The following is a 57671-nucleotide window of genomic DNA, read 5'->3' as shown; positions in this document are numbered from 1 at the left end:
CAATCATGCCTTCATGCAAGGTCATGCCGCCGATCAACTGGACGTCGAAGTGGCGCATGCCCATGACGCGCTTACCGGCTTCACGGGCGACCGCGAAGGCTTCGGGCAGCAGCTTGTCGAGGGTTTCACCTTTGGCTATGCGGGCCTTGAACTCTTGGGTCTTGGCGCGCAATTGCTCGTCCGACAGAGCAACCATCTGCTCTTCGAAGGCATTGACCAGCTGCACCGTCTTGAGCATGCGTTTGACTTCGCGCTCATTCTTGCTTCCAAAAAGTTTCTTTAACAAAGGCGCAAACATATCGGCAGGTTCTTCCACACATAGGGATGGAGGGCGCACCGTGAGTGGCCCGAGCAGCCCTCACGGCCGCATTGCGAACGCGCATTCTACCCGGAATCGTGGGTGAGGAAAGTGGCGTTGTTCCCCGAGGCAGGCACGGCGCTGTGAGAGGGCTTGTTTAAAATAAGGGCTTTTGCTGGAACTTCAACCCATCAGGTGCAGAAGTTACTTATTGATTTGACGAACAAAGCCCTGGCGATGCAGAGCCTCAGGGCGTGCAGGCGCTTTCTGCTAAGATAGCCGCTCTGTTACCTAAGGTGTCTAAACATGGCATTTCGCCCTCTTACAGCCCGCGCGCCCGGCGTGTTGCTTCGCGAAGCCAAGCCGTTGAAAGCCATTTTTGGCCATGCCAAGCGCCTGGGCCATCTGCAACGCCTGCTTGAAAGCCAGCTGCAACCTGCCGCACGCGAGCACTGTCATGTGGCGTCCTGGCGCGAAGGCAATCTGCTATTAATTGTCACAGATGGCCATTGGGCGACCCGCTTGCGTTATCAGCAAAAACGCTTGCAGCGCCAGCTGATGGTGTTTGAAGAATTCGCCGGCTTGACGCGCATCCAGTTCAAGGTACAGCCGCCCACCGTGCCGCAAGGCGCAGTGGGGCATACCATGGACCTGTCGGAAACGGCCGCCGAAACCCTTCAGGCCACCGCCGAAGGGATCAACGACCCGGGCTTGCGCGCCGCCCTGGAACGGCTGGCCGCCCATGCCCGGCCCAAAGCCTGAAGCGCTATTTGCGTTTGCTGCCGCCCAATAACGAACCCAGCAGACCACGCACCAACTGTCGCCCCATCTGATTGGCGGCCTGCTGCATGGCTGACTTCAACGCCTTGCCCGCCGTGGTCCCCAGGAAGGCACCGGCCTTGTCGGTGAAGCTCGGCTCTTCGCTGGCCGGCGCGGCCTCCTCGGCAGGCCCAAGTTCCTTGCGAGCCATCAGCACTTCATAGGCAGACTCACGATCTACCGGCTTGTCGTAGCGCCCCAACAGTGGCGAACTGGCGACCAACGCTGCGCGTTCTGCTTCGCTGAGCGGCCCGATCCGCGATTGCGGGGGAGCAACCAGTACGCGCTGGACGACTTCCGGCGTGCCCTTTTCCTGCAAGGTTCCCACCAACGCCTCACCGGTGCCCAACTCTGTAAGCACTGACAAGGTATCGAACGTCGGGTTGGGCCGAAAACCGTCCGCCACCGCTCGCAGGGATTTCTGCTCTTTGGCGGTGAATGCGCGCAAACCGTGCTGGATGCGCAGGCCCAGTTGCGCCAGCACCGTATCCGGCAGGTCGCCCGGCGACTGGGTGACGAAATACACGCCAACGCCTTTGGAACGGATCAGGCGCACCACTTGCTCCAGGCGCTCCTGCAAGGCTTTTGGCGTATCGGCGAACAACAAGTGCGCCTCATCGAAAAACAACGCCAACAACGGTTTGTCGGCGTCGCCGCGTTCCGGCAATTGTTCGAACAACTCTGCCAGCAGCCACAAGAGGAAGGTCGCGTAGACCTTCGGCGCCTCATGCACCAAGCGGCTGGCGTCCAGCAGGTGAATGCGCCCACGCCCATCACTGGCAGGCTGCAGAATATCCTCAAGTTGCAGCGCCGGCTCGCCAAACAAGGCTTCGGCGCCCTGCTGTTCCAGCACCGCCAGGCGTCGTAACAAGGCCTGGCTGGAACCGGTGGTCATCAAGGCGGCGTCTTCGCCCAGCAGTTCCGGGTGATAGCGCAGGTGATTGAGCAGCGCCTTGAGGTCCTTGAGGTCCAGCAGCAACAGGCCTTCGCGGTCGGCCACTTTGAACGCCGCATAGAGCGCCGATTGCTGGCTGTCGGTGAGCTCCAACAGGCTGCCGAGCAAGAGCGGGCCCATTTCACTGATGGTGGTGCGCAACGGATGACCGGATTGGCCGTGGATATCCCACAGGGTGACCGGGTACGCCTGGGCAGTGTAATTAAGGAAGGGCATACCGGCGATACGCTCGGCCACTTTGCCCTGGGGGTTGGCGGCGGCGCCCAGGCCGCAGAGGTCGCCTTTGATGTCGGCAGCGAACACCGCCACGCCCGCATCACTGAAGGCTTCCGCCAGGCGCTGCAAGGTGACGGTCTTGCCGGTGCCCGTGGCGCCGGCGATCAACCCATGACGGTTGGCCAGGCGCATGGACTGGGCGATGGGCTGGCCGTCAAGGCCTGCACCGATAAGCAGTTGTGTGGAGTCAGGCATTTCGTCACCTATGGTTAATCTTTAGTGCCGCGAGGTCGATATAGACGGATGTAAGCCCGACAAAGACTAAAAAACGGTCAGATAATTCCGATACAGACCAACGGAGCTATCACCAGAAATACCACACCTTTTTTAACGCTGCCATTTCGCGCTTCCCGCATTGGATGCGCCTCGGATATTAAGACCTTAGCGGACCCTTCAAGCCATGAACAAAAATCTGCGCTTCAGCCACAAGATCCTGCTTGCAGCCTCCCTTATCGTCATCGCCGCCTTTGCGTTGTTTACCCTCTACAACGACTATCTGCAGCGCAACGCGATTCGCGACGACCTCAACAACTACCTGCACGAGATGGGCGACGTTACCGCCAGCAACATCCAGACCTGGCTCACCGGGCGTATCGCCCTGGTGGAAAACGCCGCACAAAACATCGCCATCAACCCTGAACAAAGCGTGGTCGCCAGCCTGCTGGAGCAGAAAGCGCTGACCTCGTCATTCATGGCCACCTACGTCGGTGACAGCCAGGGCGCGTTCACTATCCGCCCCGACACCAAGATGCCCGACGGCTTCGACCCGCGTGTTCGCCCTTGGTACAAAGGCGCCCAGGCCAGTAATGGCTCGACCCTGACCGAGCCCTATATCGACGCGGCGACCGGGCAACTGATCATTTCTGTCGCCACGCCCAGCGCCAAGGGTGGCCAGAGCATCGGCGTAGTCGGCGGCGACCTGAGCCTGCAGACCCTGGTGGATAACATCGGCGCGCTGGATTTTGGCGGCATGGGCTATGCGTTCCTGGTCAGCGCCGACGGCAAAGTGCTGGTGCACCCCGATAAAGCCCTGGTGATGAAGACCCTGGCTGACGTGTACCCGAACGACACCCCGAAGATCAGCGGCAACTTCAGCGAAGTGCAAGCCAATGGCAAGACCAATATCGTGACGTTCACACCGATCAAGGGCCTGCCATCGGTGAACTGGTACCTGGGCGTTTCGGTGGACAAGGACAAGTCTTTCGCCATGCTCAGTGAGTTCCGCACCTCGGCGGTGATCGCCACGATCATCGCGGTGGTGATCATCATTGCCCTGCTCGGCATGCTGATCCGCGTCTTGCTGCAACCTTTGCACCTGATGACCCGCGCCATGCAGGACATTGCTGACGGTGAAGGCGACCTGACCCGCCGCCTGACCATCCAGAACAATGATGAATTCGGCACCCTGGGCAACGCTTTCAACCGCTTCGTCGAGCGTATTCATACCTCGATTCGCGAAGTGTCTTCAGCTACCGAGCACGTCAATGAAGTGGCCCTGCGGGTGGTCAGCGCCTCCAACTCGTCGATGGTCAACTCGGACGAGCAGGCCAACCGCACCAACAGCGTCGCTGCGGCCATCAATCAACTGGGGGCCGCAGCCCAGGAGATCGCACGCAACGCCGCCCAAGCCTCCAGTCAGGCCAGCGATGCCAGGCACTTGGCCGAAGACGGCCAGCAGGTGGTTGAACGCAATATCAAGGCGATGACGCAGTTATCCAGCATGATCAGCACCTCAAGCACCAATATCGAAGCACTTAACAGCAAAACGGTGAATATCGGCCAGATTCTTGAGGTGATCACCAGCATTTCCCAACAAACCAACCTGCTGGCGCTCAATGCGGCGATCGAAGCGGCGCGCGCCGGGGAAGCCGGGCGTGGCTTTGCAGTGGTGGCCGATGAAGTGCGCAACCTGGCCCATCGCACGCAGGAGTCGGCGCAACAGGTGCAAACGATGATCGAGGAACTACAGGTGGGCGCACGGGATTCGGTGACGACCATGAGCGAAAGCCAACGCCACAGCCTGGACAGCGTGGAAATCGCCAACCTGGCCGGCGAGCGCCTGAACAGCGTGACCCAGCGCATTGGCGAGATCGACGGCATGAACCAGTCGGTCGCCACCGCCACTGAAGAACAGACCTCGGTGGTGGAGTCGATCAATATGGACATCACCGAGATCAACACCCTCAACCAGGAAGGGGTGGAAAACCTGCAATCGACCCTGCGCGCCTGCTCGGACCTGGAACAACAGGCCTCGCGCTTGAAGCAATTGGTGGGCAGCTTCCGGATCTGAGGTCCCCCACCTTAACCCACCTGTAGGAGCGAGCTTGCTCGCGAAAAACCCATCGACGACGCTGTGCTACCTGACAGCGCTGCATAATCGTTGACGTTCTTCGCGAGCAAGCTCGCTCCTACAGAGTGCGTTTGTCGGCTCCCGGCGCCTTCCTCCTGCGAATCTAAACCGAACATCTATCCTTACCTCAGGTCCATCTAGGGAGAGCAATGGATCGGAGGGATGTTCATCGTGCATATCGCTGACATAACCATGTTCTACGCCCCGGCCAGCGGTGGCGTACGCACTTACCTTGACGCCAAGCACCGGCGTCTGGCGCTCAAACCGGGCATTCGCCACAGCCTTTTGATTCCCGGCGCACATTTGAGCGAGCAGGACGGCATATTCAAAGTACCAGCGCCCGCCCTGCCCTTCGGCAAAGGCTATCGCTTCCCCCTTCGTTTGGCGCCCTGGCGAAATGTCCTGCACGATTTACAGCCCGATCTGATCGAAGTTGGCGACCCTTACCTGACCGCCTGGGCCGCGCTGGATGCCCGGCGTCAGTTGGATGTGCCGGTCATCGGCTTCTACCACTCCGACCTGCCACTGCTGGTGAGTAACCGCATGGGGCCTTGGTTTACACCCAATGTTGAAGCCTATGTGCGCAAACTCTATGGGAATTTTGACCGGGTGCTCGCCCCCAGCCAGGTAATGGCCGACAAGCTCACCGGGCTTGGCGTCAGAAATGTCTTCGTGCAACCCCTGGGCGTAGACCTGCAAACCTTCACCCCTGAGGTACGTGACCCCGGCCTGCGCGCCGAACTGGGGATCGGCGAAGACACTCGGCTACTGATCTTCGCCGGGCGCGGTTCCAAGGAAAAAAACCTGCCGGTGTTGCTTAATTGCATGAAGCGCCTAGGGGAAGGCTACCACTTGCTGCTGGTGGGCTCCGGCATGCCGGCCAACGTGCCAGACAATGTCTCTGTGATTGACGGATTCCGGCCCGCCCAACATGTCGCTCGGCTGATGGCCAGCGCCGACGCCTTACTGCATGGTGGCGACCAGGAGACCTTCGGCCTGGTGATCCTGGAAGCCATGGCCTGTGGTATTCCAGTGGTCGCCGTGGCGGCCGGGGCCTTTACCGAGATAGTCGACGAGCGTTGTGGCCTGCTGTGCGCGCCAAACAACCCCAAGGCCATGGCCGATGCGGTGCGCGAGCTGTTCAGTACCGACAGCCGACGCCTGGGTGCTCAGGCTCGGCGCCATGTCGAGCTGCATTATGCGTGGGATACGGTGGTCGATAGCTTGCTGGGGCATTACTGCGCCGTGCTGGGCAGCCATGAACCGATGCTCGCCCATGGCTGAGCGCGCGCTGATGCTGGTCCTGCACGACGTGGCACCGCACACCTGGGCCGACTACCGGCCCTTCGTCGAGGCTGTCGATGCGCTGGGCAACGTGCCCATCACTTGGCTGGTGGTGCCGGACTTCCATCACCATGACAACCTGGCCGCCCACCGCGATTTTCGGCGCCTGCTCGATAGCCGTGTCGCCAAGGGCGATGAACTCACCTTGCACGGTTACTACCATTGCGACGACCAACCTCGGCCGCGTACGCCAAAAGAGTGGTTTATGCGACGCATCTATACCCACGAAGGCGAGTTTTACCAGTTGTCCGAAGCCGAGGCGTTGCGGCGGCTGACCGCCGGCATTGAGGTATTTGAGCGCAATGGCTGGCCGCTGCATGGCTTTGTTGCGCCCGCCTGGTTGATGAGCGACGGTACCCGACAAGCATTGCGCCAGTTGCCGCTGAGCTACACCAGCGACCCGCAACATCTTTATCGCCTGCCGGATTTCACGCCTATCAACGCCCCCGGCCTGGTGTGGAGTGCCCGCAGTGCCTGGCGCCGGGGATTATCCAAAATCCTCAGTGACCGCCGTGAACAGCGGTGGCAGGCAGCCCCGCTGATCCGACTGGGATTGCACCCAGTGGACATGCGCCACAGGTTTTCCCGGGATTATTGGCTACACACCCTGCAACGCCTGCTCAATGCGGGGCGCGTCCCCCAAACCAAGGCCGCCTGGCTGGCGACGCAGCCATGGGCCGACTGATCTGGTTAGTGTTGGCGCTCTTGGTGGCGCTGGTGGTCCCATTGTGGCTAGGCGGCGGCGAAAGCATTGCGCGCCTGCGCCAGTTTCCGTTGCCCCAGTTACTGGGGATGTTCGCCATGATCATTGGCTGCTGGCTGATCAACAGTCTGCGTATCCGCCTGCTGCTTGGCGAGCATCGCGGCGAGTTAGGCCCGCTTAAAAGCCTTGGCGTGGTGATATCCACCGAGTTCGCCATGTGTGCAACACCCGGCGGCAGCGGCGGGCCGTTGACCCTGATGGCCCTGCTGGCACGCAATGGCATCCGCCCCGCCCAAGGCAGCGCGGTGTTTGCCATGGACCAGTTGAGCGACCTGATGTTTTTTCTCTGCGCACTGGTGGGGATCTTGCTGTATGCGCTGTTCCATAGCCTCAGCCCGCGCCTGGAGTGGTTGCTGGGGCTCAGCGCCGTGTCGATGGTGGGTGGGGTAATCAGTGGCTGGGCCGTGGTGCATTTTCACCGACGGCTGATTCGCCTGGCGGGTTTGGCACTCAAGGCCATGAAGGTCAGCGCTGCCACCCGCCGACGCTGGGCACGCCGGTTGCTGCGTTTTCTTGCGGCGTTCAGCGCAACCTTGAAGCTACCCTGGCACACCTTGCTTGGGGTCTTTGCGCTGACCAGCCTGCATTGGCTGCTGCGTTACAGCGTGCTGTACCTGGCGCTGCGCGGGCTGGGGGGCGAGGTGCAGTGGGCCTGGAGCTTTCTGATCCAGATGTTATCCCTGACTGCCGGGCAGTTCAGCCTGGCGCCAGGCGGGGCCGGCGCTGCGGAGTTGACGTCAGCGGCACTGCTGGCGCCCATGGTGGGCACATCCACAGCGGCGGCGGCGATTCTGATCTGGCGCGCGGTGACCTACTACTTCTATTTGCTGGCCGGTGCGCCAGTGTTTCTATTGATGGTCGGCAAACCGCTGCTCAAGCGTCTTTTTCAGGGGCGGCAGGCGACTCATCCTGCGCCTGTGTCTGTTCCCATAAACGCGCCGCGCCTGGAAAATCAGTACCATCCTCGGCATCCAGCGCGTCCGGGTCGTAACGACTCAAACAGCCCTCGCCCAAGGTAGCAGGCGCCCGTGAGGTGGCTTTATCGAGCGGGTCGCTCATGGGAATCTCCTGAAACAAAAATAAAAAAGGGCCTGGAGAGTTTTACCTCCAGGCCCCGGTGTCTTTCAATCAGAACCGCTGGGTCAGAAGACCACGGTCTTGTTGCCGTGCACCAACACGCGATCTTCCAGGTGGTAGCGCAAGCCACGGGCCAACACCATCTTCTCGACGTCACGGCCGAACCGCACCATGTCTTCAATACTGTCGCTGTGGCTGACGCGCACCACGTCCTGCTCGATGATCGGGCCGGCGTCCAGCTCTTCGGTCACGTAGTGGCAGGTTGCACCAATCAGCTTCACGCCACGCAGGGAAGCCTGGTGATACGGCTTGGCACCGACAAAGGACGGCAAGAAGCTGTGGTGAATGTTGATCACCTTGCCAGCGTATTCGCGGCACAGCTCTGGTGGCAGGATCTGCATGTAACGCGCCAGCACCACTACATCCGCGTCATGCTGCTTGACCAGGCGCGACACTTCGGCGAATGCCGGCTCCTTGTCCTGTGGGTTGACCGGCACATGGTAATAAGGGATGCCATGCCATTCGACCATGCTGCGCAGGTCGTCATGGTTGGAGATCACGCAGGCAATCTCGCAATCGAGTTCGTCGCTGTGCCAGCGGTGCAGCAGGTCTGCCAGGCAGTGGGATTCGCGACTGGCCATCAGCACCACGCGTTTCTTCTGCTCTGTATCGGTGATGTGCCAGGTCATCGAAAACTCTTCGGCAATCGGCGCAAACGCCTCGCGGAAGGCTTCCAGGCCAAAGGGCAACGTATCGGCACGGATTTCGTGACGCATGAAAAACCAACCACTGAGATCGTCCGAGTGATGGCTCGCCTCGGTGATCCAGCCATTATGGGAAGCCAGAAAGTTACTGACCTTGGCAACGATGCCAACCCGGTCCGGGCAAGCAATCACCAGCCGAAAAGTGCGCATTAGGGGGAAACTCCAGAACTTCACAAAGGCCGCTATTCTAGCGATTACGCAGAAAAACTGCAGTATTCCCTTGCACCTTATCTTGAGGCATGGCCGTGGTAACACCCCTTAATCGTGTAAGGTTTTACCACCGCTATATGACGATACAACGGCATGCTCAGGCCGGTAGCAAAAAATTAAGGCGATTATCTTTTGCGCATAACGCTTACTAATTAACTCATCGGCCAGGTTTTCTCACACACATTCAACATCATTCACCTAAATACCGTCTTAAATGTTTACTTGATGAAATTGCCTGACTATTATTAGGCCACTCACCCTGTCAATCAGCGTTCTACATAAGGTAGTCCACATGTCACTGATCAACGAATACCGCGCCACCGAAGAAGCTATCAAAGAGCTGCAAGCCCGTTTGAAGAACCTGTCCGAAGACGACAAGCTGAAAACCGAGCTGGAATTCGAAGGCAAATTGCGCACCCTGATGGGTGAATACTCCAAATCCCTGCGTGACATCATCGCGCTGCTGGATCCAGAGTCGAAAGTTAAAGCACCTCGCGGCGCTGTGAAAACTACCGGCACCAAGCGTGCTCGCAAGGTCAAGCAATACAAAAACCCACACAACGGCGAAGTGATTGAAACCAAAGGTGGCAACCACAAAACTCTGAAAGAGTGGAAAGCCAAGTGGGGCGGTGACGTAGTTGAAGGTTGGGCAACCCTGCTGGGCTAAGCCCGGTCGGACGTTCACCCGATACGTCACACATGAAAAACGCCAGCTTGCTGGCGTTTTTTATTGTCTGAATATTCTGTAGTTATGCGCCTACAGATTCAGGCGCGCCGCTAAGGAATCCACATAGTCCTGCCATTGCGCCAGTACCTGGCACTGAAACGATGTAGCACTAACCGCCAACTCCTCACGTGCCTGCTTAAATGCCAACAGGGTATTCGGCGCCCCCCACTGTGCATCCGACAAACGTTGCTGACAGAAAAGTTTCCAGCGTTGTTGCTCCTCATTGTTCAAGGTTTCAGGAAAGTTACGCGCCCGGTAGCGAAATAATAATTCCGGCAAACGATGATCATCGAACGGCCACTGCTGACGGGCTAATTGCGCGGGCTCTGCCATGCGAACTTGCTCACATAAACGGCGGTCACGGTCACCCATAAAACCATCGTAGAGCTGCTGCTCCGGGTCCGAGTTCGACGCAAAGTCTTCCTCGGCATAAATGGCCGCTAACTTGTCCCGCCAAACTTCCTGTGCGTCAGTTAGCCGCAGCGCCCGCGCGAGGCAAGCTTCCTTATCCAATTGAAGGCGCTCAAGGTCTTGAGGGCGCAGCACCTTCAACGGCGCAACCACCGGGCAGCGGTTGATATGCAGCAACTTGAGCGGAACCGGCAGCTCACCTTCGGCCAGCTCATCGCGGCGCGTGTAGAGACGCTGGCGCAGGGTCGCCGCATCCAGGTCCAACAGCCCTTGTGGATCGAGCCCCAGGTCACAAACGATCAAGGCATTGCGATTGCGCGGGTGCCAGGCCAGGGGCAAGACCACGCCAAGGTAATGGCGCTCGGCAGAGAATCGCCCGGAGATATGCACCATCGGTTGCAACAACCGCACCTGATCCATGACCCGCTGTTTGCTGCGCAGTTGAAACAACCACTCATACAACTTCGGTTGTTTCTCCCGGACCAACCGCGCCAGGGCGATGGTTGCACGCACATCCGACAACGCGTCATGGGCCTGGCCATGGTCGATGCCGTTGGCCTCGGTCAAGCGTTCGAGCTTGAGGGTCACACGCCCATCCTGCTCGGGCCAGTTGATCCCCTCCGGCCGCAGGGCGTAGGCGGTGCGCATCACATCGATCAAGTCCCAGCGGCTGTTGCCGCCCTGCCACTCGCGCGCATACGGGTCGAAAAAATTGCGGTACAGACTGTAGCGCGTCATTTCATCGTCGAATCGCAGGGTGTTGTAGCCGGCGCCGCAGGTACCTGGCGCGGCCAGCTCGGCGTGCACCCGAGTCATGAAATCGGCTTCGGCAAGGCCCTTCTCGGCGAGGACACCCGGCGTGATGCCCGTGATCGCGCACGCTGCCGGGTGAGGCAGGATATCGTCGCTGGGCTGGCAATAAAGATTGATCGGCGCACCGACCTCATTGAGCTCAAGGTCGGTGCGGATACCGGCTACCTGGAGCGGACGATCGTTGCGCGGGTTGATGCCGGTGGTTTCATAGTCGTACCAGAAAATCGAGGTCACGGGCTATTCCTGTGCTGAAGACCGACAAAGTCTAGGCGCTGCAAGGCGTTCGGGGCCAGCGATACCTTACTGTATAAATACCCAGAAAAACCTCGGGTGGTTGCTTCCACCGTCGACACTGCTAGCATCCGTGTCTCTCAAGTCGCCTCGCACTGCCAAGGATCGCAATGCCATCTACGCCTTTGGATACCCACTATCAGATAGAAACACCAGAGGGCATCGACCTGCCCCTGCGCCCTGCTGGCCTGCCCTCTCGGGCATTGGCCTTCGCATTCGACCTGGGCGTGCGAGGGATCATCATGGGTATCCTGCTAGTGCCGCTGGCGCTGCTCGGCAATGTGGGGATCGGGCTGGGTTCGCTGCTGCTGTTCCTGGTGAGCTGGTGGTACATGGTGTTGTTCGAAGTGCTCAACCAGGGCTGCTCGCCGGGCAAGCAGGTCATGGGCCTGCGCGTGGTGCAGGATGACGGCACGCCCATTGGCTGGTCGGCATCATTGATCCGCAACCTGCTGCGCTTTGTCGACATGCTGCCCTTCGGTTATTTCCTCGGCGCGATCAGTTGCCTGCAGCATCCGCACTTCAAGCGGCTCGGCGACCTGGCGGCAGGTACGCTGGTGGTCTACCGCGAGCTGCCGCTGGTACGTCCAAGCATCCCTCAAGCATCCGCCCTGCGCCTGCCCTTCGCACTGGAGCTGAGCGAACAGCGGGCCATCCTCGGTTTCGCCGAACGCCAGGCCGAACTCTCGGCCGAACGGGTGCATGAACTGGCCGCCATTCTCGCAGGGCCCCTGCAGGTGTCTGCGCCGCGTGCCGTGGAGCAACTCAACGGTGTAGCCCGTGGTTTGTTGGGGCCGACATGAAGCAAAGCCTTTTTGAAAGCCGCCACCAGCATCAATGGCAAACCTTCGCCGAGCAGTTGAAGCAACTGGAGCAAGGTAAAGCCAAGGCCGCCGATGTTGCCGACTTCCCGCATCAATATCGACGCCTGTGTCAACACCTGGCCCTGGCTCAGCAACGCGGCTACAGCAGTTACCTGATCGATCCGTTGCAACAACTGGCACTGCGTGGCCATCAACAACTGTATCGTCATCGCAGCCATCTGACAGCAAACATACTGGCGTTTCTTCTCGCCGACTTCCCGCGCCTGGTACGCGAACAATGGCGCTTCGTGCTGATCGCCGGCCTGCTGTTCTTTGGCAGCCTGGTGGGGATAGCCCTGCTGGTGTACCTGTTCCCCGACCTGGTCTACAGCATCATCAGCCCCCAGCAGGTGGCCGAGATGCAGGGCATGTACAACCCCGACGCCAGCCGCCTGGGCCGCGCTGCCGAACGTGCCGCCAGCGAAGACTGGATGATGTTTGGCTATTACGTGATGCACAACATCGGCATCGCCTTCCAGACCTTTGCCGCCGGCCTGTTGTTTGGCCTGGGCAGTGCGTTCTTCCTTATTTTCAACGGTTTGGTCATAGGTGCGGTCTCCGGGCACCTTACCGACATTGGCTATGGCCAAACCTTCTGGTCGTTTGTCATTGGTCACGGCGCATTCGAGCTGAGCGCCATCACACTGGCCGGTGCCGCAGGATTGCAACTGGGCTGGTCACTGGTCGCCCCCGGGCGCTTGGCGCGCAGCGAAGCCCTGCGCCTGGCCGCACGCAAAAGCGTACGGATGCTTTGCGGTGTCATGGTGTTCCTGTTGATCGCCGCCTTTATCGAAGCCTACTGGTCCTCAACCACTCGCATTGAGCCCTGGATCAAATACGCAGTAGGCGTCGCGCTCTGGCTGCTGGTGGCCGCTTACCTGACCCTGGCCGGGCGGAGTCGCCATGCGCCTGACTGACGCCAGCGTAGTGATTCGCCCGCGCACTTCCTGGGAAGCCATGGACCTGGGTGTGCTGATGGCCAGGGAACACCGTGTCCTGCTGATGGGCAGTTGGGCGCTGGTAAGCCTGCCGGTATTCAGCCTGTTGACGGTACTGCTCTGGAATTACCCGTCTTTGGTCATGTTCCTGTTCTGGTGGCTCAAGCCGGCCTTCGACCGCTTGCCGCTGTACATTCTTTCCCAGGCTCTGTTTGGTGAGCGCCCCAGCCTCAAACAGGCCGTTCGCCATTGGCCGCAGTTGCTCAAGGGGCAACTGTTCGCCAGCCTGACCTGGAGGCGGCTGAGCATGAGCCGCAGCTTCACCCTGCCCGTCAGCCAACTGGAAGGCCTGGACGGTGACGCACGTCAACGGCGCCTTGGAGTGTTGCTGCAACATAACGCTGGCGCCGCACGCTGGCTGACGACGATCGGCGTGCACCTGGAAATCGGCCTGTGGTTTGGCGGCATGGCCCTGTTCTATCTCTTCATCCCGCAACAGGTTGAACTGGACTGGGACTGGCAACGGCTGGTACTGGCATCAGGCTCGGACGTGCTTTGGCTTGAGCACCTGAGCAATGCCTTCTATGCGCTGGTCCTGGTGTTCTGGGAACCCATCTACGTCGCCTGTGGCTTCAGCCTGTACCTCAACCGCCGCACGGTGCTGGAGGCCTGGGACCTGGAACTGGTATTCCGTCGCCTGCGCCAGCGCCTGAGCAACGTTGCACCGCTGTTGTTGCTGGTCGTTGGCCTGGCACTGCTACAAGTCAGCCCACCGACCATGGCAGATGAAACCACAGCCCATAAGCCACTTAGCACCCAGGCCGCCAGCCAATCCATCCAGGCATTGCTGGAAAAGCCACCTTTCAAGAACCCGGAAACCGTCACACGCTATCGGTTTGGCGAAGAAAAAGCGCCGGTTAAAAACAAGGCCAAGGGCGACGGCAAATTACCTGGCTGGCTCCAGGCACTGCTCGACAACCTTAACAGCGACACCTTCAAATACGTCGCCAAAACCTTGGAAATACTGCTCTGGAGCCTTGTGATTGGCGGCCTGGCCCTGGTGTTCTGGCGTTACCGTGAATGGTTGCGCACGTTCGTCAGCCGCCTTGGACCCACTCGCACTACCGCCCCCTCATCCGCTCCCGCTCAGCTGTTCGGGCTGGAGCTGGGCGCCGAGACATTGCCCGAAGACATCGCCAGCACCGCCGAACAGCTATGGCCCACCCAGCCACGGGAAGCCCTTGGCCTGCTGTATCGCGGGTTGCTCAGCCGGCTGTTGCATGAGTTCGACCTGCCACTGACAAGCGCCGATACCGAGGGGCAGGTGCTGGAGCGCGTTCATCGTTTGCAACAACCGCAATTACTGGCGTTCAGCGACGAACTGACACGCCACTGGCAAAACCTGGCCTATGGTCACCGTCTGCCGCCCTCTTCAGCCCAACAGAAACTGTGCAGCGACTGGCGTGCTCTTTTCAGTGACGGAGCGAGCCAATGAACCGGGCGTTATTGTGGACAGCGCTGTTGCTGGCGTGCCTGTTGGGTGCGGGCAGCCTATATGTCTGGCACAAGGCAACTCCCTACGACGAAGTGGTAGATCGCGGCCCTTCGCCAGAGGCACGCGCCAACCCTTACCTGGCCGCCGAGCACTTTCTGCGCCAGCAAGGCGTGGCGGTGGCGCACGCCAATGGCCTTGAACGACTCGCCGACCTGCCTGCCAAAGGCCATAGCCTGTTGCTGCTGGGGGAGCGCAGCAACATGACCCCGCGCCAGGTCGAACAACTGCTGGGCTGGGCAAAAGCCGGTGGCCACCTGCTATTAGTCGCCGAAGCATTATGGGATGAGGAAACCGGCACAAGCGGTGACCTGCTGCTTGATCGCCTCACAATCCGCCAAGCCCTGAGCGAAACCTTCGACGAACCCGCGCCACCGCGTAAAAAAACCAAGCCGGACCTGACCAAGCTCTATGTCGACAACGAAACCGCCCCGGCGTACTTCAGTTTTGACACCGACTTCAACCTCACCGACCCCAAGCACCTGGCGCAGTTTTCCGCCAACAGCGCCAAGTCCAGCCACCTGATGCAACTTGACCTCGGGCAAGGCCACGTAACGGTGATCACCGACAGCGACCTGTGGACAACCACCAATATCGGCAAACATGATAACGCCTGGTTGCTGTGGTATCTGAACCAGGGCACCGACGTCACCTTGCTGTTCAACAGCGACACGGACGATCTGTTTACCCTGTTGTTCCGTTATTTCCCCCAGGCCCTCGTCGCCCTGATTGCGCTGGTTGCCCTGGGGCTGTGGCAGGCAGGCATGCGCCACGGCCCGATCCAGGCACCGGCGCCCAAGGCACGTCGCCAACTGCAGGAACACTTGAAGGCCAGCGCGGACTTCCTGTTGCGCCGCAGCGGCCAGGGCACTTTGCTGCAAGCCTTGCAACACGACATTCTGCGCGCAGCCCGGCGACGTCATCCCGGGTTCGAACACCTCAATGCGGCAGGGCAACGGCAGGTGCTGGAACACCTTACGCGACAACCCCCTCACATCATCAGCCAGGCGCTTGAGCCCGTTGCGCTGAAGCGGCTCTCCAGTGCCGACTTCAGCCGTCAGGTGGCGCACCTGCAAACCCTCAGGAATGCCTTATGAGCGACTCTCCACTGGCCACCACCCTGACCGCCGAAAACCTTCAGCATGCCAGCCAGCAGGCCCAGGCGCTGCGCGTGGAATTGCGCAAGGCCGTGATTGGCCAGGACCTTGTGATTGACGACGTGCTCACCGCCTTGATCGCAGGCGGCCACGTACTGCTGGAAGGCGTGCCTGGCCTGGGCAAGACCTTGCTGGTACGAGCCCTGGCCCGCTGCTTTGGCGGTGATTTCGCGCGTATCCAGTTCACCCCGGACCTGATGCCCAGCGATGTCACCGGCCACGCCGTTTACGACCTGCAGACCGAACAGTTCAAACTGCGCAAGGGGCCGTTATTCACCCATCTGTTGCTGGCCGACGAGATCAACCGTGCGCCGGCCAAGACCCAGGCAGCGCTGCTGGAAGCCATGCAGGAACGTCAAGTGACCCTGGAGGGCGAGGCGTTGCCCATCGGCCAGCCCTTCATGGTGCTGGCGACCCAGAACCCTATCGAACAGGAAGGCACCTACCCACTGCCCGAGGCCGAACTGGACCGCTTCATGCTCAAGGTGCGAATGGACTACCCGGATGCTCTACAAGAGCTGGATATGGTCCGCGAAGTGACTCGCTCGTCCAAGGCAGACATGTTGGAGGTGCAGCCGTTGCGTACCGTGCTGCAAGCCGAGGACGTAGTACGGATACAGCAAATTGCCAGTGACTTGCCGTTGGATGAGCAGGTGCTCGACTACGCCGTGCGCTTGGCCCGTGCCACGCGCAGTTGGCCAGGGCTGGCCATCGGTGCCGGCCCCAGGGCCTCCATCGCCCTGGTACGCGGCGCCCGTGCCCGTGCGCTGTTGCGCGGTGGCGAATTCGTCACCCCCGATGACATCAAGGGCTGCGCCCTGGCGGTACTGCGTCACCGGGTACGCATCGCACCAGAACTGGACATCGACGGCTTGGAAGTCGACCAGGTGCTCCAGCAGTTACTCGACCAGATTGCGGCACCAAGGCAATGACGCAGCCATGAAACCGACCCGTCTGCTCCTGACCTGGCTGAGCGTTCTGCTCGGACTGAGCACCCTGCTGGGTGCCTCGGCAGCGTTGCAGTTGAAAGTACCCGCCACCTTGCATTCCGTGGCCTGGGGCCTTCTGCTGGCCCTGTTGCTGTTGGCGATGCTGGATGCCGCACGCTTGCGTCGCCGACCTACGGCCTGGGTGTACAGGATATTGCCCGGCAGCCTGGCGCTGGGGCGCTGGGAAGAAATACGCCTGAGCCTGGAGCACGACTATCCACAACCACTGACCGTGCAGGTGTTTGATCACGTGCCCGACGGCCTGAGCCTAGAGAACCTGCCTCAATCCATTCAACTACGCCCCGGTGAACGTGCTGAGCTGGGCTATCGCGTGCGCCCCTTGCGCCGCGGGCACTTCCATTTCAGTCGCTGCGAACTGCTGCTGCCCAGCCCACTGGGGCTGTGGTCGGCACGACGCTGGGTCGAAACCCACGATGCCACCCGTGTTTACCCGGATTTCGCACGTTTATACGGTGCGCAGTTGCGGGGTGTGGATAACTGGCTGAGCCAACTGGGCGTGCGCCAACATCAGCGGCGAGGATTAGGCCTGGAGTTTCATCAACTGCGCGAGTTTCGTGAAGGTGACAGCCTGCGCCAGATCGACTGGAAAGCCACCGCCCGCCAACGAACGCCCATTGCCCGGGAATATCAGGATGAACGCGACCAGCAAATCGTGTTCATGCTCGATTGCGGCCAGCACATGCGCAGCCAGGATGATGAACTGTCCCATTTCGACCACGCACTCAATGCCTGCCTGCTGCTGAGCTACGTTGCCTTGCGACAGGGCGATGCCGTAGGGCTGTGCACGTTTGCCAGCGACCAGCCGCGCTACCTGAAGCCGGTCAAGGGCAGTGGCCAATTGAACCTGTTGCTCAATGCGGTCTATGACCTGCAGACCACGCGAAAAACCGCCGACTACCAGGCGGCCGCCAGCCAGTTGCTGGCACGTCAAAAACGCCGGGCGCTGGTGATCATCGTCACCAACCTGCGGGATGAGGAGGATGAAGCGCTGATGGCTGCCGTCCAGCGTATCGGCAGGCATCACCGGGTACTGGTGGCCAGCCTGAGGGAAGAAGTCCTCGACCAACTACGCCAGGCGCCTGTGCAGACATTGCCCGAAGCGCTGGCTTACAGCGGCACGATCGATTACCTCAACACCCGCAACCAACGCCATGATCGCTTGAGTGCCCATGGGCTGTCGGTGCTCGATACCTTGCCATCGGCGCTGGGTGCCGGGCTGATCACGCGCTATCTGGAGTGGAAAAAGGCCGGGGTATTCTGAGGATGACTGCGCAGGGTCATGACCAGGAAATGGCCACGACCCCACGCATAACTCAGACAGAGGCCTGCAAAGGGTAAAAGCTGAAGTACTGCAACAGCGCGCTGATCAGGTGCCGGTACTCTTCGGGCGCCTCAAGCACGCTGAACCCCGAGTCGTAATGCTGCGGGGTGACATCCTCGTGACTCCACAAGCAGGTTGCCGTGAGGTCAATCGCCTTGAACTCGCCTTGCGCCACCGGCACTTTCAAGCGCAGCTCGAAATCCACCTCGGTCATCATGGGTAACGAGCTGATCAACATCAGACCGTTTTCAGACACATTTCCAAGATAGCCGATTGGCTTGTCAGTAATACGATTGAACACCTGCAGAAAATACGGCAGTTGATGCCGCTCGATCCGTCGTTCGGTAAACATGGTGAAGTTGCCATCCAATAGCCAAAAATCTGGCCGTGCCAGTGATTCGGAACAAGCAATCGCTCGCTCTCCCTGGATCTCGGTGTGACATCACGTACCGCTTGTCACCAAACAGCTGCCGAATCCGGGCCTTGCATCCGTTCGAATGGGAAACTGCACAAACAGACATTCAAAGATTAGCGCAAGACTGGCGACAGGCCAGCCATGAAGCGACAAATACCCTTACAACGACGCAGGCCTTGGTTTTGCCAGGCCTGCAGCCGGCAGATGCCCTAATTGCTGCAAGGTATCGAGCCGCGCACGGGCTCGATAGGCGTACTCACTCGACGGGTAGTGGCCGATGATGAACTGATAGGTCTGTGCGGCATCGACAAACAGTTTCTGGCGTTCCAGGCACTGCCCGCGCAACATCGAAACCTCCGGTTGCACGTAGCGGCGGGTACGGCTCTCGCGATCGACCTGGGACAACTCCAGGGTGACACGTTGGCAATCACCAACCCCATAGGCGCGGTAAGCGTTGTTCAAATGGTGGTCCATCGACCAGCGGGTACAGCCGACAACACTGACGGCCAGGGCAGCAACGAGCAAAATTCGCATGGGGTTCTCCTGTCTTGTGCAGTGTATCGACCCCTGGTCGAAAATCTTCAAGGTGTTTGCCTATTCAACCGCAGCCAAAACAAGCCAATCGTCGATAAGTAGTGCAAACGAACAATGACTACAACGAAAGAGCATAGTAGCCTTCCCCAGCGCTTGAACTCAGGAGTCCGTGCATGTCCGTCCGTCGTACCAAAATCGTCGCCACCCTTGGCCCGGCCAGTAACTCGCCGGAAGTCCTCGAACAGCTGATTCTGGCTGGTTTGGACGTCGCCCGTCTGAACTTCTCCCACGGCACCCCGGACGAGCACAAGGCTCGCGCCAAGCTGGTGCGTGACCTCGCCGCCAAGCATGGCCGCTTCGTTGCACTCTTGGGTGACTTGCAAGGCCCGAAAATCCGTATCGCCAAATTCGCCAACAAGCGGATCGAGCTGAAGATCGGTGACAAGTTCACCTTCTCCACCAGCCACCCGCTGACCGAAGGCACCCAGGACGTGGTGGGTATCGACTACCCAGACCTGGTCAAGGACTGCGGCGTCGGTGACGAGCTGCTGCTGGACGACGGCCGTGTGGTGATGCGCGTCGATACCGCCACCCCGACCGAACTGAACTGCACCGTGATCATCGGCGGCCCGCTGTCGGACCACAAAGGCATCAACCGTCGCGGTGGCGGCCTGACGGCGCCGGCCCTGACTGAAAAAGACAAGGCCGACATCAAGCTCGCCGCCGAAATGGAAGTGGACTACCTCGCCGTGTCCTTCCCGCGCGACGCCGCCGACATGGAATACGCCCGTAAGCTGCGCGACGAAGCCGGCGGTACCGCCTGGCTGGTAGCGAAGATCGAACGTGCTGAAGCCGTGGCCGACGATGAAACCCTCGACGGCCTGATCAAGGCCTCCGATGCCGTAATGGTTGCCCGTGGCGACCTGGGCGTGGAAATCGGTGACGCCGAGCTGATCGGTATCCAGAAGAAGATCATCCTGCACGCACGCCGTCACAACAAAGCGGTGATCGTTGCGACCCAGATGATGGAGTCGATGATCCAGAACCCGATGCCGACCCGTGCCGAAGTGTCCGACGTGGCCAACGCCGTGCTCGACTACACCGACGCCGTGATGCTCTCGGCTGAAAGTGCTGCCGGCCCGTACCCGCTGGAGGCCGTGCAGGCCATGGCGCGTATCTGCGTCGGTGCCGAAAAGCACCCGACCAGCAAGACTTCCAGCCACCGCATCGGCAAAGTCTTCGAAAGCTGCGACCAGAGCATCGCCCTGGCTGCCATGTACACCGCCAACCACTTCCCGGGCGTGAAAGCGATCATCGCCTTGACCGAAAGTGGCTACACGCCGTTGATCATGTCGCGCATCCGTTCCTCGGTGCCGATCTACGCGTTCACCCCACACCGCGAAGCCCAGGCCCGCGCGGCCATGTTCCGTGGCGTGTACACCATCCCGTTCGACCCGGCGTCGCTGGCACCGAACGAAGTCAGCCAGAAGGCGATCGACGAGCTGGTCAAACGCGGCGTCGTGGAGAAAGGCGACTGGGTCATCCTGACCAAGGGCGACAGCTACCACACCACCGGTGGCACCAATGGCATGAAGATCCTGCATGTGGGCGACCCGCAGGTCTGAGTGACAGGCTGAAAAACAAAAGCCCCGCCATGTGAATGGCGGGGCTTTTTGCATTTCAATGCAGGCCGATGTGTTGAATTTCAGGGCCTCATCGCAGCATAGGTATCTACACAACTTTAATGCGACGCAAGGGAGCTTGCTCCCGCGAAGACGGCCTGGCAGCCGACGCTGATCTAACTGATGCCCCGCGATCCAATGTGGGAGCTGGCTTGTCGGGTCGCCGCATCGCTGCGAAGGCGGCCTGAAAGCCGACCAGGATTTCGGATCAGACCGCGTACATATCCGTTCCTGCGGTAATGGCTGCTATTGGTTCCGCTTTTACAGCGGGTCACTGTTGAAGAGCCCAAAAGTAACCAAAAGGCTCTTGCCCCACCACTCGGCACCTCGCTCAGGCTCGGTGTGCCCGTAATCCGCCAGTGATTTGGGGGGCCGCCGCCACGCGCCATCCATGGCGCGGGGCGGCTAAACCGGCATCCCTGCCGGTTTACCCCCCAAATCCCTGTCGAATTCCGGCCAGCGTGGTTTAACGGGGCGCCTAAGATCAAGATCAAAAGCAGATCAAGATCAAGAGCGGCTCGCTTCGCATCGTGGTTACCGTCGGCTGCTACAGGCTACAAAGTTGTGTAGATACCTATGCTCATCGCAGGCAAGCCACACAGTAGTCCGTGTCTGGTCAGACAACTCGGTCTACTGTGGGAGTTGGCTTGCCTGCGATGGCGTCATCAGCGCCGGGCGATAAACTCCGATACCGACTTGAGCAGGCTTTTCATAAAGTGAAAGGGCGGGATAGAAACACATCCGCCAGCAATTGATTACGCGGCAGTCCCGCCAGGAACAAGCGCTTGGAAAAGGCCTCGACGCTGGCTGGGTGCCCGCAAAGCAAGGCCAGGGTGTGCCGGGAAACCAGCCGCAGTTGCGCCAATGCCGGCTGCAACTGCGCCGCGGTCCATAGCTCCACGGTCAGGTTCCCATGCTGGGCGGCAAGGGCTGCCAGGGGTTCAGCCAGATAATGAGCCTCGGCCTCATGGGCCAGGTGAATCACGCGAATCTCGCCTTGATGATCCTGGCGCAGAGCCTCACGCAACACACCCCACAAGGGCCCCAGGCCGGTACCGGAAGCCAGCAACCACAAAGGCCGCGATTGCCAGTCAGGATCATAGTGCAGCGCTCCACCCCGCAGCTCGCCCAGGCGCAAAGGATCACCGACCTTCAACTGTCGCGCCGCATCGCTGAATGCACCGGGTTGGCGACACTCGATATGAAACTCCAGGTACGGCTCCTCCTGAGGCAGGCTCGCCAGGGAATAAGGGCGCGCCACCTGCCCCGCCCACAGCACCAGATGCTGCCCGGCGTTGTACCGCAGGGCACGTTCCGGTTGCAGACGCAGGCGCAGTACCGTCGAACTCAGCCAATCGGCGCCCACCACCTGGGCGGGCAGGCCATCGCGCTGAGGGTCAAACGCTTCGACCTTCAGGTCCGCACTGACCCGGCACTGGCACGCCAGGCGCCAACCTTGCTGGCGCTGCGTCGGGCTCAGGGCCTCGGGCTGCTGGTCGTCAACCTCGCCCTCGCAACGCACCAGGCACGCATGGCAACTGCCGGCCCGGCAACTGAAGGGCACGGCCACGCCGGCCTGATTCAAGGCATCCAGCAGGTTGCTGCCGGGGGAGACAGACCAGTGGCGTTCGCCGACGTACAGTTCAGGCATAACGCCGTTACCTCTATAGGTAGGAGCGAGCTTGCTCGCGAAGATCGCTAACGATAACGCGGACAACCTGATGAAACCCACCAGATTCACGCTTTTCGCGAGCAAGCTCGCTCCTACAGATAACCGGGCCGGGCATTCGTGACCATAGTCGGGTGTATCGGCCACCGTGCCGGGTTATACTGCCGCGCCTTTTTAGCGTCGCGCCTGCACCATTCTGGCGTGCCTTGGAAAGATGGCTTCAGCCGACCGATGCAACACTGACGCCATCTTTATTGAATGTTCCCTTATAGAGGAGCGCGACTCATGACCGTGATCAAGCAAGACGACCTGATTCAGAGCGTTGCCGACGCCCTGCAATTCATTTCCTACTACCACCCCGTTGACTTCATCCAGGCCATGCACGAAGCCTACCTGCGCGAAGAATCGCCGGCGGCCCGTGACTCCATCGCCCAGATCCTGATCAACTCGCGCATGTGTGCCACCGGCCACCGCCCGATCTGCCAGGACACCGGTATCGTCACCGTGTTCGTGCGCGTAGGCATGGATGTGCGTTGGGATGGCGCCACCATGGGCCTGGACGACATGATCAACGAAGGCGTGCGTCGCGCCTACAACCTGCCAGAAAACGTCCTGCGTGCCTCGATCCTCGCCGACCCGGCCGGCGCCCGCAAGAACACCAAGGACAACACCCCTGCGGTCATCCACTACTCCATCGTCCCGGGTAACACCGTGGAAGTGGACGTGGCGGCCAAAGGTGGCGGTTCCGAAAACAAGTCGAAAATGGCCATGCTCAACCCGTCCGACTCGATCGTCGACTGGGTGCTCAAGACTGTTCCGACCATGGGCGCCGGCTGGTGCCCACCGGGCATGCTCGGCATCGGCATCGGCGGTACCGCCGAGAAAGCCGCAGTAATGGCCAAAGAAGTGTTGATGGAGTCCATCGACATCCACGAGCTGAAAAAGCGCGGCCCGCAGAACCGTATCGAAGAAATGCGCCTGGAGCTGTTCGAGAAGGTCAACCAACTGGGTATCGGCGCCCAGGGCCTGGGTGGCCTGACCACCGTACTCGACGTGAAGATCATGGACTACCCGACCCACGCCGCCTCCCTGCCGGTGTGCATGATCCCCAACTGCGCCGCCACCCGTCACGCACACTTCGTGCTCGACGGTTCGGGCCCGGCGTCGCTGGAAGCGCCACCGTTGGACGCCTACCCGGAAATCGTCTGGGAAGCCGGCCCATCGGCCCGTCGCGTCAACCTCGACACCCTGACCCCGGAAGAAGTGCAGAGCTGGAAGCCGGGCGAAACCGTACTGCTCAACGGCAAGATGCTCACCGGTCGCGACGCGGCGCACAAGCGCATGGTCGAGATGCTGAACAAGGGCGAAACCTTGCCGGTGGACCTCAAGGGCCGCTTTATCTACTACGTCGGCCCGGTTGATCCGGTGCGCGAAGAAGTGGTTGGCCCGGCGGGCCCGACCACCGCGACGCGGATGGACAAGTTCACCCGTCAGATCCTCGAGCAAACCGGCCTGCTGGGCATGATCGGCAAGTCCGAGCGCGGCCCGACCGCCATCGAAGCGATCAAGGACCACAAGGCCGTGTACCTGATGGCCGTGGGCGGCGCCGCGTACCTGGTGGCCCAAGCCATCAAGAAGTCGCGCGTGGTTGCCTTCGCCGAACTGGGTATGGAAGCCATCTACGAGTTCGACGTCAAAGACATGCCGGTCACCGTTGCAGTGGACAGCAAAGGTGAGTCAGTCCACATCACCGGTCCTGCCATCTGGCAGAAAAAGATCAGTGACAGCCTGGCGGTAGAAGTGCAGTAAGCACCTCATCCAAAAGAATAAAGGCGACTGCGGCCCCATGGCCCAGTCGCCTTTTTTTCTGCCTGGAGCAAGGGGGCTAGCTCCCACACAAGCTCCTTGGCCACAAGATATGAGCCGCCCATGCTATGGTGCTCGCCCCTTACCGTGCCTGTTCATCATCGTATGATCGTGATCCCTCGCCCCCTGCGCCTGACCTTCTATTCCCTGTTGATCATCGCCGGTGCGGTGCTGGCCGCCGCCTTGGCCACGCGCCATGCCGAACGCCAGGCCCTGGTGGACGACGCCGCCCGTGCCAATCAGCAGCTCGCGCTGTATGCCAACTCGCTGCACACCCTGATCGAACGCTACCGTGCCCTGCCCGCCGTACTGGCGCTGGATTCGGAGATGATCAGCGCCTTGAAGGGCCCGCTGGACGCCGCCACGCAAGACCGGCTCAACCGCAAGCTGGAGCGCATCAACGGCGCTGCGCAGTCTTCGACCCTGGAACTGATGGACCGCACCGGCCTGGCCGTGGCCGCCAGCAACTGGAACCTGCCCAGCAGTTATGTCGGCCACAACTACGCGTTCAGGCCGTATTTCAGCCAGACCTTGAGCCAGGGCACCGGACGCTTTTATGCGGTGGGGGTGACCACCGGTATTCCGGGCTACTTTCTTTCCAGCGCGGTCGTGGATGAGCACGAGCAGTTCCTCGGTGCCATGGTGGTCAAGCTGGAGTTCCCCGAGCTGGAGCGCGAATGGGCCCAGGGCAATGACCTGCTGTTGGTCAGCGATGCGCGGGGCATCGTGTTTATCGCCAACCAGCCGGGCTGGCGTTATCGCAACCTGCGGCCGTTGTCCGAAAATGACCTGGCTGAACTCAAGGCCACCCGCCAATACGACAAGAAGCAACTGCAGCCGCTGGACACCCAGCCTCTGCTGCGCTTTGACGAAAACAGCCACTTGATCCGCGTCAACGGCCCCGACGGCAACGCCAATTACATCTGGGAGTCGCTACCGCTCAAGCACGAAGGCTGGACCCTGCACCTGTTGCGCAAACCCCAGTTTGCCTTCGAAGACCAACGTAACGCGGGCCTTGCCGCCGCAGGCTCGTGGCTGGCATTGGTATTCTTAGTGCTGTTCCTCAGCCAGCGCTGGCGCCTGGCCCGCTTGCGCCAGCGCAGCCGTGAAGAACTGGAGCAATTGGTCGAAGAACGCACCCAGGCGTTGCGCACCGCCCAGGATGGTTTGGTGCAGTCAGCCAAGCTGGCGGCGCTGGGGCAGATGTCGGCCGCCCTCGCCCATGAAATCAATCAGCCGCTGACCGCCCAGCGCATGCAACTGGCGACGCTGCGGCTGTTGCTCGACCATGGTCGCGTGGACGATGCCTACAAGGCCCTCACACCGTTGGATGACATGCTCACGCGCATGGCCGCGCTCACCGGCCACCTCAAGACGTTCGCCCGCAAGAGCCCCAGCGGCCTGCGCGAAAAGCTGGACCTGGCGACAGTGGTCGACCAATCCCTGCACCTGCTCGACGCGCGCCTGCGTGACGAAAGCATCGGTGTGGTGCTGGACCTGACGCGCCCGGCCTGTGTACGCGGCGACGCGATCCGTCTGGAACAGGTGTTGATCAACCTGCTGCGCAACGCCCTCGACGCCATGGCCGATAAACCGCGCAAACGCCTGGAAATCCACCTGCACGCTGATCAGCAGCTGTGGCAGTTGAGTGTCTGCGACAGCGGCGGCGGGATTGCCGAAGAACATTTGAGCAGCGTGTTCGACCCGTTTTTCACCACCAAACCGGTGGGCGACGGGCTCGGCTTGGGGCTGGCGGTGTCCTACGCTATCGTGCATGAACTGGGGGGGCGCCTGAGTGCCGCTAACCGTGGTGATGGTGCAATCTTCACCTTGACCCTGCCTATCGCCCTGGAGACGCCAGACCTATGTTGAACGCGGTAATTGTGGTCGATGACGAAACCAGTATTCGCACGGCCGTCGAGCAATGGCTGAGCCTGTCGGGGTTTGACGTGCAGTTATTCAGCCGCGCCGAAGAGTGCCTGGCGCAACTGCCCAAGGACTTTGCCGGGGTGATTCTGAGCGACGTGCGCATGCCCGGGCTCAGCGGCCTTGAGCTGTTGGCCGAGGTGCAGCGCCGCGATGCCGATTTGCCGGTGATTTTGCTCACGGGCCATGGCGACGTACCAATGGCCGTGGAAGCCATGCGCGACGGGGCCTACGACTTCCTGGAAAAACCCTTCAGCCCCGACGCCTTGCTCAACAGCCTGCGCCGGGCGCTGGACAAGCGCGGCCTGATCCTGGAAAACCGTCGCCTGCATCAACAGGCCGATCATCGCGCACAGTTGGAGTCCAGCCTGCTGGGCGTGTCCAAGGGACTGCACAGTTTGCGACGCCAAGTGCTGGACCTGGCGAGTTTGCCGGTCAATGTGCTGATCCGGGGTGAGACCGGCAGCGGCAAGGAGTTGGTCGCCCGCTGCCTGCACGACTTCGGCCCACGCGCCAAGAAGCCGTTCGTGGCCCTCAATTGCGCGGCAATCCCCGAGCAGTTGTTCGAAGCCGAGCTGTTCGGGCATGAAAGCGGCGCCTTCACCGGCGCCCAGGGCAAACGCATCGGCAAGCTGGAATATGCCCACGGCGGCACGTTGTTCCTGGATGAAATCGAAAGCATGCCCCTGGCCCAACAGGTGAAATTGCTGCGCGTGTTGCAAGAGCAGAAGCTGGAGCGGCTGGGCTCCAACCAGAGTATCCATGTGAACCTGCGCATCATCGCCGCCACCAAGCCCGACCTGCTGGAAGAAGCCCGTGCCGGGCGCTTTCGCGAAGACCTGGCCTATCGGCTCAACGTCGCGCAACTGCGCCTGGCGCCATTGCGTGAACGTCGCGAAGATATTCCGCTGCTGTACGAGCATTTTGCGCAAAGCGCCGCCGAGCGCCTGGGCCGCCAGGTCGAGCCCTTGAGTGGGCCACAGTTGGGGCGCCTGCTCAGCCATGACTGGCCGGGTAATGTGCGCGAACTGGCCAACGTCGCCGAGCGCCAGGTGTTGGGGCTGGACGAGCCGGAACCGGAAGGGATCGAGGCCGGGCAGTCGTTGGCGGCGCAGCAGGAGGCGTTCGAGGCACACTGCCTGAAGGCCGCGTTGACGCGTCACAAGGGTGATATCAAGGCGGTGCTGGCCGAGTTGCAACTGCCGCGTCGTACCTTCAATGAGAAGATGCAGCGGCATGGGTTGGTAAGGGAGATGTTTGTGTAGCGACCTTTGGATCGCCATCGCGGGCAAGCCCTAATGCCAGTCAGTTAAGGCTTTTTTGTAGGAGCGAGCTTGCTCGCGAAAAACTCAAAGGCGCCGCGTTCAGTCAGCAAGCACGCGTTATCGTTGACGTTTTTCGCGAGCAAGCTCGCTCCTACAGAAGGCGATGACCGCTTAACTGGCTTGCCTGCGATGGCGACGGCAGCCATAAGCGGATTTCCGCTCATCAGCTAAAAATTATCAGCGACTTTCCGCTCAAAAAAAATTCGTAACCCTTCTATTCCGGGCCTTCCTCTACCTGGCACAGCTTCTGCTATAGCCCAAGCCAGGCAGTGCTCAAGCACGCTCCATAAAAACAACTAGATGAAGGATCCTTCAATGGATAACTCCAACTCCCTGCCTCTGGGATCGGCGTCTGCGCCGGCAAAAGAACGCACCACCTCCAGCCGCATCAAGTCGATTTTCAGCGGATCGGTCGGCAACATGGTCGAATGGTACGACTGGTACGTCTACGCCGCCTTCTCGCTGTACTTCGCCAAAGCCTTCTTCCCCAAAGGCGACACCACCGCCCAATTGCTCAACACCGCCGCGATCTTCGCCGTGGGCTTCCTGATGCGCCCGATCGGTGGCTGGCTGATGGGCCTGTACGCCGACAAAGTCGGGCGTAAAAAAGCCTTGATGGCCTCGGTGTACCTGATGTGCTTCGGCTCGCTGCTGATTGCCCTGAGCCCTGGCTATGAAGTCATTGGTATCGGTGCGCCGATCCTGCTGGTGTTTGCCCGCCTGCTGCAAGGCCTGTCGGTCGGCGGCGAATACGGCACCTCTGCCACTTACCTCAGTGAGATGGCGACCAAGGAACGTCGCGGGTTCTACTCCAGCTTCCAGTACGTGACCCTGATCTCCGGCCAGCTCATCGCCCTGGCGGTGCTGATCGTGCTGCAACAGGTGCTCACCACCGAGCAGTTGTATGCCTGGGGCTGGCGTATCCCGTTCGCCATCGGTGCCTTGTGTGCAGTGGTCGCGCTGTACCTGCGTCGCGGCATGGAAGAAACCGAGTCGTTCACCAAGAAAGAAAAAGCCAAGGAAAGCGCAATGCGCACCTTGATGCGCCACCCCAAGGAACTGATGACTGTGGTCGGCCTGACCATGGGCGGCACCCTGGCGTTCTACACCTACACCACGTACATGCAGAAATACCTGGTGAACACCGTCGGCATGAGCATCTCCGACTCCACCACCATCTCGGCGGCAACGCTGTTTCTGTTCATGTGCCTGCAACCGATCATCGGCGGGCTGTCGGATAAAATCGGCCGCCGCCCGATCCTGATCGCCTTCGGCGTGCTTGGCACCCTGTTCACCGTGCCGATCCTCACCACCCTGCACACCATCCAGAGCTGGTGGGGCGCTTTCTTCCTGATCATGGCGGCGCTGATCATCGTCAGCGGCTACACCTCGATCAACGCCGTGGTGAAGGCCGAGCTGTTCCCGACCGAAATCCGCGCACTGGGCGTAGGCCTGCCGTACGCCCTGACCGTGTCGATCTTCGGCGGTACCGCTGAATACATCGCGCTGTGGTTCAAGAGCATCGGTATGGAAACTGGCTACTACTGGTACGTGACCGCGTGTATCGCGGTGTCGTTGATGGTGTACGTGACCATGAAAGACACTCGCAAGCACTCTCGAATCACCACCGACTAAAAATGTGGGAGCGGGCTTGCTCGCGAATGCGGTGGATCAGTCAATAAACCTGTCGACTGACACACCGCATTCGCGAGCAAGCCCGCTCCCACATTCGTTATGATGCGTGCCCCAGAATTCTGTATGGAGCAGGTCATGTCCGACGACATCCACTTTTACGAACCCGCCAACGGCCACGGCCTGCCCCATGACCCGTTCAATGCGATCGTCGGCCCACGCCCGATTGGCTGGATCTCCTCGCACGATCGCGAAGGCCGCTTGAACCTGGCGCCCTACAGCTTTTTCAATGCGTTCAATTACATTCCACCGATCATTGGGTTTTCCAGTGTCGGCCGTAAAGACAGCCTGAACAATATCGAACAGACCGGCGAATTCGTCTGGAACCTGGCCACTCGCCCGCTGGCCGAGCAGATGAACCAGAGCTGCGCGGCCGTATCGCCCGAGGTGAATGAATTCGAGCTATCCGGCCTGACGCCGGTGGCTTCGAAAATCGTTGGCGTACCACGGGTGGGCGAGAGCCCGGTGTCGTTCGAGTGCAAGGTGACGCAGATCATCCAGCTGCAACGCGCTGACAAGGCGCTGGTGCCGAGCTGGCTGGTGCTGGGCGAAGTGGTTGCGGTGCACATCGCCAAATGGTTGCTCAAGGATGGCATCTACGACACCGCCGCTGCCGAGCCGATTTTGCGCGGGGGTGGCCCGGCGGATTATTTCCAGCTGGGGCCTGAGGCCCTGTTCAAAATGCACAGACCTCAATAGCCCCTGTAGGAGCGAGCTTGCTCGCGAAGATCGTTAACGATAACGCGGGCACCAGGCTGAGCGCGGTGCTCTTGAGTTTTTCGCGAGCAAGCTCGCTCCTACAGTACGGCGGGGGCCCAGCTCAGTTGGCCTTCTGCATCCACATCGACCAGGCGCTCAAGTTGCACCGTCGCCGCATCATCGGCATCCGAAGCCGTCTTGAACGTCTGCCCATCAAGGATCTTGTGAAACCTGGGTGCGCCCATGCCATCCAGTGCCTTGACGGCGACGGCGGCGCTGTAGCCACCCTCGCCCGGTACGACGGCGGAAACGGCTTCGTGGTGGGCAAATTGTTTACGTGCCATGTTGCAGGTCCTGGCCAATGGAAAGTCGGCCATTCTAACCGTTAACCGGCCAGTTGCAGGTACTCACCGTACGCCTGTGCGGCCGATGCATCGGTGAAGGTCTGGAAGTCCATGCTGCGTACGACCATGTCGTTCAACAGCTCGGTGAAGATCATCAGGGCCGCAGAGTTGAAGTAGGCGCTCATGGCCTGCTCGCTGCTCCAGAACCCGGACACCAGCCAGACATCGGGATCGACCTGGGAATGCTGCAACGAGAATTGCAGGCAACCCTGGGCCTGGCGGCCTGGTTCAATCAAACTGCTCAAGCGTGCACCGAGTTCGGTGCTGCACCCGCTACGGGCGCGGATAAAGGCCATATGGCTCGCGGGAATGGGGGTGGACATGTTCGACTCTCCCGTTGAGAAGTGATGCTCGGCAAGCACAATGAGGGCGTGTTGCCACAGGATCAAAGATAACGGCGCGGGGGTGGGCGCGGTTAGTCGATTCCTGCAGGCTTATTGCACAATCCTGCGAGAAACGTAGGGAGGACGTTCGGCCCCAGGACTTATTCCAGGCCCAGGCCTCATGTTTCAGGCTGATGACAGGCTGCGCACTTGCCTGATTCACGCTATCTCGCAGGATCAGGCAAGGATCCTGCAGAATCGACGTAACACTATTTGAAAAGCCACCGCTAAGCTGAGCCCATCAAAGCAGCGTGTAGAGGACGCCCCATGCCGTCGCCCGAATCCAAGTCCACTCCCCTCGATGCCGAGATGGAGAAACAACGCGCCGAGCTGGCCAGTATCGTGCATCGCCATACCTGGGAGGACGGCTCCTACGGCACGGCGATCACCTCGCTGTACCTGAACCGCCACAATGCACCACGGGATTTCATGCCGGTGCTGGTGGAACCCGCGCTGTGCATCCTCGCCAGTGGCAGCAAGGAAGTGCGCCTGGCCGACGAGATCTTTGCCTACGACCCGCTCAACTACCTGGTGTTCTCGGTGGCGATGCCGGTAGCCGGCCGCATCATCGACGCCACCGCCGAGGACCCGAACCTCTCAGTGCGTATCAATATCGACCCGGCGCAGCTCACAGCGCTGATCGCAGAGGCCGGGCCAATGGGCGTGCCCTCGCGCCCGACCTCACGAGGCATGTACGTCGACCGCATCGATCACGCACTACTCGACGCGGTGCTGCGCCTGACCCGCTTGCTGGACACCCCTAAAGACATCGCGATGCTCGCGCCCCTGATCAACCGTGAAATCCTCTACCGTTTGCTGCGTGGCCCGCAGGGTTATCGCCTGTATGAAATTGCTGTGGCTAACAGCCAGAGCCATCGAGTGAGCCAGGCGATCACCTGGTTGAACGGTAACTACGAACAGCCGCTGCGTATCGACGACCTGGCCAAGGAAGTGAACCTGAGCGTCTCGACCTTGCACCATCGGTTCAAAGCGATCACCGCCATGAGCCCGCTGCAATACCAGAAACAACTGCGCTTGCAGGAAGCCCGGCGGCTGATGATTGCCGAAGGGCTGGAAGCCTCGGCGGCGGGGTATCGGGTGGGGTATGAAAGCCCGTCGCAGTTCAGCCGGGAGTACAGCCGGTTGTTCGGTGCGCCGCCCCTGAGAGACCTGGCCAGACTGCGCCAAAGCATCTGATGTACGCAGAGCAAAATGTGGGAGCTGGCTTGCCTGCGATGGCGGTGTGTCAGTCACTGATGAGTCAACTGAGCCACCGCTATCGCAGGCAAGCCAGCTCCCACAGTTGATCGGCGGCGTCTACTAATCCAAGGTTCGGGGGAGCTGCAAGGTGACGCGCAGGCCGCCTTCGCGCAGGTTCTGCAAACTCACCTCCCCCCCATGGCTGTGGGCAATATTGCGCGCAATCCCCAACCCCAATCCGTAACCCTGCTGCTGGCCGGCCAGGCGGAAGTGCGGTTCAAACACCTGCTCCAGTCGCTGCTGCGGCACACCAGGCCCCTCGTCATCCACATGCAGGATGAACTGCACGCCATCGTCCTCGATATGCAAATGCGCGTTCTGCCCGTACTTGAGCGCGTTGTCGATCAGGTTGCCGATGCAACGCTTGAGCGCCAGCGGCTTGCCTGGGTAGGCTGACAGGGCCGCGCCATCGAGGGTCACTCGGCCATTGCCATGGGGCGCCAGGTACGGCTCCACCAGGCATTCGAGGACGTGGTTGAGGTCTACCGGCTGGATGTTTTCGTGGATGTCGGTGTCTTTCACGCATTGCAGCGCGCCCTTGACCAGCAATTCCAACTCATCCAGGTCACGGCCGAATTTGTTTTGCAGGTTCTCGTCTTCCAGCAATTCCACACGCAGGCGCAGGCGGGTGATGGGTGTGCGCAGGTCATGGGAAATCGCGCTGAACAACTGGCTGCGCTCGGTCAGGTAACGGCTGATGCGTTCACGCATGGCATTGAATGCACGGCCCACTTCCACCACTTCACTGCCGCCGCCTTCAGCCACCGGCTCCACATCGGCGCCCAGGGACATGTCCCGCGCCGCTCGTGCCAGGCGCTTGAGTGGCCGGCTTTGCCAGTGCACCAGCAGGCCGATGAACAGCAGCAGAAAACCGCTGGTGAGCACGATAAACCACACCTGCTGGGACGGCAGGCCTTGTTCTTCCAGGCTGGTGTAGGGCTCGGGCAACAGCGAGGCGATGTACAGCCATTCACCGGGCGCCAGTTGGATCTGGGTGACCAGCACCGGCGGGTTCACCGGTTCCAGGGTCAACGCGTAATGGGCCCAGGAGCGTGGCAGTTCGTCGAGCTTCAGGCCGGCATTGAAAATGCGCAGGTCTTCGGCGCTGACAAACTCCACCGAGATATGCACGTCGGCACCCAGGGTCTGGCGCAGCACTTCATCCACCGCCACCAGCACCGCTTGCTTGCGCGGGGTTTCGGGCAGTATTTGCATGTCCAGCGGGCGATCGTTGAGGGTCACCACAAAACGCGTGCCGCCCATGCTGCGCAATTGGTCCAGCACCAACGGGCGATAGGCCACCGGCAGCGAACGGAAATAACTCACGCTGGCGGTCATCGAATGCGCCAGGCTGCGGGCGCTGGTGACCAGGCCCTCAAGCTGGGTGGCGCGCAATTGCGACACCCAGATCACGCTGGACAGCGCTTGGGCGACCAGCACCGCGAGCAAGGTCAGCAGTAACATGCGCCCCAGCAGCGAGCGGGGTATCGGGAAGCGACGACGGCGTTCGTTCAGCGGCTCAGTGGGCATTGCCGGCAACCACGCTGGCTGCCAGTTGATAGCCGCTGCCACGCACGGTGCGGATCAGCCTCGGAGGTTTCTCGGTGTCGCGCAAGCGCTGGCGCAAGCGGCTGACGGCCATGTCGACGATACGGTCCAAGGGCATCAGGTCACGACCACGGGTGGCGTTGCCGATGGTGTCGCGGTCGAGGATCTGTTGCGGGTGGTCGAGAAACAACTTGAGCAAGGCGAAGTCGGCACCGGAGAGGATTACCTCTTCACCATCCACATGAAACAAGCGGTGGCTGATCATATCCAGGCGCCATTCATCGAACACCCACACATCGCCGCCGCTGCTGCGCTCCTGGCCGAATTGGCAGCGGCGCAGCAGTGCCTTGATGCGCGCCTGCAACTCGCGGGGGCTGAATGGCTTGCCGATATAGTCATCGGCGCCCAGCTCCAGGCCGATCACGCGGTCGGCTTCGTCGGAACTGGCGGTGAGCATGATTATCGGCACCTGCGCCTGGCGCGGGTGCTGGCGGATCCAGCGGCAGAGGCTGAAGCCGTCTTCGTCTGGCAACATGACATCGAGGATGACCAGGTCGCACGGCGCCTCGTTCATGGCCTGACGGAACCCCGCGCCGTCGGACACGCCACGCACCTGGAAGCCGGCGCGACTGAGGTAGGTTTGCAGCAATTCACGGATTTCCTGGTCGTCGTCGACGAGGAGAATGGATTTACTGATTACGCTCACGGGGGCCTCCTTGTTGTTATGGCCAAGCTTAAGTCATTTGTTGCTCTTGAGGCCGCTTTCGCGAGTAAGCCCGCTCCCACACTTGAATGTATTCACAAATCAAAATGTGGGAGCGGGCTTGCTCGCGAAGAGGCCATCAGCGCCTATGCAAAAACCTGCTCCAAAGCCACACCAGCCCCAGTCAACCCGGAATACGGCGCCGTCACCAGCCACACTGGAATACCCTTGAAGTAGTCGCTCATGCAGCCTTTATCCGCAAAGCTTCTGGCGAAACCACTGGCGATAAAGAAGTCGGCAAACCTCGGTATCACCCCACCCACGATGTACACGCCACCGCGCCCACCGGTGGTCAAGACGTTATTGCCCGCCACCCGGCCCAGCCAGATGCTGAACTGGTCCAATACTTCCATGGCCACCGGATCGCCGGCCAGGCCCGCCGCCGTGATGGCTTCGGGGGTGTCGAGCACCGGCTCATGCCCATCTACCGCACAAATCGCCCGGTACAACCGCGGCAAGCCGCCACCGCTCAACGCGGTTTCGGCGCTGACATGCCCGATCTCGCTGTAGATGTGTTGCCACAGCTGGGTTTCCCGTGGGCTGCTCAGGGGCAGGTCGACATGCCCACCCTCCCCCGGCAATGCTGCCCAACGGCCTGCGCCGAGGTCCAGCAAGGTGCCGACGCCAAGACCGGTGCCTGGGCCGATCACCACGGCCGGGCGCAAGGGCTCCGGCATGCCTTTGCAGACCACACGGAATTCGTCGGGCTTGAGCCGGGTCATGCCCAGGGCCATGGCCGAGAAGTCGTTGACCAGCAACAGTTCATCCACCTGCAGGGCCTGGCAAAACGCGGTTTTGCTCAGGCGCCAGTGGTTGTTGGTGAACTTGAATTCATCGCCACTTACCGGCCCGGCCACCGACAGGCACACCGCGCCGATGTCCCCGATTTGCAGGCCTTCTTCTTTGAGATAGACCTTGATCGCCTCTTCAGGGCTGCCGTGATCCGCCGTGGCATGCACGCGGATCGAATGCAGTTCCTGATCCCGCCATAACGCAAAACGGGCGTTAGTCCCCCCGATGTCACCGACCAGCGCAAGCTTCACTTAAGCGTCTCCAAGGCAGAGGTAAAGGCGCTGGCGCCCTGCTCTGCGGAGCTTGCGGCCAAGCGCATAAATGCAAACAGCTCGCGGCCGGCCCCCACGTTATTGCCCAACAGGCCCGTCGCAGGCGTGCGCGCTGCAAATACTTCGGCGTCCACCTTAAGCTCCAGGGTGCCGGTAACGCCATCCACACGGATGATATCGCCATCCTGGACCCGCGCCAGCGGCCCGCCGCTCTGGGCTTCGGGGTTGACGTGAATCGCGGCAGGGATCTTACCCGACGCGCCGGACATTCGCCCGTCTGTCACCAGCGCCACTTTGAAACCACGGTCCTGCAACACGCCCAGGAACGGGGTCATCTTGTGCAGTTCCGGCATGCCGTTGGAGCGCGGCCCCTGGAAGCGCATCACCGCGACGAAGTCTTTTTCCAACAGGCCGGCCTTGAAGGCATCGGCCAGGTCCTGCTGGTCCTGGAACACCACCGCCGGCGCTTCGACAACCTGATGCTCCGGGGCTACCGCCGAAACCTTCATCACGCCACGGCCGAGGTTGCCTTGCATCACGCGCAAGCCGCCTTCCGGCGAGAACGCACGGGCCACGGGGCGCAGGATGGTCTCGTCGAGGCTTTCGATCGGGCCGTCGCGCCAGACCAGTTCGCCATCCACCAGGAAAGGTTCCTGGATATAGCGGCTCAGGCCCTTGCCGGCCACGGTGTTGACGTCTTCGTGGAGCAGGCCGGCTTCCAGCAGTTCGCGGATCAGGAACGACATGCCGCCCGCCGCCTGGAAGTGGTTGATGTCAGCCTTGCCATTTGGATACACGTGGGACAGGGTTGGTACCACCTCGGAGAGGTCGGCCATGTCCTGCCAGGTCAGGATGATGCCTGCCGACATGGCAATGGCCGGCATGTGCAGGGTGTGGTTGGTGGAGCCGCCGGTGGCGTTGAGCGCAACGATGGAGTTGACGATGGACTTCTCGTCGACAATCTCGCCAATCGGCGTGAAGTTGCCGTTGGCCTTGGTCAAGCGCGTGACCTGATGCGCGGCTTCGCGGGTCAACGCATCCCGCAGCGGCGTGTACGGGTTGACGAACGAAGCGCCCGGCAAGTGCAGACCCATGACTTCCATCAACAACTGATTGGTGTTGGCGGTGCCGTAGAAGGTGCAGGTGCCGGGGCTGTGGTAGGACTTCATCTCCGATTCCAGCAGCTCTTCGCGACTGGCCTTGCCTTCGGCATAGCGCTGGCGCACATCGGCCTTCTGCTTGTTGGAGATGCCCGACGGCATCGGCCCACCGGGCACGAAGATCATCGGCAAGTGGCCGTAGCGCAGCGCGCCCATCATCAGGCCAGGAACGATCTTGTCGCAGATGCCCAGCATCAGTGCGGCGTCGAACATGTTGTGGGACAGCGCTACCGCCGTGGACATGGCAATGACTTCACGGCTGAGCAGGCTCAGCTCCATGCCCGGCTCGCCCTGGGTCACGCCGTCGCACATGGCGGGGGTGCCGCCGGCGAACTGGCCGACCGAGCCGACTTCGCGCAGGGCTTTCTTGATCTGTTCGGGGAAATGCTCGTAGGGCTGATGCGCCGAGAGCATGTCGTTATAAGAAGAAACAATTGCCACGTTGGCGGCATTCATCATGCGCAGGCTATTTTTGTCTTCGGTGCCGCAACCGGCCACGCCGTGGGCGAAGTTGGCGCATTGCAGCTTGCCGCGCATCGGACCGTCGCTGGCTGCGCCGCGAATGAGCGCAAGGTAAGCCTCGCGGGTGGCGCGGCTGCGGGCGATGAGCCGTTCGGTGACCTCAAGAACGCGGGGATGCATGTATAGAACTCCAGGCTAACGGATGTGGCGACCCTCGTTCCTATGCTGATCAAACGCCCACGGCTCATGGGATGGCAGGGGGTCGTTTGGATCATCGGACCAGTTGATTCAGGTCACTCGTTGTAGATTGAACAAAATATTGCCACTAAAAAGGCTTGTTTTCTATTTTTATGCGAATAATCTTGTAATTCTTACAACAAATCGACGACAGGCACTTTCCAATGACTCTTCGAATCGCAATCAATGGTTTTGGCCGTATCGGCCGTAATGTCCTGCGCGCACTGTATACCCAAGGCTATCGCCAGGATCTGCAGATCGTCGCCATCAACGATTTGGGCGACAGCTCGATCAATGCCCACCTGCTCAAGTACGACACCGTACACGGCACTTTCGACGCAGAGGTTGCCCACGATCAGGAAAGCCTGACCGTCAACGGTGACCGGATTGCCGTGAGTGCCATTCGCAACCCCGCCGACCTGCCGTGGGCTGCGCACAAGATCGACGTGGTATTCGAATGCACCGGCCTGTTCACCGACCGTGACAAGGCTGCCGCCCATATTAGCGCCGGCGCGCGCAAAGTAATCATCTCGGCCCCGGCCAAGGGCGCGGATGCCACTGTGGTGTATGGCGTAAACCATGACATTTTGCGTCAGTCCCACCAGATCATCTCCAACGCATCGTGCACCACCAACTGCCTGGCGCCGGTCGCCCAGGTACTGCACCGTGAGCTGGGCATCGAAAGCGGCCTGATGACCACCATTCACGCCTACACCAACGACCAGAACCTGACCGACGTGTACCACACCGACCCGTACCGCGCGCGTTCGGCCACTCAGAACATGATCCCGAGCAAGACCGGCGCCGCTGAAGCGGTGGGCCTGGTGCTGCCGGAACTGGCAGGCAAGCTCACCGGCATGGCAGTGCGTGTACCGGTGATCAACGTGTCGCTGGTGGACCTCACCGTGCAGTTGAAGAAAGAAGCCACGGCCGATGAAGTCAACGCCCTGCTCAAACACGCCAGCCAGCATTCGAAGATCCTCGGCTACAACACTCTGCCGCTGGTTTCCAGCGACTTCAACCATAACCCGCTGTCGTCGATCTTCGACGCCAATCACACCAAGGTCAGCGGCAAATTGCTCAAAGTGCTGGCGTGGTATGACAACGAGTGGGGCTTCTCCAACCGTATGCTGGATAACTGCCTGGCGTTGTGCAACGCCGAGTAATCCCTGGGCTGGACTGTGTGAGCTGGCTTGTGTGGGAGCTGGCTTGCCTGCGATAGCATCACCTTGGTTTAACTGAAAGACCGAGTCGCCTGCATCGCGGGCAAGCCCCAATGCCAGTCAGTTAAGCGGTCATCGCCTACTGTAGGAGCGAGCTTGCTCGCGAAAAACGCCAACGATAACGCGTGCTTGCTGAATGAACGCGGCGCCTGTGATTTTTTCGCGAGCAAGCTCGCTCCTACAAAAAGCCCTTAACTGACTGGCATTGGGGCTTGCCCGGCTCCCACACAAGCCTGGCTCCCACATGATCTCCAAGGCATCTCAAAGTGCCACTTGCCATTTCAGTTGATGATAAGCATTATCATTAACTGCAAATCGGTCTGGTATCACTGTGAGCCAATCTCGCTTCAACCACGTCTTTCTCACCCAACGGGTGATCCTGCTACGTACTCTGCAACGCATGGTGCATAACCACAGCACTGCCGAGGACCTGTTGCAGGAAACCTACCTGCGCGTGACTCGGGCCCTGAGCGAGCGGCCAATCGACCACCTTGAACCCTTTGTCTACCAGACAGCGCGCAACCTGGCGCTGGATCACTTGCGTTCGCGCAGAATTCAGGCGCGTACGCTGCAAGAGGATGTCCCGCTGGACGTCCTGCAAAGCGTTGCCGCGCCGGCCAGCACGCCGGAGGAAGCCACCCAGGCCGAGCAGTTGCTGGAGCATCTGAGTGTCAGCCTCGGCCAGTTGAGCGCCCGCCAGCAGCGGATTTTCATCCTCAGCCGCCTGCACGGTTGCAGCTATCAGGAGATTGCCGATCAGTTGGGTGTGTCCTTGAGCACGGTGCAAAAGGAACTCAAATTGATCATGGCTATCTGTGTGGGTGTGGCCGAACGGTTGGATCAGCCTTAAGCTTCATCCGACAGAGCTATCGATCCAGGCTGTACGAAAAAATGAATAGAACGTGGCGAAGACCCGAGGAACACCGTGACGGACCCGAATAAACTGCGCCCCCATGCGTTGGCTCATGAGGTGTTGCAAGACGCGGCCATGGACCAAGCCCTCGATTGGCTGATCGCCTTGCAGTGCCCGCAACCTGGGCAGCAAGCCGCGTTCGACGCCTGGCTGGCCCAGGACCCGGCCCATGTCCACGCCTTCAGCAAGGCCCAGGCCGCCTGGGGTGACGCGCCGGTACACAGCGCCGCCGTGGCCCTCGCCGCACCGCGCAAGCCCAGCGGTTGGCGCCGAATCAAACCGCACTGGAAACCCCTGGCCACCGCCGCCGTGCTGGTGATCGGCCTGTTCAGTTTCAGCAACCTGCCGGTGCGTTTGCAGGCCGACCATCTGACGGTGGTCGGCGAGCGCCAGCGCCTGCAACTGGACGATGGCTCCAAGGTGCTGCTGAACACCAACTCGGCATTTTCCAGCACCATCAAGGACCACCAGCGCATTGCCCGCCTGTACCAGGGCGAAGCGTTCTTTGAAATAGCGCCCACCCGTGGCCTGCCCCTGGAAATCGACGCCGGCCCGGTGCGCGCCAGCGTGCGTGACACCGCCTTTGCCGTGCGCTACCTCAATGGCGAAGCCCAGGTTCAAGTGCAGCGCGGCGATGTCGACCTGAGCAACACTTTCGACGATGCCCGTGTGCGCCTGAGCGCCGGTGAAAGCATCCGCATCGGCCCCAAGGGTTTCGGCCAACCGGCCAAGCTCGACCCCAGCAAGGACCTGGCCTGGGTCCAGGGCCGGCTGGTATTCGAAAACTGCCCGCTGAGCGAAGTGCTGGCTGAGTTGCGCCGCTATTACCCCGGCTGGATCGTCAACAACAACGAGCAGTTGGCCAGCGTCGCCGTCACCGGCAACTACCGCCTCGATCAGCCCCTGGACGTGGTGCGCTCCCTGGCTCACATCACCTCGGCCAAGCTGTCGGAGTACCCGGCGCTGGTGATCCTGAACTAAATGAGAATTATTTTTACTCGATGTTAACCGGCGATACGTCTCGTTATAGCCAATGCAACTGATTCCTATTTGGTTCGGTTCGCAACTATAAGATTCGTATCCCGGAGCGCTCTCGATGTCCTCTCGTTTCAACCGCCGGTCTGCTTCGCCCGTTTTGTCCTTGCTGACCGCCGCGATCCTGCTGGCTGGTGCGCCCGTCATGAGCGCCACCGCCGCGGAACCTGCCGCTCGCAGCCACGCCAATTACACGTTCAGCATCGAACAGCAGCCACTGGTGTCGGCACTCAACGCTTTCACCGCAGTGACCGGCTGGCAAGTCGGCCTGCCGGCCGAACTGGGCCAGGGCGTATCGTCCCCTGGCGTGCGCGGCCCGCTGCCAGCGGAAAAAGCCCTGGAGCGGCTGTTGGTGGGGACCAACCTGAGCTATCGCAAATTGGGCACCAACAACATCGTGCTGGAAAAACGTAGCGCCGGCAGCGCCCTCGCCCTGCAACAGGTGACCATCAGCGCCACCCGCAATGAACAGGATGTGGACAGCGTACCGAGCACCGTCAGCGTGCACGACCGCGCAGAACTGGACCGCCAGAACGTCAACAACATCCGTGAACTGGTGCGCTATGAACCCGGCGTCTCCGTCGGCGGCGCCGGTACACGCTCGGGTAACGCGGGCTACAACATTCGTGGCATCGACGGCGACCGCGTCCTCACCCAGGTGGATGGCGTCGAAGTGCCGGACAATTTCTTCAACGGCCCTTACGCCAAGACCCGCCGCAACTACGTCGACCCGGAAATCGTCAAGCGCGTGGAGATCCTGCGCGGCCCGGCCTCGGCCCTTTACGGCAGCAGTGCCATCGGCGGCGCGGTGAGTTATTTCACCCTCGACCCGGATGACATCATCAAGCCAGGCCAGGACGTCGGCGCCCGCCTGAAGACCGGCTACAGCTCCGCCGACGAGAGCTGGCTGACCTCCGGCACCTTCGCCGGGCGTGTGCAGGACTTCGACGGCTTGCTGCACCTGAGCCAGCGCAATGGCCACGAAACCGAATCCTACGATGGCAACAACGCCACCGGCCTGGCCCGTACCGGCGCCAACCCGGAAGATGCGCGCACCACCAACGTGCTGGCCAAGCTGGGCTGGAACTATGGCGATGACAACCGCCTGGGCCTGACCTATGAGAAATTCAAGGACGACCGCGACGTCAATCTGAAAAACGCAGTGGGCGGTCCGTTCATCGGTGGCCGAGGCATGAACCTGTACCGCGACCGTCGCGGTAACGACACCATTACCCGCGAGCGCTTCGGCCTGGAAAACACCTTCGCTCTGGAGTCGCCGATTGCCGACCGCATCAAGACCAGCCTCAACTACCAGATCGCCAAGACCGACCAGACCACCGCCGAGATCTACCAGGCGGGCCGTCGCGTGCTGCGCACCCGCGACACGCTTTACGAAGAAAAACAGTGGGTCTTCGACGCTCAGTTGGACAAGGCTTTCAGCCTGGGTGAAACCGAGCACCAGGTGACCTACGGCACCACCCTCAAGCAGCAGAAAGTCACCGGTTCACGCGAAGGCTCGGCCTCGTGCCTGGCCATTGGCGCCGGCTGCACCGCCATCGGCGGGCCCAGCCCGTCAGCCGGCGACAGCGTGAAGAAGGCCAGCGACTTCCCCGACCCGACCATCAACACCTACTCGCTGTTTGCCCAGGACCAGATCACCTGGGACAAATGGACCTTCCTGCCCGCCGTGCGTTATGACTACACCCGGCTCAAGCCCAAGCTGACCCAGGAATTCCTCAACACCGTCAACCCGACCGGCGCCTATACCGTCGATGGCAAAGACAAGACCTGGAACCGCGTCACGCCCAAGTTCGGCCTCACCTATGCCCTGACCGACAACTACACCTGGTTCGGTCAATACGCCGAGGGCTTCCGCACGCCGTCCGCCAAGGCCCTGTACGGTCGCTTCGAAAACCTCAACCTGGGCTACACCGTCGAACCCAACCCCGACCTCAAGCCAGAAACCAGCAAAGGCATCGAAACCGGGATTCGCGGCAAATTCGACGAGGGCTCCTTCGATATTGCGGTGTACTACAACAAGTACCGTGACTTTATCGACGAAGACAACGCCGTGGTCGGCGGCACCGTGGAGCAATTCAAGGCGGTCAACATCAAGCGCGCCACCATCAAGGGCGTGGAAGCCAAGGGCCGCCTGAACCTGGATACCTTCGGCGCGCCGAAGGGCCTGTATACCCAGGGCTCGGTTGCCTACACCTACGGTCGCAACGACGACAATGGCGAGCCGTTGAACAGCGTCAACCCGCTCAAGGGCGTATTTGGCCTGGGTTACGACCAGGACAACTACGGCGGCTTGGTGAGCTGGACCTTGGTGAAAAAACAGGACCGCGTCGACAGCACGACCTTCCACGCGCCCGACGGCGGCACCGACGGCCCGTTCAAAACCCCGGGCTTCGGCATCCTCGACCTGACCGCTTACTACAAGGTGAGCGAAGACGTGACCGTCAACGGTGGCCTCTACAACCTCACCGACAAGAAGTACTGGAACTGGGATGACGTGCGCAGCTACGACAGCGTCGGCGAAGCCGGCGTTACCGGCCCGGCCAACCTCGACCGCCTGACCCAGCCCGGTCGCAACTTTGCGATCAACGTGATCTGGGACATCTGACCCATCCGCCTCACCTCGCCGCCATTGCATCCACGGCGAGGTGAGGATTTTTTACTGTGCTGCGTCTTCTTGTTCGTCTAGTTGATAACAGCTCTCTTCAGGGCGCCCAGGCGCTTCTCTTCTCAAGGACTTTTTTCATGATCGCTTCTTCCACCGCAGAACGCCCAAGCCTGCGCTCTCAACGCCTGAACCAGATCACCAACGAGCCGCACACCAAGCTCGACGCATTGGTGAAGGCTCACGCGCCGTTCGAAACCCAAGCCAATTTCGCCCGCTTCGTAGTGGCCCAGTACCTGTTCCAATCGGAACTGGTGGCCCTGTACAACGATGCCGAGCTGAACCAGATCATCCCTGACCTGGCCGCCCGCTGCCGCGCCGAAGCCGCCAAGCTCGACCTGGCAGACCTGGACACCGAAATCCCGGCCCCGGTTGCCGGCGCAGTGAACAACCCCAGCCAAGCCGAAGCTTTGGGCTGGCTGTTCGTCTCCGAAGGCTCCAAGCTGGGCGCTGCGTTCCTGATCAAGCGCGCCGTGGGCCTGGGCCTGAGTGAAACCTTCGGTGCGCGCCACCTGGGCGAGCCGGCCGGTGGTCGCGCCGAGGGCTGGAAGCACTTCACCCGCACCCTCGACGGCCTGGAGTTCAGTGCCGAGGAAGAAGCTGCCGTGGAAAAAGGCGCGATTGATGCGTTCGTGCGCTTCACCGTGCTGCTGGAACAGGCGTACGCTAGCGCCCCAGAACTGGCGTAACCCTGGATTGAAATGCAATCAAATGTGGGAGCGGGCTTGCTCGCGAATGCAGTAGGTCAGCCAACAGATCAGGCGACTGATACACCGCATTCGCGAGCAAGCCCGCTCCCACATTTAGCCCTCATTTCAAATTGATTTTCTGCGATCTCCCTACCCATGACCGGCAAACCCCAATCCTCCTCCAAAATCGCCCAAGTCCTCTTTGGCCTGCTGGCCTACGTCAGCCTGGGCATCGGCTTGGTGGCGATTGTCATACCGGGGTTGCCCACCACCGAATTCGTCCTGCTCGCCGCCTGGGCCGCCACCAAAAGCTCGCCGCGTCTCAGCGCCTGGTTGGAAAACCATCGCCTGTTCGGGCCGATCCTGTCCAACTGGCGCAACGGCAAGATCATCGCCCGCCGCGCCAAGGTCAGCGCCACACTGAGCATGTTGCTATGCGCCGTGCTGATGCTGGTGATGCTCGATCACGGCTGGCCGGTGTACCTGGCGATTGCCGGGATGAGCCTGGGCAACCTGTGGATCTGGTCCCGCCCCGAACAGCTCGTACGGCCCGCCTGAGGCTGCGTGTAGGCGCTTTCCTACCGCTCATCGCCTGTTCCTCATGAATTGATTTGTGACGCCGATGTTTCAGGCATGACGCCGAATGGACTTGGCGCGTTTGCGTGCATTCCAACAAGTCCATTCGTGAGTGAACCTATGTTCGACACCCTCTCCATTCGCTTGAAAATCGTGTTGCTGTCCGGCCTGTGTCTGCTGGGTGTGATTGCACTGGTGGTCGGCATCACTATCTACAACACCAACCAGAACGATCGGTTGGTCAGTGATTCAAGCTCACGAATGCTCACCGCCAGCGTGGAGCAGTTGCTGCAATCCAAAGCGGCCGAACAGGCCGGCCACTTGCAGCAGACCTTCGGCGAAAACCTGCTGGTGGTCACAGCCCTTGCCGACCAGATCAAAGACCTGCGCCAGTTGGGCACCCAGCGTTCCCTTGAAGCCTTGGCCCTGCGTGAAGAAATCAACCGCAGCGTCAAAACCGCGTTCGAGCGCAACACCAAAGTGCTGGGCATCTGGTTGTCGTTCGAACCCAACGGGCTGGATGGCAAGGACAGTGAATTCATCGACGACAAGGCGCGCGTCTCCAATGAAAAAGGCCGGTTTTCCAGCTACTGGAGCCGGGCTGGCGGCGAAGGTCAGAACACCATCATGGTCGAAGATGACCTGACCAAGACCACCCTCAACCTCAGCGGCACGCCCTACAACATCTGGTACACCTGCCCACGGGACACACGCAGCACTTGCCTGCTGGACCCGTACGAAGACACGGTGGCCGGCAAACCGGTACTGATGACCACTATTTCCTTGCCGCTGATCGTCGAAGGCAAAGTCATCGGTGTCGTCGGCGTGGACATCGCCCTCACCGCCCTGCAAGCGACCACCGATGCTGCGCAAAAAGACCTGTTCAACGGCGCCGCCCACCTGGAGATTGTGTCCAGCACCGGCCTGATCGCCGCCTACAGCGGTGAACCGGCCAAAGTCGGCAAGAACCTGATCGACAGCATCGGCGCCGAAGGCAAGGAGATTGTGCAACTGCTCGCCAATGACCGGCCTGTTATCCGTGAACAGGACGACACCATTCGTGCCGTGTACCCCCTCAAGCCGATTGCCGGTGCCAGATCCTGGGGTGTGTTGATCAAGCTGCCCAAAGCGGTGATGCTGGCCGACAACGAAAAACTGCAAGCCGTACTCGACGAGGCCCAGGCAACGGGCACGCTCAAAGCCCTGTTGGTGGCCGCCGCCGCTGGCCTGCTGGGCTTGCTGTTGATCTGGCTGACCGCTACTGGCGTGACCCGCCCTATCAATAGTGTGGCCGCCATGCTCAAGGACATCGCCAGCGGTGACGGCGACCTCACCCAGCGCCTGGCCTACACCAAGAAAGACGAACTGGGCGAGCTGGTGAACTGGTTCAACCGCTTCCTCGACAAGCTGCAGCCGACCATTGCGCAGATCAAGCAAAGCATCACCGAAGCTCGTGGGACGGCCGATCAGTCGTCCGCCATTGCGCGCCAGACCAGCGAAGGCATGCAGGTGCAGTTCCGTGAAATCGACCAGGTCGCCACCGCGTCGAACGAAATGAGCGCCACCGCCCACGATGTGGCCAACAGCGCCTCCAATGCCGCCAGCGCGGCACGCGGCGCCGACCAGTCGGCTCGCGAAGGCCTGTCGATCATCGAGCAGAGCACCCGCGATATCACCACCCTGGCCGACGAAGTCAGCAAAGCCGTGGGCGAAGTCGAAGCCCTGGCGGTCAACAGCGAGCAAATCGGTTCAGTGTTGGAGGTGATCCGCAGCATTGCCGAACAGACCAACCTGCTGGCGTTGAATGCGGCGATTGAAGCGGCACGCGCCGGGGAAAGCGGACGTGGTTTTGCGGTGGTGGCCGACGAAGTGCGCAACCTGGCCAAACGCACCCAGGACTCGGTCGAGGAAATCCGCCTGGTGATCGAGCGTATCCAGAGCGGCACCCGTGGCGTAGTGGCGACCATGCACTCCAGCCAGCACCAGGCGCAGAGCAATGCCGGGCAGATCCATCAAGCCGTGCAAGCCCTGGGCAAGATCAGCGAAGCGGTCACCGTGATCAGCGACATGAACCTGCAAATCGCCAGCGCGGCCGAACAGCAGAGCGCGGTGGCCGAAGAGGTCAACCGCAACGTCTCGGCGATTCGCACCGTGACCGAAACCCTCACCGGCCAGGCCACCGAGTCGGCAGCGATCAGCAGCCAGCTCAATGCACTGGCCAGCCAGCAGATGAAGTTGATGGATCAGTTCAGGGTCTGACTCGGTTCTGAAACATTGACTCCTGTAGGAGCGAGCTTGCTCGCGAAAAACGTCAACGATAACGCGTGATTCCTGAATAAACGCGGCGCCTTCGAGTTCTTCGCGAGCAAGCTCGCTCCTACAGAGATAGATCAGAATGGTGGGGAATTACAGGCCGGGCCAGGCCTGGACGAACGGCGTCAGGTCTTCCTTCGGCGCCGTACGCGGCGGGTTCTGCGGTGTGCCCAGGTAGAGAAAGCCAATCACTTCTTCATTCGCCGCCAGCCCCAGGCCTTTGGCCACATGAGCCGAGTAGGACAATTCGCCGGTACGCCACACCGCGCCAATACCCTGGGCATACGCCGCCAGCAGAATGCCGTGGGCCGCACAGGCGGCGGCCAGCAATTGCTCGGACTTGGGCACTTTGAAATGCTCTTGCACACGTGCAATCACCACCACCACCAGCGGCGCACGCAGCGGGCCGTTCTGGGCCTTGTCGATAGCGGCTTGCGGTGCGTCGGCATCCTGTAGACGGGCGGCTTCGGCCAACAGCGTGCCCATCTGTTCACGGGCTGCGCCTTCCACGGTGAGAAAACGCCACGGGCGCAGTTGACCGTGGTCGGGCGCGCGCATGGCGGCGGCGAACAGCAGGTCGCGCTGCTCCTGGGTCGGTGCCGGGTCGAGCAAACGGGGCACGGAAACACGGTTGAGCAAAGCGTCGAGAGCCTGCATTGGCCACCTCCATAAAAAAATGTGCAGCCATTCTAGCGGGAAAGAATCGGGATGCCACCAAACGATAATTGCTCTTATTCAATCCGCCCTGCCCTGTTAGACTTTGCGCCTTAATTTTTTGCCCTCGTCCAGGAATCTCGATGTTCCGTGCGCTTTTGTACCTGCCTGCAGCGTTGATGGCTTTAAGCCTGACTGCTTGCGATGACGCCCCTCGCTTCACGAAAGCAGAGCCGGGTGAATCGCGGGCCGGTGGCGCGGCGACGGTAAACAAGCGCGACCAGAACGCCTTTTCCCTGCCCTCGGCCAACCTGGCGCCGACGCGGCGCCTGGACTTCAGCGTCGGCAACAGTTTCTTTCGCAACCCGTGGGTGATTGCGCCGTCCACCACCACGGCGCGCGATGGCCTGGGCCCACTGTTCAATACCAACGCCTGCCAGAACTGCCATATCAAGGATGGTCGTGGCCATCCGCCGCTGCCCGACGCGCCCAATGCCGTGTCGATGCTGGTGCGCCTGTCCATTCATCCCTCTATTACAGAGCAGCCAGCCTACGCCAGGCTCATCGAACAGATCGGCGTGGTACCCGAGCCGGTCTACGGCGGGCAACTCCAGGACATGGCCGTGCCCGGCGTTGCGCCTGAGGGCAAGGTGCGGGTCGACTACACACCGGTCAACGTCAGGTTCAAGGACGGTACGCTCGTTGAATTACGCAAGCCCGACCTGCAGATCAGCCAACTCGGCTACGGCCCGATGCACCCCGATACACGCTTCTCGGCGCGTATCGCCCCGCCGATGATCGGCCTGGGCCTGCTCGAAGCGATCAGCGATGCCGATATCCTGCGCAACACCGACCCCAATACCGCCGACAAAGAGGCCATCGTGGGCCGCGCCAATTGGGTCTGGGATGACGCTCAGGCCAAAACCGTCCTCGGGCGTTTTGGCTGGAAAGCCGGGCAGCCCAACCTCAATCAACAAAACGTTCACGCGTTTTCGGGTGATATGGGCCTCACCACCTCCTTGAGACCCTTCGATGACTGCACCGACGCCCAAGTGGCCTGCAAACAGGCGCCCAACGGCAATGGCCCGCAGGGTGAGCCGGAAGTCAGCGATAACATCCTGCGCCTGGTGCTGTTCTACACCCGCAATCTCGCGGTGCCCGCACGCAGGGACATTGATACGTCGCAAGTGCTGGCCGGCAAGAACCTGTTCTACCAGGCCGGTTGCCAGGGCTGTCACAAGCCCAGCTTCACCACCGCCGCCAATGCCGCCGAACCTGAACTGGCCAACCAGTTGATTCGCCCCTACAGCGACCTGCTGCTGCACGATATGGGCGAAGGCCTGGCCGACAACCGTAGCGAATTCAAAGCCACTGGCCGCGACTGGCGCACCCCGCCGCTGTGGGGCATTGGCCTGACGCAAACCGTGAGTGGCCACACCCAGTTCCTGCATGACGGCCGCGCACGCAACCTGCTTGAAGCCGTGCTGTGGCATGGCGGTGAAGCCCAAGCGGCGCAGCAACATGTTTTGTCGTTTAATGCCGAGCAGCGTGCTGCGTTGCTGGCGTTCCTGAATTCTTTATAAGCTCTGCCCCACTTACAGAAGGGAGCTCGACATGTTTCGTCCCAAGTTGTTGTTCACCAGCCTCGCCGCCCTGGCCTTGGGCGCCTGCTCGCCCCAGGACCCGCAAGCGGTGACCTCGGCGGCCATCGCCAAGCAAGTGATCCTGCCGACCTACAGCCGCTGGGTTGAGGCCGACCGTCAGTTGGCCGTCAGCGCCCTGGCCTACTGCCAAGGCAAGGAAAGCCTGGACACCGCCCGCGCCGACTTCCTGCACGCGCAAAAAGCCTGGGCCGAGTTGCAACCGCTGCTGATCGGCCCGCTGGCCGAAGGCAACCGTGCGTGGCAGGTGCAATTCTGGCCAGACAAGAAGAACCTGGTGGGCCGCCAGGTCGAGCAACTGGTCAGCGCCCAGCCGCAGATCGACGCCGCGGCCCTGGCGAAATCCAGCGTGGTGGTGCAGGGCCTGTCGGCCTACGAATACATCCTCTACGACGCCAAGCCCGACGTCGCCGACGAAGCCCAGAAAGCACGTTATTGCCCGCTGCTGATGGCGATCGGTGAACGCCAGAAAGTCCTGGCCGAAGAAATCCTGGCCAGTTGGAACAGCACCGACGGCATGCTCGCGCAGATGACCAAGTTTCCGAACCAGCGCTACGCTGACTCCCACGAAGCCATCGCCGACCTGCTGCGCGTGCAAGTGACCGCCCTGGACACCCTGAAGAAAAAACTCGGCACCCCAATGGGCCGCCAGACCAAGGGCATCCCGCAACCGTTCCAGGCCGATGCCTGGCGCAGCCAGTCGTCCCTGCAAAGCCTGGAAGCCAGCCTCGCCGCGGCTCAGACCGTGTGGGTGGGCGTCGATAACAAAGGCCTGCGTGGCCTGCTGCCGACGGACCAGAAACCACTGGCCGAGAAAATCGACGCCGCCTACGCAGCGTCGCTGAAACTGTTCGCCAGCAACCAGCGCACCCTCAACGAATTGTTGAACGACGACGCCGGGCGCCAGCAACTCAACGACATCTACGACAGCCTCAACGTAGTCCACCGCCTGCATGAAGGTGAACTGGCCAAGGCGCTGGGCGTACAACTGGGCTTTAACGCCAACGACGGTGACTGATGATGCTCAGGCGACAGGCTTTGGCGGTGGGCAGCGTGTTGCTCAGCGCTATCACCTTGGGTGGCTGGACGCTGTTCAAGCACAAAGACAAAGGCCCGCTGCTGCTGTCGGCGCGCGATGATGCCGACGGCAAGCACTACGCTGTCGGCTATCGCCTGGACGGCAAGCCGGTATTTGCCACCCAGGTCGGCCAGCGCTGCCATGACATCATTAACCACCCGACATTGCCGATTGCGCTGTTCGTGGCCCGTCGGCCGGGCACCGAGAGTTACCTGATCGACCTGCGCGATGGCAGGCTGCTGCAAACCATCACCTCCAACGCCAACCGCCATTTCTATGGCCATGCGGTGATCCACAAGAGCGGTGACTGGCTGTACGCCACCGAGAACGACACTTCCGACCCTGGCCGCGGCCTGTTGGGTGTGTATAAGTTTGAAGGTGAGCGGCTGGTGCACAGCGGCGAGATCTCTACCCACGGCATCGGCCCGCATCAAGTCTCGTGGATGCCCGACGGCGAGACGCTGATCGTGGCCAACGGTGGCATTCGCACCGAAGCCGAAAGCCGGGTAGAGATGAACCTCAATGCCATGGAGCCGAGCCTGGTGCTGATGCGGCGCGACGGCAGCCTGATCAGCAAGGAAACCCTGGCCCAGCAGATGAACAGCGTGCGGCACATGGGCATCGCCAGCGATGGCACCATCCTGACCGGGCAGCAGTTCATGGGCCCGTCCCAGGAGCGTTCCGAGCTGCTGGCGATCAAGCGCCCGGGGCAGCCGTTCGTGGCGTTCCCGGTGGCTGACCAACAGTTGCAGGCGATGGGGCATTACACCGCCAGCGTGGCGGTGCACAGCGAACTGCGCCTGGTGGCGTTGACAGCACCTCGCGGCAATCGCTTTTTTATCTGGGACATGGACACCGCCGAACTGCGCCTGGATGGGCCCTTGCCTGACTGTGCAGGGGTGGGTGCGGTGGCGGATGGGTTTGTCGTGACATCAGGACAGGGGCGGTGCCGCTTCTATGATTGCCGCCAGGAGCAGTTGCTGGCCAAACCGTTGGAATTGCCCGCGGGCTTTTGGGACAACCACTTGCACCTGGTCTGAATCCCATGGCAATGGCCGCTCCCGCTTGGCAAGCACGTGAGCGGCTGAACACCCGTGTTCACGCATTACCTCAGTAAATGTCCTACTGAGGGGAAGCTCTTCTTCCCACAGTCCTGCGAGACTTTCTGCCTTATCCTTCGTACCAGCCTTGATGACAATGAGCGCCCCTCGCCGTCGTCCCCAAGGAGTTACCTATGCCTGGCCGCAACATGGTCACGATGCTCATCATCGTCCTTATCGTTGTGTCCATTCTGGCGGGGTATAAAGCAATCTGGATAAAGCAGCAACTGGCATTACTGCATGCGCCCGACGCCCCCATCAGCGTAACCGTGGCAGTTGCTGTCGAACAGACCTGGCAGCCCAAATTGCCTGCAGCCGGCAGCCTCAGAGCGCTTCAAGGTATTGACCTGAGTATCGAAGTCCCGGGCGTGGTGACCGAAATGCACTTCGACTCCGGGCAGTCGATCACAGCCGGGCAAACATTGTTGCAGTTAGACAACAAGATGGAGAAGGCGCAGTTAGACGTGGCCCTGGCCAACCGTCATTTGGCCCGACAGGAGTTCGAGCGAGGTCAGAAGCTCGTTGAAAGCCAGGCTATTTCACTGAGCGAATTTGATCGACTTTCTTCTGAGTTCAACCGCCACAATGCGCTAGTTGAACAGTCCACCGCAGCCTTGGCGAAAAAATCAATCACAGCGCCCTTCAGCGGCACGATCGGCATCCGCCAGGTCGACATCGGCGACTATCTGCAAAGCACCTCGGTGATCGCCAGCCTTCAAGACACCAGCAGCCTGTACGTCGACTTCCACGTGCCGGAGCAGGCAGTTCACCTGATTGAAGTGGGTCAGTCGGTAGCCGTAGAAGTTTCCGCTCGCCCGGGGGAACACACACTTGCCACCGTCAGTGCCATTAACCCTATCGTCGATGACAGCACCCGTAATGTCAGAGTACGTGCAACCCTGCCCAATCCAGAGAATCGCCTACTGCCCGGCATGTACGCCAGCCTGCTGGTGCAACTGGCAATACCTGAGCGGCACGTGACTGTCCCGGAGAGCGCAATCAGTTACAGCCCTTATGGGCAGTACGTGTATGTCGTGTCGCAACGAGATGGCTTGGAAGTCCCGCCAGGTGTATCACCGGGCACAGTGCAAATCGCCGAACAACGCCTGGTCAAGACCGGCGAACGACGCGATGGCCAAGTCATCATCAGTCAAGGTCTGGCCGCAGGCGAGCAAGTGGTCACCGCAGGCCAACTCAAGCTCAAACAGGGTGCAGCGATTCGAATCAGCGCTGACAGAAGCTTCCCTCCCGACTCCGCCCGTACCGGCAGCCAAGGCACTGAGCCATGAAATTCACCGACCTGTTCATTCAGCGCCCGGTACTGGCCACAGTAGTCAGCCTGTTGATTTTATTGTTGGGAGTACAAGCCTATTACCAGTTGCCATTGCGCCAATACCCGCAAATAGAAACGGCTCTGATCACCGTCACCACGCTGTACCCCGGTGCCAATGCAGAGTCCATCCAGACCCAAGTGACTCAGCCGCTCCAGAAGAATCTGGCAAGCGTAGAGGGTATCGACTACATAAAGTCCGCGAGCCGCCAGAATGTGTCTGTCATCTCGATCCACGGTCGTAACGGTGCCGACAGCGACCGCTTGTTTACCGAGCTGCTGGCAAAAGTCAATGAGGTGCGCAGCCAACTGCCACGAGAGGCCCAGGACCCTACATTGAGTAAAGTCTCCGCCGAGTCTACGGCCTTGATGTACCTGAGCTTTTCCAGCCAAACGATGAACAGCGCCCAAGTCACCGACTACCTTGAAAGGGTCATACAACCTCGATTGACGACTTTGCCTGGCATGGCCGCTGCCGACATTATCGGCAACCAGACCCTGGCAATGCGCTTGTGGCTAGACCCGATCAAGCTGGCCGGGTTCGGTTTGAGTGCCACCGATATCAGCCAGGCGATCAGTCATCACAATGTGCAATCAACCGCCGGTGAGGTCACCGGCGACTACGTGGTCACCAGCGTCAACGTCAATACATTGCTGCGCACCGCGCAAGACTTCAGCGCGATTCCCCTGAAAAGCGACGGCGAAAGCCAGGTTCGCCTCGGTGACGTGGCAAAGGTCGAAATGGGTTCGGAAAACTACAACAGCTTCAGTTCATACAAGGGTGTACCCGCCACCTATATCAGCATCAAGCCTGCACCCGGCGCTAACCCTCTGGAACTGGGCCGGGAGGTACGCACGCTGATGCTTGAACTGCAGTCCAAGCTGCCTCCCGAACTAGGCGCAGATATAGCCTTTGATTCCACACAATTTATTCACGCGTCCATCGACGAGGTCGTCATCACGTTGCTGGAGGCTGTATTGATCGTGGTCATCGTGGTGTTTATGTTCCTGGGATCGCTACGCTCTGTGGTGATTCCGGTCATTACCATTCCCCTGTCTCTGATCGGCGTGATGTTTTTCATGCAGTTGATGGGGTATTCCATCAACGTGTTGACGTTACTGGCGATGGTGCTGGCAATCGGCCTGGTCGTGGATGACGCGATTGTGGTGATGGAGAACGTTCATCGTCATATTGAAGCAGGCCTGCCGCCCTTCGCTGCGAGCATCATCGGGGCGCGGGAAGTCTGTACACCCGTGGTGTCCATGACCATCACACTGGCGGCAGTGTATGCCCCCATCGCTTTTTTGCAGGGGCTGACGGGGTCGTTATTCAAAGAGTTTGCCTTGACCCTGGCGGGCGCGGTGGTCATTTCCGGCATCGTGGCGCTGACTTTGTCACCCATGATGTGCGCCCTGCTGCTGCGCCCTGCAAGGCCCGCGAGAGGAAAACCGCTCATGCTGGACAGGGCGTTTGAGCGCCTCAAGTGGCGTTACCTGGACACATTGCAGGCGGTACTGGATTCACGTTCTACGGTGCTGGTGTTCGCCCTGATCGTGTCCCTCCTGATTCCGGCGATGCTGGCGCTGACAACTTCGGAGTTGGCGCCGGATGAGGACCAAGGTGTCATATTCATGCTGACCCAGGCACCGCAAAGCGCCAACCTCGCGTATATGAATACCTACACCAGGGAGTTCGTCGATCTGTTCAAGACGTTCCCGGAGTACCACGCCGCTTTCCAGATCAATGGCCTGGAGAGCGTGCATTCCGGTATAGGTGGCTTCCTGCTCAAGCCCTGGGAAGAGCGTGACCGCACACAAATGCAGCTGCTGCAGCCATTACGCGAAAAACTCGACAGTGTTCCCGGCGTGCAGGTGCTGGCTTTCAACCTGCCCGCCTTGCCGGGCTCTGGCGAAGGCCTGCCCTTCGGCTTCGTTATCAGTACATCCAACGATCATCAAGCACTGCTGCAAGTGGCCGAGCGGATCAAACAGCGCGCTATCGACTCCGGCAAGTTCGCCTATTTGGACATGGACCTGGCCTTCGATCGACCAGAAGTCGTGGTCGATATTGACCGAAACAAGGCCGCGCAGATGGGCGTTTCAATGCAGGATCTGGGCCTGACCCTGTCAATGCTGCTGGCAGAAACGGATATCAACCGCTTCAGCATTGATGGACGCCAATACAAGGTGATTGCGCAAGTCGAACAGGCCTATCGAAATACGCCAGACTGGCTGAGCCATTATTACGTCAAGAATGACAAGGGGCAGTTGTTGCCTATGTCCACCCTGATCACGGTGTCAGAGCAGCAGGCCCGTCCACACCAGCTCAACCAATTCCAGCAAATGAACTCAGTCCTGATCGCCGGCTTTCCGATTGTCAGCATGGGCGACGCCATCGATACCCTGCACGCTATTGTGCAAGAGGAAATGCCGCCGGGCTTCACACACGACTACAGCAACGCCACGCGACAATTCATGCAGGAACGTGGCGCCTTATGGGGCTCTTTCGGCCTGGCATTGGCGGTTATCGGCCTGGTGCTGGCCGCCCAGTTTGAAAGCTATCGCGACGCGCTGGTGATCCTGGTGAGTGTTCCTTTATCAGTCTGCGGCGCCTTGATCGCCCTTTTCCTGGGTTGGTCGAGCCTGAATATCTATACGCAGATAGGCCTGGTCACATTGATCGGCTTGATCACCAAACACGGAATACTGATCGTCGAATTCAGCAATCAATTGCGCAGAGAGCAAGGCCTGACTGCGCGCGAAGCCGTCGAGCAGTCTTGTGCGACCCGCCTGCGCCCCATTCTGATGACCACCATCGCCACGGTACTGGGGGTCGTTCCGCTGGTTCTCTCCAGCGGCGCTGGGGCTGTGAGCCGATTTGACATCGGCCTGGTGATCGCCACGGGCATGTCCATCGGCACCTTGTTCACCCTGTTTGTACTGCCCTGTGTCTACACCTTCCTGGCAAAACCCGGAATGCTACCCGGTAAGCCCCGACGCTTATCGTATTCCGCTCACCCCGCTGCGGGAGCAGGACAAATTGAACGCCCCCCCACAATCCCGAAGTTGCCTCATTACAGGGGGTCACCCGCGCCGATAGACCTGACAAAAGTCCCGGTTGGGATCCCTGGCAAAGACGGAACAACGTATCGGTTCGTCTGCCCGGGGTATTACAACGATCGAGTGCAGGATGAACATCCCGAAAATACAGGCCCCTGATCGCAGGCAGCACCGCCTCTACCTGCAAAAAAAAGGGCCTCGCATCGCAAGGCCCTTCTCGGGAGGTTGAATCGTTTCAACTTTGCGGCCTCATCGCTTGAGACATGCCGAACATGAATAACAGCAATTCATGGTCGGGCTTGGCCGCCACACTCGTCTTGGCAATGCGTGGCAGCAGGCATTGCCCGCCACCGTCTACCGCACTCAACACTTGTGTACGAGGTTGTTCCCACACCGCCAGGGCCAGGGCTGCAACACCCAATGCCCCGACCAGAAACAAACCTCGTGCTATTTCTAGCTTCATCTGGTTAAACCCTTGATAGCGCTGCCAAACGCCGTCTCGTAAAAGTAGCTGAGTTTTTTCCAGTCGGTATCATTCCACGACGAATGGCGACGCAATTGCAGCATATCGTGGGACGCGGCCCGATAAGCGGTCAGGCGCTGGCGGCATTTTTCAAAGTCCAGCAGGGCCACTTCCACCTTCGCCGCATCGGGCTCACCGGTAACCCGCACGAAAATGTGCTTGATATACAGGCAACCGTGTTGCCAACGGCCTTTGTGCATACGAGCCAAGGTGCCGGCCAACTCCTGCAGCAGGCGCTCGTGGACCGCCTCGCCATACTGTTGGCGGCCACCGGCGGCGTACCAGTTTTCAATCTCGTCGAAACCGTCCAGGGACGCGGTGACCAACAGGGCTTTCCATTGGTGCTCCGGGTCGCGACGCGCTTCGCAAAACACCAGTTCCGGCACACGCACATCCAGCAAACGCAGGCCTTTGAGGGCATCACGTTCACGCAGCACGGTCGGACGCCCAAAGGGGTGCAGCCAGCTGCGGTAAATGTGGCCGGTCTGACGCTTGCTATAAAGCAGCCGACCGTTAGGGCTGATCACCCGTTGCACGCCACTTTCACCACCACGGCGACGGTTGGGTTCTTCCACCCACTCACCTTGCTGACGCCAGAAAAAATCAAATCGTTCTTCGGGAGCTACATGACTGCCTACTACGCACTCAACTGCCATCCTGTTACCTCTTGCGCAATACATACACTCGCCACATGGCGTAGAGCGGTATGAAGTCCAGGGATTCCTGAACACGGAAACCGGCCTGCTCGAATTCTGCCTCGACAGTAGCAGCCGGTAACACAAACCGGTTTTGGTAACCTTCTTGCTCACCTTTTTTGCGACGACGTACTTCGCTGCGCTTGCGCTTCCAGGCCTTGAAATTACCGTCTACCCACAGCGAAATAATTACGCTGTCACGGGTAACACGTTGAAACTCGCGCAGTATTGTCAGCCTGTGCTCGGGCTCACCGATGTGGTGCATCAAGCGCATGCAGAAAATACTGTCGACGGAGTTATCTGGCAAATCGATATCAAAGGCAGACGTTTGCAAAGGGCGTACCCGTTTCACCACCTCTGCCGGTTGGGCAGCGGTAGCGATCTTCAACATCGACGCCGAATTGTCAGCGCCGATAATCACACGGTTGGGTTTTTCGGCCAGTAACGGCCAGAAGCGTCCAGCGCCACACGGCAGGTCCAACACCAGCCCAGGCTCACCGGCCATGGCCAATGCGCCGCGCGCCAACTGCTCGTCGCGCTTGTGGGACAACCGGCGAGCCAGATTGTCCTGATGCTTGAGCAAATATTTTTGCGCGTGCTGATCGTCGTACTTGTCAGAAAATTCCAGCTTGATCGGGGAAGGCATCGTACGTCTCCAGTAACTGATGCCTACAACCTTAAGCAGCGAACTGTGATCAACAGGTCAACTCGTTGTGAAAATCTTGTCCTGTCCAACTGCATACATTTCAGGACTTTACAGAAACATTCAGTAGCACCGGGCCATCTTCGCCGAAAAGCAGGCAGTCTGCATCAGCAAAACGACAGACTGAAGGGTCAGGTTTTGACTGGATTGAGCTCCACGTGAAAACGGCAGCCATTGGGTTCCATCGTGCTCAGGCTTACGCTCCAGCCCTGGTTTTCGCAGATCCGTTGCACCAGTGACAGGCCGAGGCCGAGGCCCTCGCCACGCTTCTCGCTACCGCGCACGAACGGCTCGAACATCGCTTCGCGCTTCTCTTCCGGGATGCCGACACCGGAGTCCTCCACTGTGAAACCACTGGGCTCCAGAGTCAGGCGGATAAACCCGTGCTCGGTGTAATGCAGTGCGTT

The 57671-nt window shown here is 60.5% G+C and carries 49 protein-coding genes and 1 pseudogene (2 of these 50 cut by a window edge); 32 read left to right on the top strand and 18 right to left on the bottom strand.

Going from position 1 to position 57671, the window contains the following annotated elements:
- A protein-coding gene (gene secA / locus BUE92_RS07815; RefSeq protein WP_073522924.1) for a preprotein translocase subunit SecA crosses the window boundary here: on the bottom strand, nucleotides 1-298 show its 5' portion. It extends 2438 nt beyond the left edge of the window; the window shows 298 of its 2736 coding nt (coding positions 1-298); the start codon lies at nucleotides 296-298; the stop codon falls past the left edge of the window.
- 306 nt (nucleotides 299-604) lie between these two features.
- Here secA and BUE92_RS07810 point away from each other — a divergent pair, with 306 nt between their 5' ends.
- Nucleotides 605-1060 (top strand): DUF721 domain-containing protein, encoded by a 456-nt coding sequence (locus BUE92_RS07810; RefSeq protein ID WP_073522923.1) that lies wholly within the window; start codon nucleotides 605-607, stop codon nucleotides 1058-1060.
- Nucleotides 1061-1064: 4 nt separating this feature from the next.
- Here BUE92_RS07810 and BUE92_RS07805 read toward each other — a convergent pair whose 3' ends face one another.
- A complete protein-coding gene (locus BUE92_RS07805) occupies nucleotides 1065-2543 on the bottom strand; it encodes a helicase HerA-like domain-containing protein (RefSeq protein WP_073522921.1) in 1479 nt (492 codons plus the stop codon).
- Nucleotides 2544-2748: 205 nt separating this feature from the next.
- Here BUE92_RS07805 and BUE92_RS29265 point away from each other — a divergent pair.
- The 5 genes and pseudogenes from BUE92_RS29265 to BUE92_RS07785 form a co-directional block, all read left to right on the top strand.
- Nucleotides 2749-3780, top strand: a pseudogene (locus BUE92_RS29265) (HAMP domain-containing protein); the annotation flags it as partial.
- Nucleotides 3781-3873: 93 nt separating this feature from the next.
- Nucleotides 3874-4638: a methyl-accepting chemotaxis protein gene (locus tag BUE92_RS29260; RefSeq protein ID WP_370694806.1), complete on the top strand. Its 765-nt coding sequence runs from the start codon at nucleotides 3874-3876 to the stop codon at nucleotides 4636-4638.
- Nucleotides 4639-4860: 222 nt separating this feature from the next.
- Nucleotides 4861-5982 carry a glycosyltransferase family 4 protein gene (locus BUE92_RS07795; RefSeq protein ID WP_073522917.1) on the top strand — a complete coding sequence of 374 codons (1122 nt, stop codon included), beginning with the start codon at nucleotides 4861-4863 and terminating at the stop codon, nucleotides 5980-5982.
- A complete protein-coding gene (locus BUE92_RS07790; RefSeq protein ID WP_073522916.1) occupies nucleotides 5975-6727 on the top strand; it encodes a DUF2334 domain-containing protein in 753 nt (250 codons plus the stop codon). The genes BUE92_RS07795 and BUE92_RS07790 overlap by 8 nt, the downstream gene beginning before the upstream one ends.
- Nucleotides 6715-7824: a lysylphosphatidylglycerol synthase transmembrane domain-containing protein gene (locus tag BUE92_RS07785; protein ID WP_073522915.1), complete on the top strand. Its 1110-nt coding sequence runs from the start codon at nucleotides 6715-6717 to the stop codon at nucleotides 7822-7824. Before BUE92_RS07790 ends, BUE92_RS07785 begins: the two co-directional genes overlap by 13 nt.
- Before the next feature lie 123 nt (nucleotides 7825-7947).
- On the opposite strand, the gene purU is transcribed toward BUE92_RS07785, so the two are convergent.
- The gene (purU, locus tag BUE92_RS07780; RefSeq protein ID WP_019821236.1) at nucleotides 7948-8796 is read right to left on the bottom strand and encodes a formyltetrahydrofolate deformylase; all 849 of its coding nucleotides are present in this window, start codon (nucleotides 8794-8796) and stop codon (nucleotides 7948-7950) included.
- A 352-nt stretch (nucleotides 8797-9148) separates the two neighbouring features.
- On the opposite strand from purU, the gene mvaT reads away from it, so the two are divergent.
- Nucleotides 9149-9523 (top strand): histone-like nucleoid-structuring protein MvaT, encoded by a 375-nt coding sequence (mvaT, locus tag BUE92_RS07775; RefSeq protein WP_019821235.1) that lies wholly within the window; start codon nucleotides 9149-9151, stop codon nucleotides 9521-9523.
- Between the two features lie 90 nt (nucleotides 9524-9613).
- Here mvaT and sbcB read toward each other — a convergent pair whose 3' ends face one another.
- Nucleotides 9614-11041, bottom strand: a complete 1428-nt coding sequence (gene sbcB / locus BUE92_RS07770; protein WP_073522914.1) for an exodeoxyribonuclease I — start codon at nucleotides 11039-11041, stop codon at nucleotides 9614-9616.
- Between the two features lie 167 nt (nucleotides 11042-11208).
- Between sbcB and BUE92_RS07765 the strand changes: the two genes are divergently transcribed.
- Genes BUE92_RS07765 through BUE92_RS07740 form a run of 6 tightly spaced genes read left to right on the top strand, consistent with a single transcriptional unit; the run spans nucleotide 11209 to nucleotide 17879 of the window.
- Nucleotides 11209-11901, top strand: a complete 693-nt coding sequence (locus tag BUE92_RS07765) for an RDD family protein (protein WP_073522912.1) — start codon at nucleotides 11209-11211, stop codon at nucleotides 11899-11901.
- Nucleotides 11898-12878, top strand: coding sequence for a stage II sporulation protein M (locus tag BUE92_RS07760; RefSeq protein ID WP_073522910.1), 981 nt, complete (start codon nucleotides 11898-11900; stop codon nucleotides 12876-12878). Before BUE92_RS07765 ends, BUE92_RS07760 begins: the two co-directional genes overlap by 4 nt.
- Complete coding sequence (locus BUE92_RS07755) at nucleotides 12865-14394, top strand: DUF4129 domain-containing protein (RefSeq protein WP_073522909.1); 1530 nt, start codon at nucleotides 12865-12867, stop codon at nucleotides 14392-14394. The genes BUE92_RS07760 and BUE92_RS07755 overlap by 14 nt, the downstream gene beginning before the upstream one ends.
- Complete coding sequence (locus BUE92_RS07750; protein WP_073522908.1) at nucleotides 14391-15548, top strand: DUF4350 domain-containing protein; 1158 nt, start codon at nucleotides 14391-14393, stop codon at nucleotides 15546-15548. Before BUE92_RS07755 ends, BUE92_RS07750 begins: the two co-directional genes overlap by 4 nt.
- A complete protein-coding gene (locus BUE92_RS07745) occupies nucleotides 15545-16540 on the top strand; it encodes an AAA family ATPase (protein WP_073522907.1) in 996 nt (331 codons plus the stop codon). Before BUE92_RS07750 ends, BUE92_RS07745 begins: the two co-directional genes overlap by 4 nt.
- Nucleotides 16541-16547: 7 nt before the next feature.
- Nucleotides 16548-17879, top strand: a complete 1332-nt coding sequence (locus tag BUE92_RS07740; protein WP_073522906.1) for a DUF58 domain-containing protein — start codon at nucleotides 16548-16550, stop codon at nucleotides 17877-17879.
- Between the two features lie 52 nt (nucleotides 17880-17931).
- Here BUE92_RS07740 and BUE92_RS07735 read toward each other — a convergent pair whose 3' ends face one another.
- Together BUE92_RS07735 and BUE92_RS07730 are read right to left on the bottom strand one after the other, a co-directional pair.
- Nucleotides 17932-18291, bottom strand: a complete 360-nt coding sequence (locus tag BUE92_RS07735; RefSeq protein ID WP_073523102.1) for a PilZ domain-containing protein — start codon at nucleotides 18289-18291, stop codon at nucleotides 17932-17934.
- 222 nt (nucleotides 18292-18513) lie between these two features.
- Complete coding sequence (locus tag BUE92_RS07730) at nucleotides 18514-18888, bottom strand: tetratricopeptide repeat protein (RefSeq protein WP_003193903.1); 375 nt, start codon at nucleotides 18886-18888, stop codon at nucleotides 18514-18516.
- A 173-nt stretch (nucleotides 18889-19061) separates the two neighbouring features.
- Here BUE92_RS07730 and pyk point away from each other — a divergent pair, with 173 nt between their 5' ends.
- Nucleotides 19062-20513 (top strand): pyruvate kinase, encoded by a 1452-nt coding sequence (gene pyk, locus BUE92_RS07725; protein ID WP_073522903.1) that lies wholly within the window; start codon nucleotides 19062-19064, stop codon nucleotides 20511-20513.
- Between the two features lie 766 nt (nucleotides 20514-21279).
- Here pyk and BUE92_RS07715 read toward each other — a convergent pair.
- Entirely contained in the window at nucleotides 21280-22221 is a 942-nt protein-coding gene (locus BUE92_RS07715; RefSeq protein ID WP_073522901.1) for an iron-sulfur-binding ferredoxin reductase, read from the bottom strand.
- Between the two features lie 303 nt (nucleotides 22222-22524).
- Between BUE92_RS07715 and BUE92_RS07710 the strand changes: the two genes are divergently transcribed.
- From BUE92_RS07710 to BUE92_RS07690, 5 genes are all read left to right on the top strand, one after another.
- The gene (locus BUE92_RS07710) at nucleotides 22525-24048 is read left to right on the top strand and encodes a fumarate hydratase (protein WP_003193907.1); all 1524 of its coding nucleotides are present in this window, start codon (nucleotides 22525-22527) and stop codon (nucleotides 24046-24048) included.
- A gap of 162 nt (nucleotides 24049-24210) precedes the next feature.
- A complete protein-coding gene (locus tag BUE92_RS07705) occupies nucleotides 24211-25977 on the top strand; it encodes an ATP-binding protein (RefSeq protein WP_073522899.1) in 1767 nt (588 codons plus the stop codon).
- Nucleotides 25971-27296: a sigma-54-dependent transcriptional regulator gene (locus BUE92_RS07700; RefSeq protein WP_073522896.1), complete on the top strand. Its 1326-nt coding sequence runs from the start codon at nucleotides 25971-25973 to the stop codon at nucleotides 27294-27296. The genes BUE92_RS07705 and BUE92_RS07700 overlap by 7 nt, the downstream gene beginning before the upstream one ends.
- A gap of 375 nt (nucleotides 27297-27671) precedes the next feature.
- On the top strand, nucleotides 27672-28991 hold the full coding sequence (locus BUE92_RS07695) for an MFS transporter (protein ID WP_073522894.1): 1320 nt from the start codon (nucleotides 27672-27674) through the stop codon (nucleotides 28989-28991).
- A gap of 135 nt (nucleotides 28992-29126) precedes the next feature.
- Nucleotides 29127-29747 carry a flavin reductase family protein gene (locus BUE92_RS07690; protein WP_073522892.1) on the top strand — a complete coding sequence of 207 codons (621 nt, stop codon included), beginning with the start codon at nucleotides 29127-29129 and terminating at the stop codon, nucleotides 29745-29747.
- 98 nt (nucleotides 29748-29845) lie between these two features.
- Here BUE92_RS07690 and BUE92_RS07685 read toward each other — a convergent pair whose 3' ends face one another.
- Nucleotides 29846-30091 carry a hypothetical protein gene (locus BUE92_RS07685; RefSeq protein WP_073522890.1) on the bottom strand — a complete coding sequence of 82 codons (246 nt, stop codon included), beginning with the start codon at nucleotides 30089-30091 and terminating at the stop codon, nucleotides 29846-29848.
- A gap of 41 nt (nucleotides 30092-30132) precedes the next feature.
- Nucleotides 30133-30474 carry an antibiotic biosynthesis monooxygenase family protein gene (locus tag BUE92_RS07680; RefSeq protein ID WP_073522888.1) on the bottom strand — a complete coding sequence of 114 codons (342 nt, stop codon included), beginning with the start codon at nucleotides 30472-30474 and terminating at the stop codon, nucleotides 30133-30135.
- A gap of 327 nt (nucleotides 30475-30801) precedes the next feature.
- On the opposite strand from BUE92_RS07680, the gene BUE92_RS07675 reads away from it, so the two are divergent.
- Nucleotides 30802-31731, top strand: a complete 930-nt coding sequence (locus BUE92_RS07675; RefSeq protein WP_073522886.1) for an AraC family transcriptional regulator — start codon at nucleotides 30802-30804, stop codon at nucleotides 31729-31731.
- Nucleotides 31732-31854: 123 nt separating this feature from the next.
- Here BUE92_RS07675 and BUE92_RS07670 read toward each other — a convergent pair whose 3' ends face one another.
- The 4 genes from BUE92_RS07670 to edd all read right to left on the bottom strand — a co-directional run bounded on the left by BUE92_RS07670 (nucleotide 31855) and on the right by edd (nucleotide 36971).
- Nucleotides 31855-33324, bottom strand: a complete 1470-nt coding sequence (locus tag BUE92_RS07670) for an ATP-binding protein (RefSeq protein ID WP_073522884.1) — start codon at nucleotides 33322-33324, stop codon at nucleotides 31855-31857.
- Nucleotides 33314-34048, bottom strand: a complete 735-nt coding sequence (locus tag BUE92_RS07665; RefSeq protein ID WP_003193918.1) for a response regulator — start codon at nucleotides 34046-34048, stop codon at nucleotides 33314-33316. Before BUE92_RS07665 ends, BUE92_RS07670 begins: the two co-directional genes overlap by 11 nt.
- Nucleotides 34049-34191: 143 nt before the next feature.
- On the bottom strand, nucleotides 34192-35148 hold the full coding sequence (locus BUE92_RS07660; RefSeq protein WP_073522882.1) for a glucokinase: 957 nt from the start codon (nucleotides 35146-35148) through the stop codon (nucleotides 34192-34194).
- Complete coding sequence (edd, locus tag BUE92_RS07655; RefSeq protein WP_073522880.1) at nucleotides 35145-36971, bottom strand: phosphogluconate dehydratase; 1827 nt, start codon at nucleotides 36969-36971, stop codon at nucleotides 35145-35147. The genes BUE92_RS07660 and edd overlap by 4 nt, the downstream gene beginning before the upstream one ends.
- Nucleotides 36972-37192: 221 nt before the next feature.
- Between edd and gap the strand changes: the two genes are divergently transcribed.
- The 7 genes from gap (at nucleotide 37193) to BUE92_RS29370 (ending at nucleotide 46406) form a co-directional block, all read left to right on the top strand.
- Nucleotides 37193-38194, top strand: coding sequence for a type I glyceraldehyde-3-phosphate dehydrogenase (gap, locus tag BUE92_RS07650; RefSeq protein ID WP_003193921.1), 1002 nt, complete (start codon nucleotides 37193-37195; stop codon nucleotides 38192-38194).
- Nucleotides 38195-38582: 388 nt separating this feature from the next.
- A complete protein-coding gene (locus BUE92_RS07645) occupies nucleotides 38583-39101 on the top strand; it encodes an RNA polymerase sigma factor (RefSeq protein WP_003193922.1) in 519 nt (172 codons plus the stop codon).
- A gap of 75 nt (nucleotides 39102-39176) precedes the next feature.
- A complete protein-coding gene (locus BUE92_RS07640; protein WP_073522878.1) occupies nucleotides 39177-40145 on the top strand; it encodes a FecR family protein in 969 nt (322 codons plus the stop codon).
- Nucleotides 40146-40260: 115 nt separating this feature from the next.
- Nucleotides 40261-42825 (top strand): TonB-dependent receptor, encoded by a 2565-nt coding sequence (locus BUE92_RS07635; RefSeq protein ID WP_073522876.1) that lies wholly within the window; start codon nucleotides 40261-40263, stop codon nucleotides 42823-42825.
- A 137-nt stretch (nucleotides 42826-42962) separates the two neighbouring features.
- Complete coding sequence (locus BUE92_RS07630; RefSeq protein WP_073522874.1) at nucleotides 42963-43571, top strand: biliverdin-producing heme oxygenase; 609 nt, start codon at nucleotides 42963-42965, stop codon at nucleotides 43569-43571.
- Between the two features lie 156 nt (nucleotides 43572-43727).
- The gene (locus BUE92_RS07625) at nucleotides 43728-44129 is read left to right on the top strand and encodes a YbaN family protein (RefSeq protein WP_073522873.1); all 402 of its coding nucleotides are present in this window, start codon (nucleotides 43728-43730) and stop codon (nucleotides 44127-44129) included.
- A gap of 138 nt (nucleotides 44130-44267) precedes the next feature.
- A complete protein-coding gene (locus BUE92_RS29370; protein WP_073522872.1) occupies nucleotides 44268-46406 on the top strand; it encodes a methyl-accepting chemotaxis protein in 2139 nt (712 codons plus the stop codon).
- Between the two features lie 147 nt (nucleotides 46407-46553).
- Here BUE92_RS29370 and BUE92_RS07615 read toward each other — a convergent pair whose 3' ends face one another.
- Nucleotides 46554-47117 carry an NAD(P)H nitroreductase gene (locus tag BUE92_RS07615; protein WP_073522871.1) on the bottom strand — a complete coding sequence of 188 codons (564 nt, stop codon included), beginning with the start codon at nucleotides 47115-47117 and terminating at the stop codon, nucleotides 46554-46556.
- 140 nt (nucleotides 47118-47257) lie between these two features.
- On the opposite strand from BUE92_RS07615, the gene BUE92_RS07610 reads away from it, so the two are divergent.
- From BUE92_RS07610 to BUE92_RS07590, 5 genes are all read left to right on the top strand, one after another.
- Nucleotides 47258-48697 carry a di-heme oxidoreductase family protein gene (locus BUE92_RS07610; protein ID WP_073522870.1) on the top strand — a complete coding sequence of 480 codons (1440 nt, stop codon included), beginning with the start codon at nucleotides 47258-47260 and terminating at the stop codon, nucleotides 48695-48697.
- A 31-nt stretch (nucleotides 48698-48728) separates the two neighbouring features.
- The gene (locus BUE92_RS07605; RefSeq protein ID WP_073522869.1) at nucleotides 48729-49793 is read left to right on the top strand and encodes an imelysin family protein; all 1065 of its coding nucleotides are present in this window, start codon (nucleotides 48729-48731) and stop codon (nucleotides 49791-49793) included.
- A 2-nt stretch (nucleotides 49794-49795) separates the two neighbouring features.
- The gene (locus tag BUE92_RS07600; protein ID WP_073523099.1) at nucleotides 49796-50893 is read left to right on the top strand and encodes a DUF1513 domain-containing protein; all 1098 of its coding nucleotides are present in this window, start codon (nucleotides 49796-49798) and stop codon (nucleotides 50891-50893) included.
- Between the two features lie 194 nt (nucleotides 50894-51087).
- Nucleotides 51088-52242 (top strand): efflux RND transporter periplasmic adaptor subunit, encoded by a 1155-nt coding sequence (locus BUE92_RS07595; protein ID WP_073522868.1) that lies wholly within the window; start codon nucleotides 51088-51090, stop codon nucleotides 52240-52242.
- Nucleotides 52239-55502 carry a multidrug efflux RND transporter permease subunit gene (locus tag BUE92_RS07590; protein ID WP_081372174.1) on the top strand — a complete coding sequence of 1088 codons (3264 nt, stop codon included), beginning with the start codon at nucleotides 52239-52241 and terminating at the stop codon, nucleotides 55500-55502. The genes BUE92_RS07595 and BUE92_RS07590 overlap by 4 nt, the downstream gene beginning before the upstream one ends.
- A 76-nt stretch (nucleotides 55503-55578) precedes the next feature.
- On the opposite strand, the gene BUE92_RS07585 is transcribed toward BUE92_RS07590, so the two are convergent.
- The 4 genes from BUE92_RS07585 to BUE92_RS07570 all read right to left on the bottom strand — a co-directional run.
- Nucleotides 55579-55806, bottom strand: coding sequence for a hypothetical protein (locus BUE92_RS07585; protein ID WP_003193932.1), 228 nt, complete (start codon nucleotides 55804-55806; stop codon nucleotides 55579-55581).
- Entirely contained in the window at nucleotides 55803-56522 is a 720-nt protein-coding gene (locus tag BUE92_RS07580) for a lipopolysaccharide kinase InaA family protein (RefSeq protein WP_073522866.1), read from the bottom strand. Before BUE92_RS07580 ends, BUE92_RS07585 begins: the two co-directional genes overlap by 4 nt.
- A gap of 4 nt (nucleotides 56523-56526) precedes the next feature.
- Nucleotides 56527-57207, bottom strand: a complete 681-nt coding sequence (locus tag BUE92_RS07575) for a class I SAM-dependent methyltransferase (protein WP_003193934.1) — start codon at nucleotides 57205-57207, stop codon at nucleotides 56527-56529.
- A gap of 188 nt (nucleotides 57208-57395) precedes the next feature.
- Nucleotides 57396-57671, bottom strand: the end of a protein-coding gene (locus BUE92_RS07570) for a sensor histidine kinase (protein ID WP_073522863.1). 1005 nt of this gene lie beyond the right edge of the window; the window shows 276 of its 1281 coding nt (coding positions 1006-1281); the start codon falls outside the window, past its right edge; it ends in the stop codon at nucleotides 57396-57398.

This window comes from Pseudomonas fluorescens, assembly GCF_001902145.1.
GTDB classification, from domain to species: domain Bacteria; phylum Pseudomonadota; class Gammaproteobacteria; order Pseudomonadales; family Pseudomonadaceae; genus Aquipseudomonas; species Aquipseudomonas fluorescens_BV.
The sequence above is the reverse complement of the archived record's forward strand: the minus strand, read 5'-3'. Positions and strand labels throughout refer to the sequence as shown.

Excerpts from the sequence above, each read along its gene's own strand:
- BUE92_RS29370 (WP_073522872.1), top strand. The coding sequence starts at position 44,268 with ATGTTCGACACCCTCTCCATTCGCTTGAAAATCGTGTTGCTGTCCGGC.
- BUE92_RS07575 (WP_003193934.1), bottom strand. The coding sequence starts at position 57,207 with ATGCCTTCCCCGATCAAGCTGGAATTTTCTGACAAGTACGACGATCAG.
- mvaT (WP_019821235.1), top strand. The coding sequence starts at position 9,149 with ATGTCACTGATCAACGAATACCGCGCCACCGAAGAAGCTATCAAAGAG.
- BUE92_RS07580 (WP_073522866.1), bottom strand. The coding sequence starts at position 56,522 with ATGGCAGTTGAGTGCGTAGTAGGCAGTCATGTAGCTCCCGAAGAACGA.
- BUE92_RS07595 (WP_073522868.1), top strand. The coding sequence starts at position 51,088 with ATGCCTGGCCGCAACATGGTCACGATGCTCATCATCGTCCTTATCGTT.
- BUE92_RS07735 (WP_073523102.1), bottom strand. The coding sequence starts at position 18,291 with ATGTTTACCGAACGACGGATCGAGCGGCATCAACTGCCGTATTTTCTG.
- BUE92_RS07795 (WP_073522917.1), top strand. The coding sequence starts at position 4,861 with ATGTTCATCGTGCATATCGCTGACATAACCATGTTCTACGCCCCGGCC.
- BUE92_RS07760 (WP_073522910.1), top strand. The coding sequence starts at position 11,898 with ATGAAGCAAAGCCTTTTTGAAAGCCGCCACCAGCATCAATGGCAAACC.
- purU (WP_019821236.1), bottom strand. The coding sequence starts at position 8,796 with ATGCGCACTTTTCGGCTGGTGATTGCTTGCCCGGACCGGGTTGGCATC.
- BUE92_RS07755 (WP_073522909.1), top strand. The coding sequence starts at position 12,865 with ATGCGCCTGACTGACGCCAGCGTAGTGATTCGCCCGCGCACTTCCTGG.
- BUE92_RS07710 (WP_003193907.1), top strand. The coding sequence starts at position 22,525 with ATGACCGTGATCAAGCAAGACGACCTGATTCAGAGCGTTGCCGACGCC.
- BUE92_RS07585 (WP_003193932.1), bottom strand. The coding sequence starts at position 55,806 with ATGAAGCTAGAAATAGCACGAGGTTTGTTTCTGGTCGGGGCATTGGGT.
- BUE92_RS07805 (WP_073522921.1), bottom strand. The coding sequence starts at position 2,543 with ATGCCTGACTCCACACAACTGCTTATCGGTGCAGGCCTTGACGGCCAG.
- BUE92_RS07705 (WP_073522899.1), top strand. The coding sequence starts at position 24,211 with ATGATCGTGATCCCTCGCCCCCTGCGCCTGACCTTCTATTCCCTGTTG.
- BUE92_RS07685 (WP_073522890.1), bottom strand. The coding sequence starts at position 30,091 with ATGGCACGTAAACAATTTGCCCACCACGAAGCCGTTTCCGCCGTCGTA.
- BUE92_RS07810 (WP_073522923.1), top strand. The coding sequence starts at position 605 with ATGGCATTTCGCCCTCTTACAGCCCGCGCGCCCGGCGTGTTGCTTCGC.
- BUE92_RS07625 (WP_073522873.1), top strand. The coding sequence starts at position 43,728 with ATGACCGGCAAACCCCAATCCTCCTCCAAAATCGCCCAAGTCCTCTTT.
- edd (WP_073522880.1), bottom strand. The coding sequence starts at position 36,971 with ATGCATCCCCGCGTTCTTGAGGTCACCGAACGGCTCATCGCCCGCAGC.
- BUE92_RS07590 (WP_081372174.1), top strand. The coding sequence starts at position 52,239 with ATGAAATTCACCGACCTGTTCATTCAGCGCCCGGTACTGGCCACAGTA.
- BUE92_RS07785 (WP_073522915.1), top strand. The coding sequence starts at position 6,715 with ATGGGCCGACTGATCTGGTTAGTGTTGGCGCTCTTGGTGGCGCTGGTG.
- BUE92_RS07740 (WP_073522906.1), top strand. The coding sequence starts at position 16,548 with ATGAAACCGACCCGTCTGCTCCTGACCTGGCTGAGCGTTCTGCTCGGA.
- BUE92_RS07715 (WP_073522901.1), bottom strand. The coding sequence starts at position 22,221 with ATGCCTGAACTGTACGTCGGCGAACGCCACTGGTCTGTCTCCCCCGGC.
- BUE92_RS07635 (WP_073522876.1), top strand. The coding sequence starts at position 40,261 with ATGTCCTCTCGTTTCAACCGCCGGTCTGCTTCGCCCGTTTTGTCCTTG.
- BUE92_RS07700 (WP_073522896.1), top strand. The coding sequence starts at position 25,971 with ATGTTGAACGCGGTAATTGTGGTCGATGACGAAACCAGTATTCGCACG.
- BUE92_RS07680 (WP_073522888.1), bottom strand. The coding sequence starts at position 30,474 with ATGTCCACCCCCATTCCCGCGAGCCATATGGCCTTTATCCGCGCCCGT.
- gap (WP_003193921.1), top strand. The coding sequence starts at position 37,193 with ATGACTCTTCGAATCGCAATCAATGGTTTTGGCCGTATCGGCCGTAAT.
- BUE92_RS07605 (WP_073522869.1), top strand. The coding sequence starts at position 48,729 with ATGTTTCGTCCCAAGTTGTTGTTCACCAGCCTCGCCGCCCTGGCCTTG.
- BUE92_RS07670 (WP_073522884.1), bottom strand. The coding sequence starts at position 33,324 with ATGCCCACTGAGCCGCTGAACGAACGCCGTCGTCGCTTCCCGATACCC.
- BUE92_RS07730 (WP_003193903.1), bottom strand. The coding sequence starts at position 18,888 with ATGCGAATTTTGCTCGTTGCTGCCCTGGCCGTCAGTGTTGTCGGCTGT.
- BUE92_RS07695 (WP_073522894.1), top strand. The coding sequence starts at position 27,672 with ATGGATAACTCCAACTCCCTGCCTCTGGGATCGGCGTCTGCGCCGGCA.
- BUE92_RS07765 (WP_073522912.1), top strand. The coding sequence starts at position 11,209 with ATGCCATCTACGCCTTTGGATACCCACTATCAGATAGAAACACCAGAG.
- BUE92_RS07600 (WP_073523099.1), top strand. The coding sequence starts at position 49,796 with ATGCTCAGGCGACAGGCTTTGGCGGTGGGCAGCGTGTTGCTCAGCGCT.
- BUE92_RS07630 (WP_073522874.1), top strand. The coding sequence starts at position 42,963 with ATGATCGCTTCTTCCACCGCAGAACGCCCAAGCCTGCGCTCTCAACGC.
- BUE92_RS07790 (WP_073522916.1), top strand. The coding sequence starts at position 5,975 with ATGGCTGAGCGCGCGCTGATGCTGGTCCTGCACGACGTGGCACCGCAC.
- BUE92_RS07675 (WP_073522886.1), top strand. The coding sequence starts at position 30,802 with ATGCCGTCGCCCGAATCCAAGTCCACTCCCCTCGATGCCGAGATGGAG.
- BUE92_RS07750 (WP_073522908.1), top strand. The coding sequence starts at position 14,391 with ATGAACCGGGCGTTATTGTGGACAGCGCTGTTGCTGGCGTGCCTGTTG.
- BUE92_RS07610 (WP_073522870.1), top strand. The coding sequence starts at position 47,258 with ATGTTCCGTGCGCTTTTGTACCTGCCTGCAGCGTTGATGGCTTTAAGC.
- BUE92_RS07745 (WP_073522907.1), top strand. The coding sequence starts at position 15,545 with ATGAGCGACTCTCCACTGGCCACCACCCTGACCGCCGAAAACCTTCAG.
- BUE92_RS07615 (WP_073522871.1), bottom strand. The coding sequence starts at position 47,117 with ATGCAGGCTCTCGACGCTTTGCTCAACCGTGTTTCCGTGCCCCGTTTG.
- BUE92_RS07690 (WP_073522892.1), top strand. The coding sequence starts at position 29,127 with ATGTCCGACGACATCCACTTTTACGAACCCGCCAACGGCCACGGCCTG.
- pyk (WP_073522903.1), top strand. The coding sequence starts at position 19,062 with ATGTCCGTCCGTCGTACCAAAATCGTCGCCACCCTTGGCCCGGCCAGT.
- BUE92_RS29260 (WP_370694806.1), top strand. The coding sequence starts at position 3,874 with ATGGTCAACTCGGACGAGCAGGCCAACCGCACCAACAGCGTCGCTGCG.